This window comes from Agrobacterium rubi TR3 = NBRC 13261 (assembly GCF_000739935.1).
GTDB classification, from domain to species: domain Bacteria; phylum Pseudomonadota; class Alphaproteobacteria; order Rhizobiales; family Rhizobiaceae; genus Agrobacterium; species Agrobacterium rubi.
Window position 1 is genome coordinate 1 of the sequence record NZ_BBJU01000015.1, and the last position, 56,347, is coordinate 56,347.

Annotated in this window: 55 protein-coding genes and 3 tRNA genes; 20 read left to right on the forward strand and 38 right to left on the reverse strand. The window is 57.6% G+C overall.

Annotated features, from left to right (window positions below; genetic code table 11):
* Positions 1 to 38: 38 nt before the first annotated feature.
* The 3 genes from RRU01S_RS12600 to gatC are packed head-to-tail and all read right to left on the reverse strand — an operon-like array spanning position 39 to position 2,350.
* On the reverse strand, positions 39 to 530 hold the full coding sequence (locus RRU01S_RS12600) for a GNAT family N-acetyltransferase (RefSeq protein ID WP_327787012.1): 492 nt from the start codon (positions 528 to 530) through the stop codon (positions 39 to 41).
* The gene (gene gatA / locus RRU01S_RS12605) at positions 521 to 2,002 is read right to left on the reverse strand and encodes an Asp-tRNA(Asn)/Glu-tRNA(Gln) amidotransferase subunit GatA (RefSeq protein ID WP_045230650.1); all 1,482 of its coding nucleotides are present in this window, start codon (positions 2,000 to 2,002) and stop codon (positions 521 to 523) included. Before gatA ends, RRU01S_RS12600 begins: the two co-directional genes overlap by 10 nt.
* Before the next feature lie 60 nt (positions 2,003 to 2,062).
* Positions 2,063 to 2,350 carry an Asp-tRNA(Asn)/Glu-tRNA(Gln) amidotransferase subunit GatC gene (gene gatC / locus RRU01S_RS12610; protein WP_045230651.1) on the reverse strand — a complete coding sequence of 96 codons (288 nt, stop codon included), beginning with the start codon at positions 2,348 to 2,350 and terminating at the stop codon, positions 2,063 to 2,065.
* A 262-nt stretch (positions 2,351 to 2,612) separates the two neighbouring features.
* On the opposite strand from gatC, the gene RRU01S_RS12615 reads away from it, so the two are divergent.
* Positions 2,613 to 3,470, forward strand: coding sequence for a M48 family metallopeptidase (locus RRU01S_RS12615; RefSeq protein WP_045230652.1), 858 nt, complete (start codon positions 2,613 to 2,615; stop codon positions 3,468 to 3,470).
* A gap of 54 nt (positions 3,471 to 3,524) precedes the next feature.
* Here the strand turns inward: RRU01S_RS12615 and RRU01S_RS12620 are convergent, their stop codons facing one another.
* On the reverse strand, positions 3,525 to 4,229 hold the full coding sequence (locus tag RRU01S_RS12620; protein ID WP_045230653.1) for a metal-dependent hydrolase: 705 nt from the start codon (positions 4,227 to 4,229) through the stop codon (positions 3,525 to 3,527).
* Between the two features lie 84 nt (positions 4,230 to 4,313).
* Here RRU01S_RS12620 and RRU01S_RS12625 point away from each other — a divergent pair, with 84 nt between their 5' ends.
* Together RRU01S_RS12625 and ruvX are read left to right on the forward strand one after the other, a co-directional pair.
* Positions 4,314 to 4,616, forward strand: coding sequence for an alkylphosphonate utilization protein (locus RRU01S_RS12625; RefSeq protein WP_045230654.1), 303 nt, complete (start codon positions 4,314 to 4,316; stop codon positions 4,614 to 4,616).
* An 8-nt stretch (positions 4,617 to 4,624) separates the two neighbouring features.
* Entirely contained in the window at positions 4,625 to 5,116 is a 492-nt protein-coding gene (gene ruvX, locus RRU01S_RS12630; RefSeq protein WP_045230655.1) for a Holliday junction resolvase RuvX, read from the forward strand.
* Here ruvX and RRU01S_RS12635 read toward each other — a convergent pair.
* The 3 genes from RRU01S_RS12635 to RRU01S_RS12640 form a co-directional block, all read right to left on the reverse strand.
* Positions 5,056 to 5,385, reverse strand: a complete 330-nt coding sequence (locus RRU01S_RS12635) for a DUF6105 family protein (RefSeq protein ID WP_045230656.1) — start codon at positions 5,383 to 5,385, stop codon at positions 5,056 to 5,058. The genes ruvX and RRU01S_RS12635 overlap by 61 nt on opposite strands.
* Positions 5,382 to 5,543 (reverse strand): hypothetical protein, encoded by a 162-nt coding sequence (locus RRU01S_RS26195; RefSeq protein ID WP_165572226.1) that lies wholly within the window; start codon positions 5,541 to 5,543, stop codon positions 5,382 to 5,384. Before RRU01S_RS26195 ends, RRU01S_RS12635 begins: the two co-directional genes overlap by 4 nt.
* 203 nt (positions 5,544 to 5,746) lie before the next feature.
* Positions 5,747 to 6,409 (reverse strand): TetR/AcrR family transcriptional regulator, encoded by a 663-nt coding sequence (locus tag RRU01S_RS12640; RefSeq protein ID WP_165572227.1) that lies wholly within the window; start codon positions 6,407 to 6,409, stop codon positions 5,747 to 5,749.
* Between the two features lie 602 nt (positions 6,410 to 7,011).
* Between RRU01S_RS12640 and RRU01S_RS12645 the strand changes: the two genes are divergently transcribed.
* Together RRU01S_RS12645 and RRU01S_RS12650 are read left to right on the forward strand one after the other, a co-directional pair.
* Positions 7,012 to 7,278 carry a type II toxin-antitoxin system prevent-host-death family antitoxin gene (locus RRU01S_RS12645; RefSeq protein ID WP_081880068.1) on the forward strand — a complete coding sequence of 89 codons (267 nt, stop codon included), beginning with the start codon at positions 7,012 to 7,014 and terminating at the stop codon, positions 7,276 to 7,278.
* Entirely contained in the window at positions 7,271 to 7,693 is a 423-nt protein-coding gene (locus tag RRU01S_RS12650; protein ID WP_045230658.1) for a hypothetical protein, read from the forward strand. The genes RRU01S_RS12645 and RRU01S_RS12650 overlap by 8 nt, the downstream gene beginning before the upstream one ends.
* Positions 7,694 to 7,718: 25 nt before the next feature.
* Here the strand turns inward: RRU01S_RS12650 and RRU01S_RS12655 are convergent, their stop codons facing one another.
* On the reverse strand, positions 7,719 to 9,371 hold the full coding sequence (locus RRU01S_RS12655; protein ID WP_045230659.1) for an acyl-CoA dehydrogenase family protein: 1,653 nt from the start codon (positions 9,369 to 9,371) through the stop codon (positions 7,719 to 7,721).
* 154 nt (positions 9,372 to 9,525) lie between these two features.
* Here RRU01S_RS12655 and RRU01S_RS12660 point away from each other — a divergent pair, with 154 nt between their 5' ends.
* Genes RRU01S_RS12660 through dprA form a run of 4 tightly spaced genes read left to right on the forward strand, consistent with a single transcriptional unit; the run spans position 9,526 to position 13,579 of the window.
* The gene (locus RRU01S_RS12660; RefSeq protein WP_045230660.1) at positions 9,526 to 10,467 is read left to right on the forward strand and encodes an aspartate carbamoyltransferase catalytic subunit; all 942 of its coding nucleotides are present in this window, start codon (positions 9,526 to 9,528) and stop codon (positions 10,465 to 10,467) included.
* Complete coding sequence (locus tag RRU01S_RS12665; RefSeq protein ID WP_045230661.1) at positions 10,464 to 11,753, forward strand: dihydroorotase; 1,290 nt, start codon at positions 10,464 to 10,466, stop codon at positions 11,751 to 11,753. The genes RRU01S_RS12660 and RRU01S_RS12665 overlap by 4 nt, the downstream gene beginning before the upstream one ends.
* Positions 11,754 to 11,786: 33 nt before the next feature.
* Positions 11,787 to 12,404, forward strand: a complete 618-nt coding sequence (gene plsY, locus RRU01S_RS12670) for a glycerol-3-phosphate 1-O-acyltransferase PlsY (RefSeq protein WP_045230662.1) — start codon at positions 11,787 to 11,789, stop codon at positions 12,402 to 12,404.
* A 32-nt stretch (positions 12,405 to 12,436) separates the two neighbouring features.
* Positions 12,437 to 13,579 carry a DNA-processing protein DprA gene (dprA, locus tag RRU01S_RS12675; RefSeq protein ID WP_045230663.1) on the forward strand — a complete coding sequence of 381 codons (1,143 nt, stop codon included), beginning with the start codon at positions 12,437 to 12,439 and terminating at the stop codon, positions 13,577 to 13,579.
* Here the strand turns inward: dprA and RRU01S_RS25330 are convergent.
* Positions 13,532 to 13,768, reverse strand: a complete 237-nt coding sequence (locus tag RRU01S_RS25330; RefSeq protein WP_081880072.1) for a hypothetical protein — start codon at positions 13,766 to 13,768, stop codon at positions 13,532 to 13,534. The two genes, dprA and RRU01S_RS25330, sit on opposite strands and share 48 nt — an antisense overlap.
* 256 nt (positions 13,769 to 14,024) lie before the next feature.
* Here RRU01S_RS25330 and topA point away from each other — a divergent pair, with 256 nt between their 5' ends.
* From topA to rpmG, 6 genes are all read left to right on the forward strand, one after another.
* Positions 14,025 to 16,742, forward strand: a complete 2,718-nt coding sequence (gene topA, locus RRU01S_RS12680; RefSeq protein ID WP_045230664.1) for a type I DNA topoisomerase — start codon at positions 14,025 to 14,027, stop codon at positions 16,740 to 16,742.
* On the forward strand, positions 16,739 to 19,090 hold the full coding sequence (gene rnr, locus RRU01S_RS12685; protein ID WP_045230665.1) for a ribonuclease R: 2,352 nt from the start codon (positions 16,739 to 16,741) through the stop codon (positions 19,088 to 19,090). Before topA ends, rnr begins: the two co-directional genes overlap by 4 nt.
* 20 nt (positions 19,091 to 19,110) lie before the next feature.
* Positions 19,111 to 19,551 carry a DUF983 domain-containing protein gene (locus RRU01S_RS12690; RefSeq protein WP_045230666.1) on the forward strand — a complete coding sequence of 147 codons (441 nt, stop codon included), beginning with the start codon at positions 19,111 to 19,113 and terminating at the stop codon, positions 19,549 to 19,551.
* 6 nt (positions 19,552 to 19,557) lie between these two features.
* A complete protein-coding gene (locus RRU01S_RS12695) occupies positions 19,558 to 20,229 on the forward strand; it encodes an NUDIX hydrolase (protein WP_412674267.1) in 672 nt (223 codons plus the stop codon).
* Between the two features lie 8 nt (positions 20,230 to 20,237).
* Positions 20,238 to 21,410, forward strand: a complete 1,173-nt coding sequence (locus tag RRU01S_RS12700; RefSeq protein WP_045230667.1) for an MFS transporter — start codon at positions 20,238 to 20,240, stop codon at positions 21,408 to 21,410.
* Between the two features lie 89 nt (positions 21,411 to 21,499).
* On the forward strand, positions 21,500 to 21,667 hold the full coding sequence (gene rpmG, locus RRU01S_RS12705; protein WP_003496403.1) for a 50S ribosomal protein L33: 168 nt from the start codon (positions 21,500 to 21,502) through the stop codon (positions 21,665 to 21,667).
* 762 nt (positions 21,668 to 22,429) lie between these two features.
* On the opposite strand, the gene RRU01S_RS12710 is transcribed toward rpmG, so the two are convergent.
* Both RRU01S_RS12710 and RRU01S_RS12715 read right to left on the reverse strand, forming a co-directional pair.
* On the reverse strand, positions 22,430 to 23,797 hold the full coding sequence (locus RRU01S_RS12710) for a PleD family two-component system response regulator (RefSeq protein ID WP_045230668.1): 1,368 nt from the start codon (positions 23,795 to 23,797) through the stop codon (positions 22,430 to 22,432).
* A 17-nt stretch (positions 23,798 to 23,814) separates the two neighbouring features.
* The gene (locus tag RRU01S_RS12715) at positions 23,815 to 24,186 is read right to left on the reverse strand and encodes a response regulator (protein WP_034854043.1); all 372 of its coding nucleotides are present in this window, start codon (positions 24,184 to 24,186) and stop codon (positions 23,815 to 23,817) included.
* Positions 24,187 to 24,317: 131 nt separating this feature from the next.
* Here RRU01S_RS12715 and RRU01S_RS12720 point away from each other — a divergent pair, with 131 nt between their 5' ends.
* A complete protein-coding gene (locus RRU01S_RS12720) occupies positions 24,318 to 24,626 on the forward strand; it encodes a DUF3572 domain-containing protein (RefSeq protein WP_045230669.1) in 309 nt (102 codons plus the stop codon).
* Between the two features lie 3 nt (positions 24,627 to 24,629).
* On the opposite strand, the gene RRU01S_RS12725 is transcribed toward RRU01S_RS12720, so the two are convergent.
* Together RRU01S_RS12725 and RRU01S_RS25335 are read right to left on the reverse strand one after the other, a co-directional pair.
* Positions 24,630 to 24,905, reverse strand: a complete 276-nt coding sequence (locus RRU01S_RS12725; RefSeq protein WP_045230670.1) for a BrnA antitoxin family protein — start codon at positions 24,903 to 24,905, stop codon at positions 24,630 to 24,632.
* Positions 24,871 to 25,218, reverse strand: coding sequence for a BrnT family toxin (locus tag RRU01S_RS25335; protein ID WP_244446084.1), 348 nt, complete (start codon positions 25,216 to 25,218; stop codon positions 24,871 to 24,873). The genes RRU01S_RS12725 and RRU01S_RS25335 overlap by 35 nt, the downstream gene beginning before the upstream one ends.
* A 74-nt stretch (positions 25,219 to 25,292) precedes the next feature.
* Between RRU01S_RS25335 and RRU01S_RS12735 the strand changes: the two genes are divergently transcribed.
* The 3 genes from RRU01S_RS12735 (at position 25,293) to RRU01S_RS12745 (ending at position 28,366) form a co-directional block, all read left to right on the forward strand.
* Positions 25,293 to 26,579, forward strand: a complete 1,287-nt coding sequence (locus tag RRU01S_RS12735) for a DNA polymerase IV (RefSeq protein WP_045230672.1) — start codon at positions 25,293 to 25,295, stop codon at positions 26,577 to 26,579.
* A gap of 145 nt (positions 26,580 to 26,724) precedes the next feature.
* Entirely contained in the window at positions 26,725 to 27,957 is a 1,233-nt protein-coding gene (locus tag RRU01S_RS12740; protein ID WP_045230673.1) for a L,D-transpeptidase family protein, read from the forward strand.
* A gap of 118 nt (positions 27,958 to 28,075) precedes the next feature.
* The gene (locus RRU01S_RS12745) at positions 28,076 to 28,366 is read left to right on the forward strand and encodes a hypothetical protein (protein WP_045230674.1); all 291 of its coding nucleotides are present in this window, start codon (positions 28,076 to 28,078) and stop codon (positions 28,364 to 28,366) included.
* Positions 28,367 to 28,405: 39 nt separating this feature from the next.
* Here RRU01S_RS12745 and dnaE read toward each other — a convergent pair whose 3' ends face one another.
* The 25 genes from dnaE to RRU01S_RS12870 form a co-directional block, all read right to left on the reverse strand.
* Positions 28,406 to 31,900, reverse strand: a complete 3,495-nt coding sequence (gene dnaE / locus RRU01S_RS12750; RefSeq protein WP_045230675.1) for a DNA polymerase III subunit alpha — start codon at positions 31,898 to 31,900, stop codon at positions 28,406 to 28,408.
* Between the two features lie 411 nt (positions 31,901 to 32,311).
* Positions 32,312 to 32,995 carry an ABC transporter ATP-binding protein gene (locus tag RRU01S_RS12755; protein WP_045230676.1) on the reverse strand — a complete coding sequence of 228 codons (684 nt, stop codon included), beginning with the start codon at positions 32,993 to 32,995 and terminating at the stop codon, positions 32,312 to 32,314.
* 15 nt (positions 32,996 to 33,010) lie between these two features.
* Positions 33,011 to 34,318 (reverse strand): lipoprotein-releasing ABC transporter permease subunit, encoded by a 1,308-nt coding sequence (locus RRU01S_RS12760; protein WP_045230677.1) that lies wholly within the window; start codon positions 34,316 to 34,318, stop codon positions 33,011 to 33,013.
* A 20-nt stretch (positions 34,319 to 34,338) separates the two neighbouring features.
* A complete protein-coding gene (gene proS / locus RRU01S_RS12765) occupies positions 34,339 to 35,661 on the reverse strand; it encodes a proline--tRNA ligase (protein ID WP_045230780.1) in 1,323 nt (440 codons plus the stop codon).
* Positions 35,662 to 36,324: 663 nt separating this feature from the next.
* On the reverse strand, positions 36,325 to 36,594 hold the full coding sequence (locus RRU01S_RS12770) for a DUF1467 family protein (RefSeq protein ID WP_045230678.1): 270 nt from the start codon (positions 36,592 to 36,594) through the stop codon (positions 36,325 to 36,327).
* Between the two features lie 92 nt (positions 36,595 to 36,686).
* The gene (gene mce, locus RRU01S_RS12775) at positions 36,687 to 37,091 is read right to left on the reverse strand and encodes a methylmalonyl-CoA epimerase (protein ID WP_045230679.1); all 405 of its coding nucleotides are present in this window, start codon (positions 37,089 to 37,091) and stop codon (positions 36,687 to 36,689) included.
* A gap of 22 nt (positions 37,092 to 37,113) precedes the next feature.
* Positions 37,114 to 38,781 carry a ribonuclease J gene (locus tag RRU01S_RS12780; protein ID WP_045230680.1) on the reverse strand — a complete coding sequence of 556 codons (1,668 nt, stop codon included), beginning with the start codon at positions 38,779 to 38,781 and terminating at the stop codon, positions 37,114 to 37,116.
* 189 nt (positions 38,782 to 38,970) lie between these two features.
* Positions 38,971 to 39,726, reverse strand: a complete 756-nt coding sequence (locus RRU01S_RS12785) for a biotin--[acetyl-CoA-carboxylase] ligase (RefSeq protein WP_045230681.1) — start codon at positions 39,724 to 39,726, stop codon at positions 38,971 to 38,973.
* Positions 39,727 to 39,737: 11 nt separating this feature from the next.
* A complete protein-coding gene (gene nuoN / locus RRU01S_RS12790; protein WP_045230682.1) occupies positions 39,738 to 41,180 on the reverse strand; it encodes an NADH-quinone oxidoreductase subunit NuoN in 1,443 nt (480 codons plus the stop codon).
* An 18-nt stretch (positions 41,181 to 41,198) separates the two neighbouring features.
* Positions 41,199 to 42,710: an NADH-quinone oxidoreductase subunit M gene (locus RRU01S_RS12795; protein ID WP_045230683.1), complete on the reverse strand. Its 1,512-nt coding sequence runs from the start codon at positions 42,708 to 42,710 to the stop codon at positions 41,199 to 41,201.
* Entirely contained in the window at positions 42,710 to 44,707 is a 1,998-nt protein-coding gene (gene nuoL / locus RRU01S_RS12800) for an NADH-quinone oxidoreductase subunit L (protein ID WP_045230684.1), read from the reverse strand. The genes RRU01S_RS12795 and nuoL overlap by 1 nt, the downstream gene beginning before the upstream one ends.
* 7 nt (positions 44,708 to 44,714) lie before the next feature.
* Positions 44,715 to 45,023, reverse strand: a complete 309-nt coding sequence (gene nuoK, locus RRU01S_RS12805; RefSeq protein WP_042619655.1) for an NADH-quinone oxidoreductase subunit NuoK — start codon at positions 45,021 to 45,023, stop codon at positions 44,715 to 44,717.
* A 30-nt stretch (positions 45,024 to 45,053) separates the two neighbouring features.
* Positions 45,054 to 45,668, reverse strand: a complete 615-nt coding sequence (locus tag RRU01S_RS12810) for an NADH-quinone oxidoreductase subunit J (RefSeq protein ID WP_045230685.1) — start codon at positions 45,666 to 45,668, stop codon at positions 45,054 to 45,056.
* A gap of 134 nt (positions 45,669 to 45,802) precedes the next feature.
* Complete coding sequence (nuoI, locus tag RRU01S_RS12815; protein WP_042619657.1) at positions 45,803 to 46,294, reverse strand: NADH-quinone oxidoreductase subunit NuoI; 492 nt, start codon at positions 46,292 to 46,294, stop codon at positions 45,803 to 45,805.
* A gap of 38 nt (positions 46,295 to 46,332) precedes the next feature.
* Complete coding sequence (gene nuoH, locus RRU01S_RS12820; protein ID WP_045230686.1) at positions 46,333 to 47,376, reverse strand: NADH-quinone oxidoreductase subunit NuoH; 1,044 nt, start codon at positions 47,374 to 47,376, stop codon at positions 46,333 to 46,335.
* 12 nt (positions 47,377 to 47,388) lie between these two features.
* Entirely contained in the window at positions 47,389 to 49,470 is a 2,082-nt protein-coding gene (gene nuoG / locus RRU01S_RS12825; protein WP_045230687.1) for an NADH-quinone oxidoreductase subunit NuoG, read from the reverse strand.
* A 173-nt stretch (positions 49,471 to 49,643) separates the two neighbouring features.
* Entirely contained in the window at positions 49,644 to 50,948 is a 1,305-nt protein-coding gene (gene nuoF / locus RRU01S_RS12830; protein WP_045230688.1) for an NADH-quinone oxidoreductase subunit NuoF, read from the reverse strand.
* A gap of 11 nt (positions 50,949 to 50,959) precedes the next feature.
* The gene (locus RRU01S_RS12835; RefSeq protein WP_045230689.1) at positions 50,960 to 52,072 is read right to left on the reverse strand and encodes an NADH-quinone oxidoreductase subunit E; all 1,113 of its coding nucleotides are present in this window, start codon (positions 52,070 to 52,072) and stop codon (positions 50,960 to 50,962) included.
* A 16-nt stretch (positions 52,073 to 52,088) separates the two neighbouring features.
* Positions 52,089 to 52,343 carry a hypothetical protein gene (locus tag RRU01S_RS12840; protein WP_045230690.1) on the reverse strand — a complete coding sequence of 85 codons (255 nt, stop codon included), beginning with the start codon at positions 52,341 to 52,343 and terminating at the stop codon, positions 52,089 to 52,091.
* Positions 52,343 to 53,533: an NADH-quinone oxidoreductase subunit D gene (locus tag RRU01S_RS12845; protein ID WP_045230691.1), complete on the reverse strand. Its 1,191-nt coding sequence runs from the start codon at positions 53,531 to 53,533 to the stop codon at positions 52,343 to 52,345. The genes RRU01S_RS12840 and RRU01S_RS12845 overlap by 1 nt, the downstream gene beginning before the upstream one ends.
* The gene (locus RRU01S_RS12850) at positions 53,530 to 54,132 is read right to left on the reverse strand and encodes an NADH-quinone oxidoreductase subunit C (RefSeq protein ID WP_045230692.1); all 603 of its coding nucleotides are present in this window, start codon (positions 54,130 to 54,132) and stop codon (positions 53,530 to 53,532) included. Before RRU01S_RS12850 ends, RRU01S_RS12845 begins: the two co-directional genes overlap by 4 nt.
* Positions 54,133 to 54,149: 17 nt before the next feature.
* Complete coding sequence (locus RRU01S_RS12855) at positions 54,150 to 54,752, reverse strand: NuoB/complex I 20 kDa subunit family protein (protein ID WP_412674268.1); 603 nt, start codon at positions 54,750 to 54,752, stop codon at positions 54,150 to 54,152.
* Positions 54,722 to 55,087: an NADH-quinone oxidoreductase subunit A gene (locus tag RRU01S_RS12860; protein WP_042619792.1), complete on the reverse strand. Its 366-nt coding sequence runs from the start codon at positions 55,085 to 55,087 to the stop codon at positions 54,722 to 54,724. The genes RRU01S_RS12855 and RRU01S_RS12860 overlap by 31 nt, the downstream gene beginning before the upstream one ends.
* A 481-nt stretch (positions 55,088 to 55,568) precedes the next feature.
* Positions 55,569 to 55,645, reverse strand: a tRNA-Asp gene (locus tag RRU01S_RS12865).
* 43 nt (positions 55,646 to 55,688) lie between these two features.
* A tRNA-Asp gene (locus tag RRU01S_RS12870) sits at positions 55,689 to 55,765 on the reverse strand.
* Positions 55,766 to 56,216: 451 nt separating this feature from the next.
* Here RRU01S_RS12870 and RRU01S_RS12875 point away from each other — a divergent pair.
* Positions 56,217 to 56,292: transfer RNA gene (locus tag RRU01S_RS12875), tRNA-Val, on the forward strand.
* Positions 56,293 to 56,347: the final 55 nt, after the last annotated feature.

Consider the following 56,347-nt stretch of genomic DNA (forward strand, 5'->3'; position numbering starts at 1 on the left):
GGCACCCGCAAACACTAGATATCTGCGCCAAACAAACCTCACAGAACCCGCTCCAACCGCACTTTCTGCAAGTCCACCTGCATGCTCTCAGACCACTGCGTACCCCGCCATACAATTCGAAAACCGCACCGCTCATAGAGTTTGATAGCATTGATGTTCTTGGCATGCGTTGCGATCCTGGCAATGGGGATGCCGGAGGCGTGCATCTCGTCAATGAAGTGCTTGACCAGAGCGCGGCCGATGCCCTTGCCCTGCCAGTCGGGATCGATCCAGATGTCGGAAATGTAGTCGGGCTCACCGGCGCGGGCGCCCCACCCGGCTAATGTGCCATCAATCTCGGCAAGGGCGATATCGCATTGGGTTTCCTGGGCGAAGACTTCGAAGTCTCTGCGCACGCGCTCAATCACCACGGCGTCGAGATAGGCATCTTCGAAAGCGCTGCTGGATGTCCAGGCAGCAAAACCAACGAGGCCGACCGCTGTGCGATCGGCCTCGGTCATGGTTCGAATGGTCAGTCCGCTTACCACCACTTCGCAGGCGTAAACTTGCCCGCTGCCTGTTCGATCGCATACGCCGTCTTGAACAGCGTCTCTTCCTCGAACGGCTTGCCGATGAGCTGGAGGCCGAGCGGCAGGCCTTTGCCGTCGAGACCGGCGGGCACCGACATGGCGGGTAGACCGGCCATGTTGACGGTGATGGTAAAGACGTCCTGGAGGTACATTTTGACCGGATCGGCGGCCAGTTCCTTGTCGCCGATTTCGAACGCGGACGATGGCGTGATGGGGGCGAGAACCGCGTCGATGCCTTCGTGGAAGACGGTCTCAAAATCGCGCTTGATCAGCGTGCGGACCTTCTGGGCCTTCAGGTAATAGGCATCGTAGTAACCGGCAGACAGCACGTAGGTGCCCACCATGATGCGGCGTTTGACTTCCGAGCCAAAACCGGCGGCGCGGCTCTTTTCGTACATATCGGCAATGTCCTTGCCATCGACGCGCAGGCCGTAGCGGACGCCGTCATAACGGGCAAGGTTGGACGAGGCTTCGGCAGGTGCCACGATGTAATAGGCAGGCAGCGCGTATTTCGTGTGCGGCAAAGAGATATCGACGATCTCGGCACCGGCATCCTTCAGCCATGCAATGCCCTGCGCCCAGAGCTTTTCGATCTCTTCCGGCATGCCATCGACGCGGTATTCCTTGGGAATACCGATCTTGAGGCCCTTCAGCGACTGGCCGATGGCCTGTTCGTAATCCGGCACCGGCAGATCGACGGAGGTGGTGTCCTTCGCATCGACGCTGGCCATGGATTTCAGGAGAATGGCGGCATCGCGCACGTCGCGGGCAATCGGTCCGGCCTGATCGAGCGAGGAAGCGTAAGCAGCAATGCCCCAGCGCGAAACACGGCCATAGGTCGGCTTGATGCCGACAGTGCCGGTGAAGGCTGCGGGTTGACGAATGGAGCCGCCGGTATCGGTGGCAGTGGCACCGGCGCACAGATGCGCGGCAACGGCTGCCGCCGAACCGCCGGAAGAGCCGCCGGGCACGAGGTTCTTGTCCGAACCATTGGCACGCCAAGGGTTGACGACCGGGCCGTAATAGGAGCTTTCGTTGGACGAGCCCATGGCGAACTCATCCATGTTGAGCTTGCCGAGCATGACGGCACCGGCGTCCCACAGGTTCTGCGTGACGGTGGATTCGTATTTCGGCTTGAAGCCATCCAGCACGTGAGAGCAAGCCTGGGTGTGAACGTCGCGAGTGGCGAAGAGGTCCTTGACGCCCAGCGGAATGCCTTCCAGCGCACCGGCATTGCCAGCGGCCAGCTTTTCGTCGGAAGCCTTGGCCATTTCGCGCGCCTTTTCAGGCGTCACGGCGACATAGGCGTTCAGCGTTTCATTGGCGGCCTCGACGGCTGAAAGATAGGCGTTCGTCAGTTCAACGGCGGAAAAATCCTTGGCTTTCAGCTTGTCGCGGGCTTCGGCAATGGTCAGGCTTGTGAGGTCGGTCATATCGGCAACGGCTTTCGAATTTTTTAAGTCGGACGAGCGGGAGCAAACCGTGTGAAAGGTTTACTCAACCACCTTCGGAACGAGGAAGAAGTTACGGTCTGTATTCGGCGCATTGGCCACGATATCCTCGGCCTTGCTGCCATCGCTGACCACGTCGGTGCGCTTCTTCATCGCAACCGGAGTGACCGATGTCATCGGCTCGACGCCATCGACATTCACTTCCGAAAGCTGCTCCACGAAACCTAGAATGCCATTCAGCTCGCCCAGCATCTTCTCGGCTTCGTCTTCGCTGACGGCAATACGGGCAAGGCGCGCAACGCGCTTCACGGTGGCAAGATCGACGGACATGGGTCTACTCCGGACAATAATTTTCCTACCCGCTATAATGACCGCGCCCGCAGTTCGCAACCATCATCGCCGCCAGAAACAGTACCGAAAATAATATTCGCCTTATGCGGGAACATTTTATGTTTGCGCGAGTTTTCGCGCGGGGGAATTCATCCTCCACCATTTACAGTCAAATCATTTGCAGCAGGAAGCGGGTTGGGGCCGGTTCATTTTTAAAGCGCCATCATGCTTCTCGATCATGCTGTTTTAACGGGGGTTAAACATGAATTTCGACATATCGAAAGTGCGCCATCCGAAAGAGAAGCTCTACGGTTTCCTGACATCATTCATAGGGATACTTGTGTGGATGGCCATTGCTGCTGGCATCCTCTACATCGCGACGACGGAGAGTCTGGGCATCATTTTTGCTTTTCTATTCTACTTTCTCTTTTTCTGGTTTGTGTCTTACGTCGCGAGATCGTTGGTCCGTGCCTACATGATGGGCCACTATGTTCTGGTCAGTGACCAACAATTTCCACACCTTCACAAAATGGTGGCTGATGGCGCGCAGAAGCTGGGCCTGAAAGAAGCACCACAGGCTTTCGTCTATAATTCCAGCGGTGTGATGAATGCCATGGCACTGACGCTGGTCGGCCGCACGCGCTATATCTGGCTGACGTCGGCACTGATCGATTCCGACGACGACGAACAGGTGCGGTTTGTGATCGGCCACGAGTTGGGCCATCATGTTGCTGGCCATCTCGACGAGCCGTGGAGCTTCCTGCGTCTGCCCGGTCTTATTATTCCGTTCCTGGGACAGGCTTATTCCCGCGCCCGCGAACTGACCTGCGATCGCATCGGTCTTGTCGTTTCCGGGGACATGAAGGCATCGCGCACGGCGCTTCAGATGCTGGCCTGCGGTAGTGCCAAGCTGAACGCACAGATGAACCCGAATGCTTTCGAAGAGCAGGACAAGATGGTGCCATCGATTGCCGGGTTCTTCCTCAAGATCGTCTCGCTCTACCCGCGCCACACACGCCGCGTGGCCGCATTGAGTGAGTGGAAGAACGCATTGAGCGGTATTCCGTCAGCCCCATCCCGTTCTGTGCAGACAGGACGTATCGAACCTCAGATTGCCTGATTTACAAGGATGATGAGAGGCCCGATATGCCTGGAGCATATCGGGCCTTTTCATTTAAAACGACAATGTCTGTCCCGCGCTTGGTGCGTCGACACGTGTCTGGGAGCCGTCCATGCCGGTCACGAACTTTTCCGGCGTCTGGTCGATGATCGGAAACGTGCCGTAGTGGCAGGGAATGACGTTGCGGAACTTGAAGAAGCGCTGGCAGGCGAGAGCCGCGACAGCGCCGCCCATGGTGAAACGGTCGCCGATGGGGACGAGGCCGATATCGGGTTCGTGCAACTCGTTGATCAGCGCCATATCCGAGAAGATATCGGTATCGCCCATGTGATAGACAGTCGGGCCGTCTTCGAAATGCAGCATCAGGCCGTTGGCATTGCCCAGCGCATGGCTGACGCCATCCTCGGTGATCTGCGCGGAAGAGTGGAGCGCATTGGTGAAAGTGGCAGTGAAGCCATCGAGCGTGACGGTGCCACCGGTGTTGCCCATTTCCAGCTTCGACACGCCCTTGGAGCCAAGCCATGCGGCAAGGTCTGCATTGGCCAGAACGGTGGCGCCGGTGTCTTTCGCCAACTGCACGGTATCGCCGACATGATCGCCATGGCCATGGGTCAGGAGAATATGGGTAATGCCATCAGCGACATCTTTCGCATTCTGATCGGCGAAAGACGCATTGCCGGTGAAAAACGGGTCGATGAGGATTTTCGCATTGGCTGTTTCGATGCGAAAGGCGGAGTGGCCGAGCCAGGTGAGTTTCATGGAAGTTCTCCTTTGTATTGCCGGTATAGTGTGACATAGGACGGGCCATGCAACGGGGCGACCCACCTTTTCCGGATTGCGAAGATGACGACAGATCATGACGAATATGTGTACGACGAGGCGACCGGCGATTGGCGCCCCGCCTCCGAAGTTGCGGCCCAGGCGGCGAAAGCTACCGAAGTGCGCGACGCTGCAGGCAACATTCTCGTCGATGGCGATTCCGTTTCGCTGATCAAGGATTTGAAGGTCAAGGGTGCTGGCACCACATTGAAACAGGGCACCGTGATCAAGTCCATTCGGCTGACCGACAATCCCGAAGAGATCGACTGCCGCCACGACGCCATCAAGGGCCTCGTCCTGCGCACCGAATTCGTGCGCAAACGCTGAGGCGAGCCATGGCGACTCTGACGATAGAGGAACTGGCGGGTTTTCTGCAGACGGGACAAGCCATTGCCGGGCTGGACCTGGGAACCAAGACCATCGGCCTTGCCATGTCCGATCTGTCACGACGTTTCGCCACCCCTCGCCCGGTTTTGAAGCGCATCAAGTTTACTCAGGATGCACAGCTTCTGTTGGACTTCGCGGCCAAGGAAAAAGTGGCTGCCTTCATCATCGGCCTGCCGACCAATATGGATGGATCAGCCGGCCCGCGGGTTCAGGCGACGCGCGCATTCGTACGCGCCATGAGCGACAAGACCGATCTACCCTTCGTCTATTGGGATGAGCGGTTGTCCACTGTGGCCGCGGAGCGCGCGTTGCTGGAAATGGACGTGTCCCGTGCCAAGCGGGCGCAGCGGATCGATTCGGCCGCTGCCAGTTTCATTCTTCAAGGTGCGCTGGACAGGCTTTCCGCTCTTGGAAGAGAGGCCGCAGCCTTCGAGGGCTGACGACCGCGCCACCAGGCCGCGATCGTCTTTCTCTTGCGAAAGGCGAGGATGGAAAACACGATCAGGCTATCGACTGCGATCGCCCGTGCCACCAGTGGCGGAATGGTGTCCGGCGGTATGCCCAGCACGTTTCCATAAATCTGGAACACCAGATCATGCGTCTGGCGGGTGAGCATGAAGAAGCCGAAGCTGATGTCGTAATAGGACAGAAAATACCACGCAGCGAGAAACCCGACCGGCCCGGCCCACAGGATTAAAAACCACTTCATGCCGTCTGACCTCGCAAAAAGAAGGTATCGGGCACGGCAGCAATGACCGCCCAACGCAGGCACGCCATAAGGCATAGGTTCACCGTCGGGACATCGATGTCCAACGGCAGCATGGCAAAGAACGTCATCATGACGATCAAGGATATCCATCGGATCACGGCGGTTCCTTTTCATACGCCCACAGGCGCATGGTTAATCATTCCTTAATACAATGGTTCCGTCACTCGAAATGAGCAAATAAAAGTTTCCGATATGGTTAACGAAGGCGTCGAGGCTGTGGATAAGACTGAGGCTCGAGGCAACAACGCGCGGATGCGCTCAAGAGCGCCAATCATTATTAGAAAAATCTAATTTCAATGAATCAGCTATAAACGCCGCGGACAATCCGCTTAACGGCTGTGCCGATTTTATCCCAATCCCGGGCCGTTTTCAGCGCAACGCCAGCAAACTGTCCACTTATGACCGATGAGATGACGAGATGCTGGATGGCCGCGAAAATCACCGCATTCACGTTGGCGGTATCGATGCCCTTCGGCGCTTCGAGCGAGCCGCGCATGCGCTCCAGCCACTTCGCCAATGCTTTGGCTCGGGCATCGGCCAATTGTTTCACTTGTGGCGTGTTCTCGGACACTTCCCAGGCGATGATCTTGCACACCAGCGGATCGCTGCGCAGCGCTTCGATGTAATAGAGCGCCAGCTTCTCCATGAGATCGCCGTAGGTCAGCAAAAACATGCCACCGGTATCTTCGGGAATGCGATCCTTGACCCACGAGCCCAGATCTTCGCCGATGGCAGCGACCAGACCTTCCAGCCCACCGAAGTACCGATAGATCAGCTGCTTGTCGCACCCGGCCCTGCGTGCAATGGCATTGATGCCGAAGCCCTGAAACCCCTCCTCTGCAAGCAACCCCTTGGCCGCAGAAAAGATTGCCTTTTCAGTGGCGGCGCGATCCTTGATCCGCTTTTCAGGGGGAGCTTCAGCAGCAGTGTCGACGATGGCCAGCATAAGCTTGCGATTCTCCATGTGGTGACCTCACCACAGGGTTAGCAAAGGGTTAATTTGGCGACAATGCGAGAGGGGGTTGTGAGGTGAAGGTAGTTGTGGATGAAACAAGGTAGGCTTCCAATTCGCGCATCTACCAATTATGACTTCAACTTTTAGGGGAATGGATATCTCAGCACATGTCTCTTATCCAAAATGAGCGCACAAAGCTGCTTGCGAACTCTCTTGACCGGACATCAACGGCCTGCGTGGTCGCAGGACTGATTGCTCCCGCAACAAGCATTGCCAATCATGTGCCCGGCACTCCCGGACTATCCATAAGCGCCGCTGTTGGAACAGTGATTTGGCTTTTCGCCGCAGTTACATTACATTTGTTGGCAAGACGCACCCTTGGAGGGCTGAGATGATGACTGGAATGGAAATCTTCTTCTACGTTGCGTTGCCAGTCAGTATAGTAACCGCTGGCTGGATCGCCGTTCGCCTAAATGAATGGAATGACAAAAAGACGCAGCTTCACCCTAGCGAATAAGGACCAGACTTTAAAAGATCAGGCTTAGGCCAAACTCGTTTGCCAGATTTATGTGTTTTCTGTATTATTCAGAAAACCAATCTGGAGTCTGACTTTGTCTCAAAAATCTATTACGACTGCGGAGTTCATGCGTCATTTTGGGCGTTATCATGATCAAGCGCAAAAAGAGCCGATCACTTTGACAAAGCACGGACGCCCTTCGGTGGTGGTGCTGCCTGTTGAACTGTTCGAGAAATTGGCCAGCAATCACGACGTACGTCAGGCATATGCTTCAGGCGAGATGCCTGACGATATTGCCTCGCTTTTCAGAGAGCAACTCGAAAACGATTCGAAGGAATATCAGGCATCGCGCGATGACTGAAAAATTCAGGCGTGGTGATATTGTCGCTTATCCCTATCTTTGGCGATGGCAGAACGAGGCCGATCCACAGCGTGATCACGGCGAGAAAGACCGCCCCGCCTGCATGATCCTGGCGATCAAAGACAAGCAAGGTCTTACGCATATCCTGTTGCTTCCCATATCTTCTAAGCCACCGCACGGTGACCAGAAAGCAATCGAAATACCGGGACTGGAACTACGTCGTGCGAAACTCAGCCGCTACAAGCGCGGCTGGATCACCGTTAGCGAGTGTAATTACGACGTGATCGAACGATCTTACCATTTCGACGCGCGGCGGGAGCCAATCGGGCGGTTCAGCGAGGCGTTTCTCGAAGAGATCAGATTGGCGTTTGCACCGTTTTTAGCGGCTGGTTCGGCGAAGGTGAGCCGCACATAACCCGCGCTTGTTAAAAATCCTGATTTTACGCCGCAGGCGGATACAGCAGATCGATAATATAGGTCGGGTCGAACCGGCTATCCAGCATGCCGTAGGTATGGCGCCAGCCACCGGCCAGACGTGTCTCAAGAAACGCGTCGGCGATGCGGCCTGCGCCGATGCGGCAGAGTTCGGCGGCGGCGGCGGCGAGGGCGAATTGTTCTACCAGCAGGCGGGCGGCACCTTCGTCGCGTTCGCAGAGCGCGATTGCGGCGCGCAGGACTTCGGTAGTTTTTTTGCCGGATGGGCCGAGATCGCGTTCGAGTGTTTCGAAGACGAGGTCGAACAGGTCCTTGCCGCGTTGGAGAACGCGCAGCACATCCAGCGCCATGACGTTGCCGGAGCCTTCCCAGATGGCGTTCACAGGGGCTTCACGATAATGGCGTGCGATGGGGCGATCTTCGACATAGCCGCTGCCGCCAAGGCTTTCCATGGCTTCGTAAATCAAGGCAGGTGCGATCTTGCAGCACCAGTATTTGACGATCGGCGTCATGACGCGGGCATAAGCCGCTTCCGCCGGATTGTTGCGGGCGCTGTCGAAGGCGGCGGCAAGGCGGAAGGACAGCGCGGTTGCGGCAGCGACATCCAGCGCCATATCGGCCAGAACGCGCGTCATGATCGGCTGGGTGACAAGCGGCTTGCCGAAAACATTGCGCCCACGGGCGAAATGCACCGCTTCGGCCAGCGAGGCCCGCATCATGCCGGATGAGGCAAGCGCGCAATCCAGACGCGTCAGTGTCACCATGTCGAGAATGGTACGGACACCGGCACCGGGTTCGCCGAGCAGATAGCCGAAGGCATCGGTGAATTCGACTTCAGCTGACGCATTGGAGCGATTGCCGAGCTTGTCTTTCAGGCGCTGGAAATTCAGGCCGTTGGCCGAGCCGTCTTCCAGAAAACGCGGCACGAGGAAGCAGCCCATGCCATCGCCCATCTGGGCCAGCATGACGAAACCATCGCTCATCGGTGCGGACAGGAACCATTTGTGGCCGGACAGGCGATAGATGCCCTCACCCACCCGCTCCGCCGTGGTGCGGTTGGCGCGCACATCGGTGCCGCCCTGCTTTTCGGTCATGCCCATGCCGATGGTGACGGCTGTTTTCTGCATGGCAGGCTTTTGCGACGAATCATATTTGCGCGACAGGATTTTCGGCGCCCATTCCTGCTGGACGCGCGGCGACGTCATCATGGCGGCAACAGAGGCGTGCGTCATGGTGAGCGGGCAGAGATGCCCTGCCTCAAGCTGCGATGTCAGATAGAATTTGGTGGCACGGGCCTTGTGCTCGTTGCCGCGTGTTTCAGGCGTGTTTTCCCAGGCGCTGCTGTGCAGGCCCGAAGACATGGAGCGGCGCATCAGCGCGTGCCACGCAGGGTGGAACTCCACCTGATCCAGCCGCTCGCCACGAGGGCCGTGGGTGTGCAGTTTCGGCGTGCTGACATTGGCCATGCGCGCCAGTTCCTGCGCCTCGACCGAGGTGACGTAACGCCCGATCTGGTCGAATTCATCGCGCAGGGGGCGCGAAAGACTGGAGGTCAAATCCACGATCAACGGGTCTGAGCGATAGGCATTGATGCCGGACCAGAGGTTGGGCTGGTTCAAATCGGCAAGCTGTTCTTCGGTCCGGTTCATATTCGTCATCGCGTGGCTATATCGGGATTCGCATTTTATTGCATGTATTAGGTCTGGCACGGCTTATCGCATGCTTGCCGACAAAGCCACCTGTCTTTATAGACCCGGTGACCAAAGCCAGAGCAGCGCACCATGCTCTATTGCGACCCGGAGGACATATTCCATGGTCTATTATCCCCATCGCCACCTGCTTGGCATCAAGGGGCTTTCCCATCAGGATATCACCACTCTTCTCGACAAGGCCGACGAAGCGGTGAAAATCAGCCGCCAGCGCGAGAAGAAGACATCGACGCTGCGCGGGCTGACCCAGATCAACCTGTTCTTCGAAGCCTCCACCCGCACGCAGGCATCCTTCGAGCTTGCCGGAAAACGGCTGGGTGCCGACGTTATGAACATGTCGGTTGGCAATTCATCCGTCAAAAAAGGCGAGACGCTGATCGACACGGCGATGACGCTGAACGCCATGCGCCCCGACGTGCTGGTGGTGCGGCATTCCTCCGCAGGTGCTGCCGCTCTTCTGGCGCAAAAAGTCGCCTGCTCGGTGGTGAATGCCGGAGATGGCCAGCACGAACACCCGACCCAGGCGCTGCTCGATGCGCTGACGATCCGCCGCGCCAAGGGCACGCTGTCTGGCATGACGGTGGCGATCTGCGGTGACGTTCTGCATTCGCGCGTGGCCCGCTCCAATATCATTCTCTTGAACCAGATGGGCGCACGCGTTCGCGTCGTCGCGCCGCCAACGCTTTTGCCATCGGGCATCGCGGATATGAGCGTGGAAGTGTACCACGACATGAAAGAAGGCCTTGCTGGTGCCGATGTGGTGATGATGCTGCGCCTCCAGCGCGAGCGCATGTCCGGTTCCTTCGTGCCTTCGGTGCGCGAATACTTCCATTATTATGGGCTGGATGCCGAAAAGCTGAAGGCGGCCAAGGAGGATGCGCTTGTGATGCACCCCGGCCCGATGAACCGCGGTGTGGAAATCTCATCCGAAGTGGCCGATGGTCCGCAGAGCGTGATTGAAAGCCAGGTGGAAATGGGTGTGGCCGTGCGCATGGCCGTCATGGAAACGCTTCTTATCTCGCAAAACCAGGGAGAGCGCGTATGAGCACCGCAACCGTTCTCAAGAATGTTCGTATTATCGATCCATCGCGCAATCTGGATGAGGTCGGCACGATCATCATCAGTGCCGATGGCACGATCCTCGCCGCTGGGAAGGATGCGCAAAACCAGGGCGCGCCTGAAGGTGCGACTGTGCGCGATGCCAAGGGTCTGGTTGCCACGCCCGGTCTGGTGGACGCGCGTGTTTTCGTGGGTGAACCGGGTGCCGAACACCGCGAAACCATCGAATCCGCGTCACGTGCTGCGGCAGCGGGTGGCGTGACCAGCATGATTGTGATGCCGGATACCGACCCCGTGATCGATGACATTGCGCTGGTGGAATTCGTGAAGAAGACCGCGCGTGACAAGGCGCTGGTCCATATCTATCCGGCAGCGGCGCTGACCAAGGGACTTCGCGGCGAGGAAATGACCGAATTCGGCATGTTGAAGGAAGCCGGTGCCGTTGCCTTCACCAATGGCCGCAAGGCGCTGTCCGATACGCTGGTGCTGCGACGCGCCATGACCTATGCGCGTGAATTGGACGCGGTCATTTCGCTCGAAACACGCGACCAGTATATCGGCCATGGCGACATGAACGAGGGGCTGTTTGCCAGCTGGCTTGGACTATCGGGCATTCCGAAAGAAGCTGAAATCATTCCGCTGGAGCGGGATCTGCGCATCGCGGCACTGACCCGCGCCAACTACCACGCCGCAAAGATTTCCGTACGTGAATCCGCCGAGGCGATCAGCCAAGCCAAAGCACGCGGCGTCAAAGCCACCTGCGGCATTTCCATCAACCATCTGACGCTGAACGAAAACGATATCGGCGAATACCGCACCTTCTTCAAGCTCTCCCCGCCGCTGCGCTCCGAAGACGACCGCATGGCCATGGTGGACGCGCTAAAGGATGGCACGATCGACATCATCGTCTCCTCGCACGATCCGCAGGATGTGGACACCAAACGCCTACCGTTTTCGGATGCGGCGAGCGGTGCAATCGGGCTTGAGACCATACTGGCGGCGGCTTTGCGTCTCTATCACAGTGACCAGGTGCCGTTGATGCGGCTGATCGATGCGCTGTCCACCCGCCCTGCCCACATCTTTGGACTGGACGCGGGCACGCTGAAGCCGGGTGCGAAGGCCGATATCACGCTGATCGATCTCGACGAGCCGTGGCTGGTTTCCGAGAAAAATCTGGTTTCGAGGTCCAAGAACACGCCATTCGAAGACGCCCGCTTTACTGGTCGCGCCGTTGCAACCTATGTTGCGGGCAAGCTGGTGCATTCCGTATAAGAAAACGATCCGCAGGACCGAGGGGACCGAGTAATGACCGCATTGACTGACTGGCAGACAGCGCCTGCGCTTCTCGCCCTTGCTGCCCTGATCGGCTATTTGCTGGGGTCCATTCCGTTCGGGTTGATCCTGACGCGGGCGGCGGGTCTGGGGGATGTTCGCAATATCGGCTCGGGCAATATCGGCGCGACCAATGTGCTGCGCACCGGCAACAAGAAGCTGGCAGCGGCGACTTTGTTGCTGGATGCGTTGAAGGGGACTGCTGCGGTTCTCATTGCCCACAAACTTTGGGGGTATGAGGCCTCGCTGGTGGCGGGCTTCTTTGCGTTTCTCGGGCACCTGTTTCCGGTGTGGCTGGGCTTCAAGGGCGGCAAGGGTGTGGCGGTTTATATCGGCGTGCTCTTAGGGGCTGCACCGCTGATGATGCTGGCCTTTGCTGCGATCTGGATTGCGACCGCATTTCTTACCAAATATTCCTCTCTCTCCGCACTGGTTGCAATGCTTGTCATTCCGGTTGCATTGTGGATAGTAGGACCGGAGAAAACGGCTCTGCTTGTGACGCTGCTCAGCGTTATCTCCTGGTATATGCACCGGGAAAACATCAAGCGGTTGCTGGCGGGGACTGAAAGCAAGATCGGTAAAAAGGGCTGAGGCCATTCCTCTTGCCCTGACGGGGGCGAGACATGCCGCATGATGGCGAAACGAAGCGCGGCATTGCGCTGACTGACAGGCAACGCGTCGCGTGGTTGCGGCTGATCCGTAGCGACAATATCGGCCCCGTCACCTTTCGCGAACTCATCAACCATTTCGGAAGCGCGGAAAAGGCGCTGGACGCCCTGCCCGACCTTTCGCGCCGGGGTGGATCGGCGCGCAGCCCGCGCATTGCGACTGTTGCCGAGGTGGAACGGGAGATCGAGGCGGCCGAAAAATTCGGGGCGCGATTCGTCGGCATCGGGGAGCCGGATTATCCACCGGCATTGCGCGAGATCGACGGTGCGCCACCGATCATTTCCATGAAGGGATCGGGCCGCACGGCTGTTCGACCATCCATCGGCATTGTCGGCTCGCGCAACTCCTCCATCAATGGTTCGAAGTTTGCGGCCATGCTAGCGCGGCAGTGCGGACAGGCGGGTTATACCATCGCATCCGGCCTTGCCCGTGGCATCGATGCGGCGGCACATGCTGCCTGCCTTTCAACGGGTACGGTCGCCATGCTGGCAGGCGGGCTGGACAAACCCTACCCGCCCGAAAATCTGCGGCTGCTGGATGAGATCTATGGCAATGACGGCGCCAGCATCAGCGAAATGCCGTTTGGATGGGAGCCCCGCGCGCGGGATTTTCCGCGTCGCAACCGGCTGATCGCTGGCGTTTCCATGGGCGTGCTGATCGTGGAGGCGGCCGACAGGTCTGGGTCGCTGATCACAGCACGGTTGGCAGGCGAGTTCGGGCGTCTCGTCTTTGCCGTGCCCGGCTCGCCGCTGGACGCGCGTTGCCATGGCACCAACCGGCTGATCAAGGATGGCGCGATGCTGGTGACGGAGGCCGCCGACATTCTGGATGCGCTGCGGCCGTTGATGGAGCCGTCTCTGCCTGTTCAGCACATTGCCAAGGAAAGCTCCGAGGAGATGGAGATATCGCCACCGCGTGACGATGATCGCAGCATTATCGCGTCGGCACTGGGGCCTTCGCCTGTCGAAACGGATGACATCATTCGCCACACGGGACTGCCTGCCTCCACCGTTTATCTCGTTCTGCTTGAACTCGACATCGCCGGTCGATTAAATCGGCATTCCGCGGGTCGAGTTTCGCTTGACATGAGCGACTGATAGCTTGCGCCGGCCCGACTGAATGTCTCCTGCCTCAATATAAGCCATTTCGATAAGGTAACATAGCATGTCGGCGCCTTCGCGCTCGGCAACCGCCCGCAGTTCAGCAAGCATCTCTCTGATGTAAGCGAGATTTTCTGACGTCTGCTCTTCCCTGTTCTGGCTGCTGTTTTTTGCATTCACGACCATATTGACCTCGATTGAACCATCAAAACGCAATGTCTGAAAAAGAGCATCACGATACTGAGGCAACTATAACTTGTTTATCTATAATTGCAAACCAGTTTTAAATCACCAAAAGGTTGCATCTTGTTGTAATGGCAGAAAAACGCCCCTTGCCTCTTGACCCAAGCGCATTACCTGTCCATGTCGAAATAAAGGGCGCCCTGTTGCACGTCGAAAAACGGCAGGGCATGTTAACGGGCAAGTTCCGAAAGAAGAAAATATGAATGTCGTCGTCGTAGAATCACCGGCAAAAGCCAAGACGATCAACAAGTATCTTGGCCCAGGCTATAAGGTGCTCGCCTCGTTTGGCCACGTTCGCGATCTTCCCGCAAAAGATGGCTCGGTGCTTCCCGATCAGGATTTCGAAATGACGTGGGAGGTCGATCCGGCCTCGCAAAAGCGCATGAAGGAAATCGCCGATGCCGTGAAGGCATCCGACGGATTGTTTCTCGCGACCGACCCGGATCGCGAAGGGGAAGCCATTTCCTGGCACGTTCTCGATCTGCTGCGAAAGAAGAAGGTGATCGGCGACAAGCCGGTGAAGCGCGTCGTGTTCAACGCCATCACCAAGAAGGCCGTGCTCGACGCGATGGCCGATCCGCGCGATATCGATATCCCGCTGGTGGATGCCTATCTCGCCCGCCGTGCGCTCGACTATCTCGTTGGCTTCAATCTTTCCCCCGTTTTGTGGCGCAAGCTGCCGGGTGCGCGTTCGGCTGGCCGTGTTCAGTCGGTATCGCTGCGTCTGGTCTGCGACCGGGAATCGGAAATCGAGCGGTTCGTATCGGAGGAATACTGGAACATCTCGGCACTGTTGAAGACGCCGCGTGGTGACGACTTCGAGGCCAAGCTGGTCTCTGCCGATGGCAAGCGCTTGCAGGGTCGGTCGGTGAAAACCGGTGACGATGCCAACAGGTTGAAGACATTGCTGGAGGGTGCGACCTATACCGTCGATACGGTCGAGGCCAAGCCCGTCAAGCGCAATCCCGGCCCTCCTTTCACCACATCGACGCTCCAGCAGGCCGCATCGTCGCGCATGGGCTTTTCCGCCTCGCGCACCATGCAGGTTGCGCAGCGTCTCTATGAAGGTATCGACATCGGCGGCGAGACTGTCGGTCTCATTACCTACATGCGTACCGATGGCGTGCAGATGGCACCCGAAGCCATCGATGCCGCACGCAGCGCAATCGGCGAACAGTTCGGTGCCCGTTACGTGCCGGACAAGGCACGCATCTACTCGACTAAAGCCAAGAACGCCCAGGAAGCGCACGAAGCCATTCGCCCAACGGACTTCAGCCGCACGCCGGATCAGGTCAAGAAATACCTCGATGCCGACCAGTTGCGTCTCTACGAACTGGTCTGGAAGCGCGGTATCGCCAGCCAGATGGCGTCCGCCGAAATCGAGCGGACGACGGTCGAGATTCTCGCCGATAACAAGGGTGAGAAGGCTGGCCTTCGCGCTGTCGGTTCGGTCATCCGCTTCGATGGCTTCATAGCCGCCTATACCGACCAGAAGGAAGATGGCGAGCAGAGCGACGATGGCGACGAAGATGGCCGTCTGCCGCAGATCAATGCCCGCGAAAGCCTCGCCAAGCAGAAGATCAACGCCAGCCAGCACTTCACCGAGCCGCCACCGCGCTACTCGGAAGCCTCGCTGATCAAGAAGATGGAAGAGCTCGGCATCGGTCGCCCGTCTACTTATGCGGCAACGCTGAAGACGCTGAGCGACCGTGAATATATCATTGTCGACAAGCGCAAGCTGGTGCCGCATTCGCGTGGACGGCTGGTGACGGCGTTCCTCGAAAGCTTCTTCACGAAATACGTGGAATACGACTTCACCGCCGATCTGGAAGAAAAGCTCGACCGAATCTCTGCGGGTGAGCTGGACTGGAAGCAGGTTCTTCGCGATTTCTGGAAGGACTTTTTCGCGCAGATCGAAGACACAAAGGAACTGCGCGTTACCAACGTGCTGGATGCCTTGAACGAGGTTCTGGCACCTTTGGTGTTCCCGGCCCGAGAAGATGGCTCCGATCCACGCATCTGCCAGGTGTGCGGAACGGGCAATCTGTCGCTGAAGCTTGGCAAATACGGCGCTTTCGTCGGCTGCTCCAACTACCCGGAATGCAATTTCACCCGCCAGCTGAACTCGGATGGTGCTGAGGCGGAAGCTGCTGCCCTCAACGAGCCAAAGGCGCTGGGTGCAGACCCGCATACGGGCGAAGAGCTGACGCTGCGGTCAGGTCGTTTCGGGCCTTACATTCAGCGTGGCGAGGGCAAGGAAGCCAAGCGTTCGTCGCTGCCGAAGGGTTGGGCGCCTGACGACATCGACCACGAAAAGGCTCTGGCGCTCATCAACCTGCCGCGCGATATCGGCAAGCACCCGGAATCCGGCAAGATGATTTCTGCGGGACTTGGTCGTTATGGGCCGTTCCTGCTGCATGACGGCGGTTATGCCAACCTCGAAAGCATCGAGGATGTGTTCTCGATTGGTCTGAACCGCGCAGTAACCGTGATTGCCGAAAAGAAGGCGTCGCCGGGCCGTGGGCGTTCGTCCACGCCTGCCGCGCTGAAGGAACTGGGCGACCACCCGGATGGCGGCGCGATTACCGTTCGGGATGGCAAGTATGGGCCTTACGTCAACTGGGGCAAGGTCAATGCGACCATTCCCAAGGCGCAGGCGCCTGACACGGTGACGCTGGACGAAGCGCTGGTTCTGATTGCAGAGCGGATTGCCAAGACCGGCACCGGCAGCAACGGCAAGCCCGTGAAGGCCAAGAAGGCTGCGGCACCGAAGAAGGCCACCAAGGCTGCCAGCGCCGATGGCGAGACCAAAGCCAAGGCGAAGCCAAAGGCTGCGGCCAAAAGTAAAACGGCTGCGAAGCCCAAAACGGCTGCCAAACCAAAGGCAGCACCCAAAGCGAAGAAGGCAGAATCTTGAGCAAAGCACCGCGTAAAACATCCGGTTCGGCGGGCGATGGCTTCGGCCGCACCGGTCGCGGGAAAAAAGTTCTCGAATCTGCTGGCATCATCCACGGCGAGGTTCCACCGCGCGATGTGCTGCTGAAGTTCATCGCCGAACATCCTGACCAGGCCTCCAAGCGTGAAATCGCCAAGGCCTTCGGGCTGAAGGGTGAAACGCGCATCGTGCTGAAGGCTCTGCTGAAAGAGCTTGAGACCGATGGCATGGTTCACAAAAGCCGCAAGTCGCTGATGCGTCCGGGCGGTCTGCCGCCTGTGACCGTTCTCGACATTACCACCCGCGACAAGGATGGCGGCCTGATCGGCCGTCCTGCCGAATGGCCGGACGAGAACGGAGCGGCGCCTGCCGTCATCATCCGCCAATCCTCTGCCGACCGGCAAAAGGGCAAAGCCCCTGTTGGCGGCATTGGCGACCGAGTGCTGGCCAAGATTTTTCCATCCAAGGAAGTCGGCGGCCCGGCCTATACGGCGCGCATCATCAAGCTGATCGACAGACGTCAGGGCGCATCGCTGGGTGTGTTCAAGGAAACGCCGGGTGGCGGCGGTCGTCTGATGCCGATCGAACGGCGCGGCGATGAGATGGTCATCGATCCCGATGGCGTCGGCGATGCCAAGGACGGCGATCTGGTCGAGGTGGAAACCTCGCGCAACAGCGGTCGTTATGGTCTCCCGCGTGCCAAGGTTCTTTCCGTCGTCGGCTCTGTCGCGTCTGAAAAAGCGATCTCGATGATCGCCATTCACGCCCACGGCATTCCGCACATCTTCCCATCGGACGTGCTGGCGGCAGCGGATGCAGCCAAGGCAGCGACGATGGCGCATCGTGAGGACTGGCGCAAACTGCCGCTCATCACCATCGACCCTGCCGATGCCAAGGACCATGACGACGCCGTTTATGCGGAGCTGGACCCCTCGCCCGATAACCCGGATGGCGTGATCGTCACCGTGGCGATTGCCGATGTGTCCTACTACATTCGTTCCGGCTCACCGCTGGATCGTGAAGCGCTGAAGCGCGGCAATTCGGTCTACTTCCCCGACCGCGTCGTGCCGATGCTGCCGGAGCGTATTTCGAACGATCTATGCTCGTTGAAGGAAGGCGTGGATCGTCCGGCGCTTGCCGTGCGGATGGTGTTTTCCAAGGAAGGCCGCAAGGCCAGCCACACTTTCCATCGCATCATGATGAAGAGTGCAGCCAAGCTCTCCTACCAGCAGGCGCAGGCAGCCATCGACGGCAACCCTGATGACAAGACCGGCCCGATGCTGGAGCCGATCCTGCGGCCTCTGTGGCATGCCTATGAGGTGATGAAGATCGGTCGCGACCGTCGCCAGCCGCTTGAGCTGGATATGCCGGAACGCAAGATAATCCTTAAAGCGGATGGCACGGTTGACCGTGTGCATGTTCCTGAACGTCTTGATGCGCATAAGCTGATCGAAGAGATGATGATCCAGGCCAATGTGTGTGCGGCCGAAACGCTGGAGCTGAAAAAGCAGCGTCTGGTCTACCGCGTGCATGATGCGCCGACGATTGCCAAGCAGGAGGTGCTGCGCGAGTTCCTCAACACCATCGGCTATTCGCTGGTCAAGGGCGGGCAGGTTCGCGCCAATTCCTTTAACGGTATTTTGGCGCGCGCGCTGGATACGCCGCACCAGATCATCGTCAACGAAATGGTGCTGCGCTCGCAGAGCCAAGCGATCTACAGCCCTGACAATATCGGCCATTTCGGCCTGAACCTGATGAAATACGCGCATTTCACCTCACCGATCCGCCGTTATGCCGACCTTATCGTGCACCGTGCGCTGGTAGGTTCATTGGGCTTAGGCGAAGGCGGCATTACCCCGCAGGAAGAAGCGACGCTGGCCGATGTGGCGGCTGAAATCTCGACCTTCGAGCGGCGCGCCATGGCGGCGGAACGCGATACGGTCAACCGGCTGATTGCGCATCACCTGTCGCAAAGTGTTGGCGAGGAATTCGAGGGCCGGGTCGGCGGTGTCACCAAGGCGGGACTATTTGTCGCGCTGCCGCAGTTTGGCGCTGACGGATTTGTTCCTATATCTACGCTGGGTACGGACTATTACATCTATGACGAGGCGCATCAGGCTCTGACGGGTGAAAAGACCGGACTTGGCTACCAGCTGGGCGATACGGTTCAGGTTCGCCTGGCTGAGGCCGTACCGCTTGCCGGTGCCTTGCGGTTTGAAGTGTTGAACGAAGGCAAGAAAATGCCTGCGGCGACACGCTCCTTCCACAAGACGACACGGCGCACCAGCGGCCCGACACCCGGCACAAGGCCGCCACGCAGACGCAGATAACAGGTCCAGAGGACAAGCGCATGACGACGACCGAGACGCAGACAGTGCAGTATGGTGGCAAACCGGAAGACCGTCCGCTTGGTCGCTCGATCATGCGCGGCATTCTGAGCCGCTGCCCCGCCTGTGGCAACGGCCACCTGTTCCGCGCCTGGCTGAAGCCGGTGGATGAGTGCGCATCCTGTGGCGAAGACATGCACCACCAGCGCTCCGACGATCTACCGCCCTATATCTCAATCATGATTCTCGGCCACGTTGCCGTTGGCGGCTTCATGATGACCGATACGGTGTTTCTGGTGCCGATGTGGGTTCACTTCGCCATCTGGGTGCCGATCACCATTCTGGTTGCATTGTTGACCATCCAGCCGATCAAGGGCGGCGTCATCGGCCTGCAATGGGCATTGAAGATGCACGGCTTCAGCAATGAGCCGGAAAAAGAACAGATCGACGGCTCGTCTCAATGACATGGTGTGATACCCTTGCCATCCAGCCTTCCCCCTGACAAAGCGCCCTATCTGCGCCCGAAAGATGCCGCTTCGATCCTGCTTCTGGATCGATCGACTGACACGGTGCGCGTGCTTGTGGGCAAGCGCTCCAGCGCGCATGTGTTCATGCCGGATGTCTACGTCTTTCCCGGCGGCAGGCGCGATGCTGGTGACCGCACCCTGCCCTTCGGAACAGATCTGCGCCCGGCGGTACTGGACAAGCTGATGCGCGCGTCATCCAGACCGATGACGCAAATGAGCGCACGGGCTCTGGCGCTCGCGGCCCTTCGCGAACTTCATGAGGAAACGGGACTACGCTTGGGCGCCGATCCAGACCGGCCCGACCTGTCACCGTCGCGTTTTGTAGCCCGCGCGATCACACCGCCGGGCCGTGTCAGGCGATTCGATACGCGGTTTTTCTGCTGTTTCACCGATGAGGCTGGCATCGATCCCAACGAAATCAGGGATTCGGATGAGCTTCAAAACCTTGAATGGCTTGACATCCAGAACAATTCCAGTCTGAACATGGCACCCATCACACGCATGGTTCTCGAAGATGTCACAAAGTTCATGATAGGTGATCCTTCATTGCAATCCGAAAGCCCGGTGCGACAATATTTCGAGCGTCGCGGCAATTTCATTCGTGGCTTTCTATAAAGGTCTACATGTCCCATCCGACTTGCGACGCCGACGACATTCACTGGCCCTCGCTCATCGCCGCAATATCCGCCATCAGCGCCGTTGGCATTGCCATCGGACTTGGGCTGCCGCTTTTGAGCATCATTCTCGAAAAGCGCGGCATCTCGTCAACGATGATCGGCCTTAATACCGCCATGGCGGGCGTGGCTGCGATGATCGCCGCACCCATGACCAGCCGACTGGCGCATGAATTCGGTGTCGCACGCACCATGATGACGGCGGTCGTCATCTCGTCCATCAGCGCGCTCGGTTTCTACTTCGCCGAGGCCTTCTGGATGTGGTTTCCGTTGCGAATTGTCTTCCATGGCGCCACGGCCATGCTGTTCATCCTGTCGGAATTCTGGATCAATGCCGCTGCACCTCCCAAACGGCGCGGCATGGTGCTGGGCATGTATGCCACCGGCATGGCCGTTGGTTTCGCAGGCGGCCCCCTGCTGTTTTCCGCCATCGGCAGCGAGGGGATAACTCCTTTCCTGCTGGGCTCGGCCATCATCCTGCTTGCGGCGATCCCGATCTATCTGGCGCGGCATGAAAGCCCGAACCTCGACGAAAAGCCCAACCACCATTTCGTGCGCTACATCTGGCTGGTGCCGATGGCCTCGGCTGCGGCCTTCGTCTATGGATCGGTGCAGGCGGGCGGGCTATCGCTGTTTCCCGTTTACGCTACCCGTGAAGGTTTCAACGAATCGCAGGCGGCTCTTCTGCTGACCGTCATGGCCATCGGTAACATGGCGTTCCAGATCCCAATCGGCATGCTGTCCGACCGCATAAAGGACAGGCGCGTTCTGTTGGGTCTGATGGCGCTGACGGGCGTCATCGGCACGCTGGCGCTGCCTTTGCTGGTGGATAACTGGGTACTGCTGTCATCGTTGCTGCTTCTGTGGGGTGGCTGTGTTTCCGGCATGTACACGGTGGGCCTGACGCATCTGGGTTCTCGCCTCACCGGCTCGGACCTCGTGGCCGCCAATGCCGCCTTCATCTTCTGTTACGCCATGGGAACTATTGCCGGGCCGCAGACGGTGGGCATATCGATGGATATTGCCGGAACAGACGGTTTTGCCTGGGCCTTGGCGATGTTTTTCGGGCTCTACGTGGTGCTTTCCATTGTCAGGTCGGTTTTCGGATCAAAACGGACTTGACTTTTCAGGCGCGATCCGTAGTTTCGCGCCAGATTTAGCCGGGGTCCAACAGGGCCGCGGACTCACTATTTGTTAAAGGCAGGACGACTATGGCGAAAGCTACAACAATCAAGATCAAGCTGCTGTCGACGGCCGACACCGGTACTTTCTATGTCACGACCAAGAACAGCCGTACCTTCACGGACAAGATGACAAAGACGAAGTACGATCCAGTCGTACGCAAGCACGTTGAATTCAAGGAAACGAAGATCAAGTAATTTCCTTCGCATAGCATGTAAAAGACGCGCTCTTCGAGGCGCGTTTTTTTATGCGTGTCGTCCAACGTCGCTCACCTGACGAATCGACAGGCACGCCAGGCGAGCGATTTGGATTGACTGTGATTTTGTGGGAGATCGCTTGAAAAGTGGGTCGACCGGGACAGCAATGACAGCACGAGGAACCGTTCAAAAGCGTCGCCGGTCGACCAGCCCCAAGACCCAGGAGATGCGGCGGACCTGAGCACCATGGGGTATTCTAGAGGCGAAGGTTCTTAAGCGGAAAGAACTTTCGCTTTCATCGAACACCATTCTGCTTCGTCTTGGCGAAAATGCCGCGCTTGCAGAACTTGTTTTGTTGACCGGAGCTTTGCGCAGAACCGCAAGAAAATCAACAAATTCTTAACGACGCATCTGCTTGTTCTCGTGTTATGGTTAAATGCCCCATGCTGGCACATAGTATTTTATCAATAAGAGTATTTCGACACAAAGATACCACCCCCTGATTTGCGTGGTTTTCTTCATTCCCGTCTATTTTATGATTTTTTAAAACAGGATTATTCTGGATAATTCCGGCTGATATTGATCATCAGTCCGACGATTAGCGATTTGTCACTTTGGCTATTCTGAAAAATCCACGACGATCTCCAGCTGGCCCTTTTTTGGCTTTCGCAATAGTGCAGGAATTACATGACAAAGACAAAGGTCATGGCTCAAAGTGATTGTTGTGGATAACCGTCACAAATATATGCTGACGCCTACGATTCAGGCCGCCGACGCACAGACACGGTTACGACCGGCATTCTTCGCTTCGTACAAAGCGCGGTCCGCATGACGCATCAGTTGCTCGGGCGAATCGACTGATACGACATTCGAGGCAATGCCGAGCGAGGCGGTAATGTGCAGCTCACGGCCAGACCGCAGCACGAAGGGACGGCTTTCGATGATGAAGCGGAGGCGCTCCGCCACGGCTGCCGCCATGTCCATGTCGGTATCGGGCATGACAACCACGAATTCCTCGCCGCCGTATCGGCACGCCAGATCGGCACCGCGCACGGTGGAGCGCAGACGGGCGGCAAACTCGCGCAGGACTTCATCGCCGGCATCGTGGCCATAAGTGTCGTTGACCGTCTTGAAACGGTCGATATCCGTCATGCAGACCGACAATGCGCGGCCGCGGGTGGCCGCCCGCGTAAACAGTACCTTGAGGTGATTGTCGAGGTAGCGGCGATTATTGAGACCGGTGAGGTCATCGATAACAGCCATCTCCATGGTGTGGTTGAGGTTTTCGCGCAGGCGGGTGTTGAAACGCTTGCGCTTGATCTGGGTCAGCGTGCGCGCCACGAGCTCGTTGGTATCCAACGGACGCACGATGTAGTCGTTCACGCCGAGTTCCAGCGCCCGCACGATCATGGTCTCGTCGCCCTGTTCGGTGACCAGCAACAGCGGCAGGAAGCGTGTCCGCTCAAGCGAGCGCAGCTGCGAACACAGGCGCAAAGGATCGAAATCATCGAAATTGGAATTGACGATGACCATCTCATAGTCACCCTCAGCCGCCTCGAACAATGCGTTTCCGGGCTCTGCAAGCGCGTTGACCTCGGCAACCGGCTTAAGCGCTTTGATGATGCGTTCCTGCGAGCTGGCGCGGCCATCCACCAGCAAGACACGGCCCGGAAGCTCTATCTGCGCGTCGTTGGAGATGGGTTCACCGACGCCGATCGTGGTGGCTGCCTCGGCGCGAATGCGCAATTCATCGCTCATGGTCTTGAGACGCACGAGGCTTTTGACGCGGGATATCAACTGCAAATCATTGACGGGCTTGGTCAGAAAATCATCGGCACCGGCTTTAAGGCCGCGCACCCGGTCGCTCGGCTGATCGAGGGCGGTGACCATGACCACCGGGATGTGGGCCGTTGCAGGATTGGCTTTCAGCCGCTCGCACACCTCGAAGCCATCCATGTCGGGCATCATGATGTCCAACAGGATGATGTCGACCTGCTCGCTGATGCAGATTGCCAGAGCCTTGGCGCCATTGTCTGCGGCAATCACGTCGAAATATTCCGCCGACAAACGCGCTTCGAGAAGCTTCACATTTGCCGCGACGTCATCAACGACCAGAATTCTCGCAGTCATCAGCCCAACCCTTGCCTTTAAGCGTCGCCCAGATACGTCTTGATCGTTTCTATGAATTTCGGAACGGAAATCGGCTTGGAGACATAGGCCTCGCAACCGCCCTGGCGGATACGTTCCTCGTCGCCCTTCATGGCGAAGGCCGTGACCGCAATCACCGGTATGACATGCAGCTCATCATCCTCTTTCAACCATTTCGTGACTTCCAGCCCGGAAACCTCCGGCAACTGAATGTCCATCAAAATAAGATCGGGGCGATGTTTACGCGCAAGCTCAAGCGCTTCCATGCCATTGCGGGTCTGGATAGTGGTATATCCAGACGCCTCGATCAGATCGCGAAAGAGCTTCATATTCAGCTCGTTGTCTTCAACTATCATGACCTGTTTGGGCATGGGACGAGTCCTCGTTTCACTTTGAAACCTCTTCATTGACATATAGGGTGTCAGAGAACCGATTCCATTATCCCCCTAGGAACGGTACGGTAGCCGGATTTGGTTGAGAAATAGGTAACTTCAGTAAACAAATGTCGCACGGTGCAAAAAACGGTCACATCGGGTCTGCAGATGCTCATGAAACGGCGATCGCCATACTTGGCTGGCTTGCTGGCGAACCAGATATGCTGTCGCGCTTTCTGGCTCTCACCGGTCTTCAACCGAACATGCTGCGCCAGGCCGTCAACGATACAGGCTTTCTTGCCGGCCTGACCGACTTCCTGATGAGCCACGAGCCTGACCTGATGGCATTTTGCGAAGCGACCGGGCGGAAGCCCGAAGACGTGATCGCCGCATGGCACCACTATTCCGGACCGGGGTTGAGTTCCGGGGAATATTGATGATCAGGACCGTTGCGAACCGCGTTTCAAAACGGTTTGGGCATAGGATTCCAGCACAGAATTCATGCGGGTCTGATATCCCTTCCCCGTTGCCTTGTAGGCCTCGACAACGGATTTCTTCACCCGCAGCGTGATCTGCTGTGTGCGTTCCGGCTCAATATATTGGGCCTTTGCCCAGAAGGTGTCGTCAAGCTCTGGAATGTCGCTATAGTCGATCGCGTCATCGGGCAAGGCCGCAAGCTCTTCAAGGCTCAGCTCTTTTTCGTACTTCTTCGTCATAACGCCTCCTTTCACGGCGGTTGGCAATACGGGCTGAGATCATCCTCGTTTTGCCCGAGCGTTCCGTATGGATCACCGCCAGCACCACAACACCGTCGATCTCACCGATGGAATGATACCGGGTCTCTGCGTAATCAGCGCGATCATCGACCCAGGAGAGAACGGGACCTTCGAAAATCCGAATGGCGAGCGCAAAGCTGAGGCCGTGCTTTTCCACATTGCGTTTGTTCTTTTGTTCATCCCACTCGAACATGCTCATTCCTAGGGGAGCTACAATTGTAGCTACTTTATCAAAAAATACTATCTCTTTCACAATCCAAGATGCCCACTTGAGCGGAGAAAAGCAAAGGCATATAGTGAGGAGCGTTCTCTTTTTGTTTCCGAGCCATGGCCCCTCCAATTCTGAATTATGATCCCGGTTTTTGCCGTGACTGTCTGGCTGGCCAGCCGGAAGGCGTCAGGCGTTGCCGCAGGTGCGGCAGCCCGCGCGTCGTCCACCATTCCGAGCTTTACGATCTTCCGATTGCGCATATCGATTGCGACGCCTTTTATGCCTCCGTTGAAAAACGCGACAACCCTGAGCTTGCGGATAAGCCGCTGATCATCGGTGGCGGCAAGCGCGGGGTGGTGTCTACAGCCTGTTACATCGCCCGCATTCACGGCGTTCGCTCCGCCATGCCGATGTTCAAGGCCCTGGAGGCTTGCCCGCAGGCGGTGGTCATCAAGCCGGACATGGAGAAATATGTGAAGGTGGGGCGGGAAATCCGCGCCATGATGCAGGATTTGACGCCGCTGGTTCAGCCAATTTCCATCGATGAAGCGTTTCTCGATCTGTCCGGCACCGAGCGGCTGCACCACGACCCGCCTGCCCGCGTGCTGGCCAGCTTTGCACGGCGCGTGGAAAAGGAGATCGGTATCACCGTTTCGGTCGGGCTTTCCTATTGCAAGTTTCTGGCGAAGGTCGCGTCCGATCTGCAAAAGCCACGTGGCTTTTCGGTGATCGGCGAAAAGGAGGCTATGTCGTTTCTTGGCCCCCGCCCTGTCACCACCATCTGGGGCGTGGGCAAGGCCTTTGCCGCGACACTGGAGGCGGATGGCATCCGTATGATTTCACAGTTGCAGGAGATGGACGAAGGCGACTTGATGCGGAAGTATGGTTCGATGGGCCAGCGCTTGTTTCGCCTGTCGCGCGGCATCGATGATCGCGATGTGCACACCAATGATCCCGCCAAAAGCGTGTCTTCGGAAACTACGTTTTTCAATGACATTTCGCGGCACGAGGATCTCGTGTCGATCCTGCGGTCGCTCTCGGAAAAGGTGGCATGGCGGCTGAAGAAGAACGAGGTTGCCGGGCATACGGTCGTCTTGAAAATGAAGACTGCCGATTTCAAATCCCGTACCCGCAACAAGAGGCTGGAAGACCCGACGCAGCTGGCCGACAAGATTTTTCGCACCGGCATTTCGCTTCTGGAGAAGGAAACGGACGGCACGAAATTCCGCCTTGTCGGCATCGGTGTCACGGACCTGTGCGACCCCACCCTTGCCGATCCGCCCGACCTTGTCGACAAGCATGCCGGACGACGCGCAGCGGCAGAAGCTGCCATGGACAAGCTGCGCGATAAATTCGGCAAGGGCGCGGTCGAGACCGGCTACACGTTCGGCACAAAAAAATGATCCGCTGGCGCGGTCTTGATCAGCATTTAAAAGCTTCCTTAAATCCCAAGGGTTACTCTGACAGCTTGAACTGGACTGCCCGATCTTTGACGGCTCCTTTGCCTTCCATCCGTGAAGGCATGTTTTGTATCGCGTTGGAGTGAACATGATGTTGCGTGCGCTTTTGGGAGCCTGTCTCCTGTCGACTTCCGTTCTGGTACAGGTGGCCCTGGCCGGCGACGCCAAGAGCCTGCAAATCATCGTTTCCAAGAACGAGCAGACGCTGTCGCTTTATGAAGATGGCGCGCTGATCGCGACATCGAAGGTTTCCAGCGGCAAGCCGGGACATGACACGCCAAGCGGCATCTTTTCCATTCTGGACAAGCGCAAGTACCACGAATCCAACATCTATTCGGCCGCGCCCATGCCGTTCATGCAAAGGCTGACATGGTCCGGCATCGCGCTTCACGAAGGACACGTGCCGAACTATCCGGCATCGCATGGCTGTATTCGTCTACCGTCGAAATTTGCCAAGACGCTCTTTGGCATGACAGCGCGCGGCGTGCATGTCATCGTTGCCGATGAGGCACTCACGCCGCGCCGGATCGACCACCCTGTCCTTTTGCAGCCGCATGACAAGACGGATAACGGCCTCATGCTATCGGATGTCGAACTGCGCCCGGCGAGCTTCGATGCCTCGCTGAAGCTGGTGGAAGTCGCCGTCAATCAAACGACCAGCGCCGTGAAGACCAAGACCGCCGCAAAGAAGGACGGCGCGCCATTGCGCATTCTGATTACGCGGCGCGGCGAACGGGAAAAGATCATGGATGTGCAGCGTCTGCTGACCAGCATCGGCTTTGATGCCGGTGTGGCGGATGGCTATGCGGGGCAGATGACGGTCAGCGCCATCAATGGCTTCAAGCGCTGGAAAGACATGAAGACCAACGGTCCACTTGTGACGGACGCATTCGTCGATGCGCTCTATGCATCAACGGGTGCTGAGGCAGCGCCGAATGGCCAGTTGATGGTGCGGCAGGACTTCAAGCCACTGTTCGAGGCTCCCATCCACATCAAGAACCCCAACATCGCGCTCGGCACCCATTTCTTCGAAATGATCGATATCGATCATGATGGCAAAGCGGAGTGGAATGGGCTGACAATGGAAAACCATCTGCCAGCGGCTGCGCGCAGACGCCTGGGCATCGATACCGATGCGCCTGACGGTTCCAATCAGCTGAGTGCCGTGCTGGACCGTATCGATATTCCCGCAGAAATCAGGGAAAAGCTGGAAGCGGACTTGTCGACCGGCAGCTCCATCACCGTTGCCGATCTCAGCCATGGATTGGAAACCGGTGAGGGAACAGACTTCATCACGACTACCCGCGACAGACCGCTGTGAGTGTATTCGACATTCGATGACACAGGCGACGCGCCTGGTTCGACCTCGGAGCGATGCTGGAACCTGAGCGTCCGCAAGGGCGTTCAGGCTTCCACACCCTAAAGCTTGGAGCCGACCCATGAACATCACATATGTAGCCGCTGCTATCCTCGGACTGGCCTGCGTCTCTGCTGCGGAATCACCTCAGAATTACAGCGTCTATGCGGGACCTGACGTCACGAGCGACCCGATCCTCGTTCAGGTGTACGACCGGGCGTTGGCGACGTGCACTGCGGAAGCCAGCACACCGCCGCGTGGTACTGGCTACAACACGTCGCTCTATTACAACGCCGCTTTGCGCGCATGCCTGTCCCGGCACGGCTTTGTCGACCGCGGTCAGAATGCTTATCCAACCAACAGCCTGTTCTGATAGTGAATCCGCAAAAGCGGGCAAGCCTTTGATTTTGAATCAGATCAGCTCGACGTCAACAACGCCGTTTGCGGACCTGAACGCCGCCCCGATCTCCGGTGAAATGCGATATTTGCCGGGGAGCTCCACCTCGATCTCGCGCTGACCATCATCCTTGATGACGATGAAATACACCGATCCGTCACCCTTGTTGAGATGGTGAACCAGCGTTTTCAACGGCCCAGAATCGCGCACATAGACGCGCAGCGCCTTCTGCATCTGAACGGACTTTTCCTCAAGTGATTGCGCGGTCTGGATGCGAAGGCCGATGCCCTCGGGGCGTTCTTCCGCCTGAACGGTGATAACCAGGGATTTGCCGACCTCCAGCAATTCGCGATATTGGGCAAGACCTTCGGAAAACAGCACGGCCTCATATTGGCCCGATGCATCCGAGAATGTCACAATGCCCATCTTGTTGCCGGTTCTGGTCTTGCGCTCCTGCTTGCCAGTGACCGTGCCGGCCAGACGGCCAGCCGTTGCGCCCTGTTTCACAGCTGCGGTAAAATCGGAGATATTCTGGACGCGCAGCTTATCGAGAATGGCGCGGTAGGTATCGAGCGGGTGGGCGGTCAGATAAAAGCCGAGCACTTGATATTCCCGCAGCAGCTTTTCCGAGGCAAGCCATGGTTGAAAGGCGGGCAGGATCAGCTTCTCGGGGCCGGTCGCGGCACCTGAGCCGAACATATCGTGCTGGCCGGTGACGCGGCTTTCCTGTGCGCGCTGCGAATAGCCGATGATGCGGTCGAGCCCGCCCAGAAGTTCGGCGCGATCTCTGCCGAAGCAATCGAAGGCACCGGCGTTGATGAGGCTCTCCAGTACGCGGCGGTTGACCTGTTTCGGGTCGATCCGCAGGCAGAAATCCTCAAGGCTGGTGAAGGGTTTTTCGCCACGAACCTCAACGAGATGATCGACGGCACCCTCGCCTACGCCTTTCAGCGCGGCCAGCGAATAATAGATGCGGTTTTCGCCCGGTTCGAACCGGCGGGAGGATGTCTGCACCGAGGGTGCGACGATCTCTATGCCCATGCGGCCCGCATCCTGACGGAAATCGTTGAGCTTTTCGGTGTTGGCCATATCCAGTGTCATGGAGGCCGCGAGAAACTCCACCGGATAATGCGCTTTCATATAGGCCGTCTGATAAGACACGATGGCGTAGGCGGCGGCGTGGGATTTGTTGAAGCCGTAATTCGCGAACTTCGCCAAGAGATCGAAGATGGTGTTGGACTGCGCCTTCGAGACATCGTTGCGCATCGCGCCTTCGACGAAACGCTCGCGCTGCTGGTCCATTTCCTCCTTGATCTTCTTACCCATGGCGCGGCGCAGAAGATCGGCTTCGCCCAGAGAATAGCCTGACAAGACCTGGGCGATCTGCATCACCTGTTCCTGATAGACGATAACGCCTTGGGTCTCTTTCAGCAGGTGATCGATGGTCGGATGGATCGACTCGATCTCTTCCTCGCCATGCTTGCGGGCATTATAGACCGGAATGTTTTCCATCGGGCCTGGACGGTAGAGCGCGACCAGTGCGATGATATCCTCGATACAGTCGGGACGCATGCCGATCAGCGCCTTGCGCATGCCCGCACTTTCCACCTGGAACACGCCGATGGTTTCGCCGCGTGACAGCATCTCGTAGGTTTTTTCGTCTTCCAGCGGAATGGCCGCCAGATCAACGGTTACGCCACGCTTGGCAACGAAATCCACCGCCACTTTCAAAACGGTGAGCGTCTTCAGGCCGAGAAAGTCGAACTTGACGAGCCCGGCGCTTTCCACCCACTTCATGTTGAACTGGGTGACCGGCATGTCCGAGCGCGGATCGCGATACATCGGCACCAGCTTCGACAATGGACGATCGCCAATCACGATACCGGCGGCGTGGGTGGACGCGTGGCGGTAGAGGCCTTCGATCTTCTGGGCGATGTCGAGAAGCCGGGCAACGACAGGTTCCTTGTCCGCCTCTTCCTGAAACCGTGGTTCTTCTTCGATAGCCTTGGCCAGCGTTGTCGGGTTGGCCGGGTTGTTGGGAACCAGCTTGCAGATACGGTCGACCTGACCATAGGGCATCTCCAGCACGCGCCCCACGTCGCGCAGCGCGGCACGGGCTTGCAGCGAACCGAAGGTGATGATCTGCGCCACCTGCTCGCGGCCATATTTCTTCTGGACGTAGCGGATCACCTCTTCTCGGCGGTCCTGACAGAAGTCGATATCGAAGTCGGGCATCGATACGCGTTCCGGGTTGAGGAAGCGTTCGAACAGCAGCGAGAAGCGAAGCGGATCGACATCGGTGATGGTGAGCGCATAGGCCACTAGCGAACCCGCGCCCGAACCACGACCGGGGCCAACAGGGATATCCTGGTTCTTGGCCCATTTGATGAAGTCGGCAACGATGAGGAAGTAGCCGGGAAACTTCATGCGTTCGATGACGCCGAGTTCGAAATCCAGCCGTTCGCGGTATTCCTGCTCGGTATATCCCGGCGCCATGCCGAGCAATGCCAGTCGCTCATCCAGACCTTCGACGGCCTGGCGGCGCAACTCCGCACCTTCGGCACGGTCGGCTTCATCAGGGTCTTCGCTGGCACCAGTGAACCGCGGCAGGATCGGCCCGCGCTTCTTCAAGACGTAAGAGCAGCGCTGTGCGATTTCGACCGTATTTTCCAGCGCCTCTGGAATGTCGGCAAACAGCGCCATCATCTCGTCGCGGCTCTTGAGATAATGGTCGGGCGTCAAACGGAAGCGGGTATCATCGGACACGATGGCATTGTGGGCTACGGCCATGAGTGCATCATGGGCATCATAGTCGGCGCGCGATGGGAAGAAGGCCTCATTGGTGGCAACGAGCGGCAAGTCATGCTCGTAGGCCAGCGCCATCATGCGTCGTTCATGCGCGCGGTCAAAATTGCCCTGACGCTGCAGCTCGATATAGAGCCGGTCGCCAAAGAGTTGCTTCAGCGTCAAAAGCCGACGTGTTGCCAAGGCAACATGGCCTTCTTTCAACGCCATGTCGACCGGACCACCCGAGGCACCCGTCAGAACGATGAGGCCGGAATTGTCGGCTTCATCAAGCCAGGCCTTGGTGATGCAGACGGAATGCCCGGTGCCTTCACCATCCAGATAGGCGCGGCTGATGAGATCGACCAGTCGCTCGTAACCCTTGGTATCGGCGGCGAGCACCACGATGGATGGCAGTTTCGCCAAGTTGTTCTGCCCCCGCTTGTCATCGGAGGCATCTTGCATATCGATGGACATCTGGCAGCCGATGATAGGCTGCAAGCCTTCGTCACGCGCTTTCTCGGAAAACTCGAGCGCGATGAACAGGTTGTTGGTGTCGGTGATGGCGATCGCCGGCTGACTGTCTGAAACAGCCTTGGCCATGATCTTTTTCAAGGGCAGAGCGCCCTCGAGAAGGGAGTAGGCAGAATGCACCCGAAGGTGAACAAAGCCGGGCGTCGCGAGGTTTTTATCGGCCTTGTTGCCGCTTACAGAAATCTCGCCCATCTTATACAATCCCGCCATTCTGAGTCCGCGGGATTTTCGGATTTTCCGAAGGCAAAGTCCACTGCCTCAGGTCATCTTTACACGTCATTTCCGATGGAATGACGGTGACACATCACATGGAAGTGAGGATCACCGAGAAGCTTGTAACGAAAACGGCGATGGAAGCGAAGGCGGCGATGTCACGGATGATGTCGGTCATTTGTCTCTCCATACTTGTTATGTTCTAACTTTGTTCTCATTTCGTTTCGTTGTCAACGGCTTTTTTGTTACTCTCGTCTTGTCAACGCAGGCAGAGTCGTGGCGGTTCCGTCCTCGATTCGGGGCAAGCATTTGAGTCCAAAACGAAAAACCCCGCGCAACAGGTATTGCGCGGGGTTTCATGAAACGTCTCTCGCCTATGGGCGGTGCGAATTAGAACTCGACGATCTTGCCTTCGCTGAGCGTCACGCGGCGGTCCATGCGGCCCGCGAGTTCGTGGTTGTGGGTAGCGATGAGCGCTGCCAGACCGGATTGGCGAACGAGTGCCTCCAGCGCTCCGAAGACATAGGATGCCGTCTCTGGATCAAGGTTGCCGGTGGGCTCATCCGCCAGAAGCAGAAGCGGCGCGTTGGCAACCGCGCGGGCGATGGCGACGCGCTGCTGCTCACCACCGGATAGTTCCGACGGGCGGTGATCGCCGCGATGGCCAATGCGCATGTAGTCGAGAAGCGCGCTGGCACGCTCCTTGGCTTCGGAATGCGGCAACCCCGAAATGAGCTGCGGCATCATGATATTTTCGAGCGCGGTGAATTCCGGCAGCAAATGGTGGAACTGGTAGACGAAGCCGATGTCGCTGCGACGGATCAAAGTGCGCTGCTCGTCGGTGAGATCACCACAAGATCTTCCGTTGACGAAGACTTCGCCAGCATCCGGGTGTTCCAACAAGCCAGCCAGATGCAGCAGCGTGGATTTGCCAGTGCCGGAGGGTGCCACGAGCGCAACGATCTCGCCGCTTTTCAGCTCGAGATCGGCGTTCTTCAAAATGGACAGGCTGTGCTCGCCCTGCCCGTAAGTCCGTTCCACGCCCTTGAGCCGCAACGCTGTTTTCTGTGCCATGGTGTGATGCGGTCCTTATTCGTAACGCAGGGCCTGGACAGGATCGAGCTTGGAAGCCCGCCAAGCCGGAAAGATCGTTGCCAGGAAAGACAGGCCCAGCGCCATGATGACGACGGTCATGGTTTCGCTCAGCTGCATTTCCGCCGGAAGCTGGCTGAGGAAATAGAGCTGCGGATCGAACAACACGGTGCCTGAAATCCACGAGAAGAACTGGCGGATCGATTCCACATTGAGACAGACGAGAACGCCAAGGCCCACGCCCGCAAATGTACCGACGATGCCGATGGCGGCCCCTGTCATGAAGAAGATGCGCATGATGGAACCTGCGCTGGCCCCCATGGTGCGCAAAATGGCGATATCGCTGCCCTTGTCCTTCACCAGCATGATGAGGCCGGAAATGATGTTGAGCGCTGCTACCAGCACGATCAGCGTCAGGATCATGAACATGACGTTGCGCTCCACCTGAAGGGCGGAAAAGAACGTCTGGTTTCTCTGTCTCCAGTCGGTGATATAAATCTGGCGACCGGCAGCCGCTTCCACCAGAGGCCTGATACCATCGACATTATCCGGGTGAGTGACGAAGAGCTCAATGGACTGAACGATGCCTTCCGCATTGAAATAAAGCTGCGCTTCTGACAGCGGCATATAGATCATCGACGCGTCATATTCCGACATGCCGATCTCGAAAACGCCCGAAATAGTATAGGATTTGACGCGCGGGTTGACGCCCATTGGTGTCACGTCACCTTCCGGTGATATCAGTGTAATCTGGTCACCCGCCGTCACGCCAAGCTGGGACGCAAGGCGCGAGCCGACGAGAACACCCTGCCCCGACATATAGCCGACGAGATCGCCAACCTTGATATTGCCGGAGACTTCCTTGATCTTTTCGATGTCTTCGGAGCGCACGCCGCGCACAAGCGCCCCACTGCCCGCACCACCGCGACCGGAGGCCAACGTCTGGCCTTCGACCAAGGGCAGCGCCATGGTGACGCCGGGAACGGCGGCGAACTTCTTGGCGAGATCGTCATAGTCCTTCAACGGTGCGTCGATGGGCTGAACAATCATATGGCCATTGATGCCGAGAATGCGGGAAATCAACTCCGTGCGGAAACCGTTCATGACCGCCATGACGATGATGAGCGTCGCTACGCCCAGCATAATGCCAACAAAGGAAAAACCTGCGATGACGGAAATAAACGCTTCCTTGCGGCGCGAGCGCAGGTAGCGCCACGCCACCATGCGCTCGAAGGCCGAAAATGGTCGGGCGGCTTTGTCCTTTACGGATGGGCCTGCACCGTTATCAGCCTCGGCTTTTGCCATGTCGTCTCCCTGTCGGCTCTTCAGCCAAGCACTCTGTTCATTGCCGCTTCGACGGTCACGGTCTCGCGTGCGCCTGTCTTGCGATTCTTGACCTCAACCTCACCGGCAGCAACGCTGCGCGGGCCAACGATGATCTGCATCGGCACACCGATAAGGTCCGCCGTCGCAAATTTCTGGCCTGCGCGGTCGTCCGTGTCATCGTAGAGCACATCCTTGCCAGCGTTGGTCAGCGAGTAATACAGCTTTTCGCAAGCGGCATCACAGGCAGCATCGCCAGCCTTCATGTTGATGATGACGACATCGAATGGAGCAACCGATTCTGGCCAGATGATTCCGTTCTCGTCATGCGATGCTTCAATGATGGCGGGAACAAGGCGTGTGGGGCCAATGCCATAGGAACCCATGTGGACAAGGTGTTCCTTGCCATCGGGACCCTGCACCTTGGCACCCATCGGCTCGGAATATTTCGTGCCGAAATAGAAGATGTGACCGACTTCGATGCCGCGGGCCGAAAGGCGTTCGCCTTCGGGGATCGCGTTGAAAGCAGCTTCATCGTGCATTTCCGATGTGGCGGCGTAATCGGTCGTCCACTCGTTGAAAATCCCCTGGAGACCATCGACATCATCGAAGTTGGTATCGTCGGATGGAATGCCGCGATCGAGGAAGCGCTTGTGGCAGAACACTTCGGATTCGCCGGTGTCGGCCAGAATGATGAATTCGTGGCTGTGGTTGCCACCGATGGGGCCGGTATCGGCGCGCATGGGGATGGCACGCAGACCAAGGCGCGAGAAAGTGCGCAGGTACGCGGTGAACATCTTGTTATAGGAGTGGATCGCGTCTTCCTTGGTCAGATCGAAGGAATAGGCATCCTTCATCAGGAATTCGCGCGAGCGCATGGTGCCGAAACGGGGGCGAACCTCGTCACGGAACTTGAGCTGAATGTGGTAAAGGTTCAGCGGCAGGGTCTTGTAGGACTTCACATAGGACCGGAAGATGTCGGTGATCATCTCTTCATTGGTCGGTCCATAGAGCATCGCACGGTCCTGACGATCCTTGATGCGCAGCATTTCCTTGCCGTAGTCTTCGTAGCGACCGCTTTCCTGCCACAGGTCCGCGCTCTGGAGCGTCGGCATCAGAAGCTCGATGGCACCGGAACGGTCCTGCTCTTCGCGAACGATCTTGTTGACCTTGTCCAAGACGCGCTTGCCCAGCGGCAGCCAGGAGTAAATGCCCTGGCTCTGCTGACGGACCATGCCTGCACGCAACATAAGGCGGTGCGAGACGATTTCCGCTTCCTTGGGATTTTCCTTGAGGATGGGCAAAAAGTAACGGCTAAGGCGCATGGGTGTTTCCATTTTGTGACGACAGCCCGCATATGCGCGGGAATCGCCGGAATAACGGGATATTTGCGCCGTACATAGCGGTTTCCTCGCCAGAAGGAAACCCGCAGGACAAGGTGTCGCTGCGCTTGTCAACCGACATCCAATTCTGATTCCATCGGCGTGGTTGAATGCCGTGGAAAAACCACGAATGGGCCCCTCAAAACCTTGGTTCGGTTTACCTTCATGGCACTTTTGCGACAATTTTATGAGACAGCTTTCGCCCCTGAACGGTTACAGGAGGAATAATTTTGCCGTGCACGTGCGACATATCGCATCAAGAGGAATTTTTTGCCGACTGTAACAAAAATGCAAAAAATCTGATGACAAGGTTTAATCTTTGGGCTAGTTTCAGCTCACAAAAGAGGCAGGAAGTTTAAATTCTTGTCTATTTCGCGGTCAGTCTTGGGAGGATGAGATCTTAGGCGCGTTCATTCGCAGCCCCGGCAACGGTTACAGATCACGCGAAACTGAAAAACAAGGCTGAAACGCCTTGTTTTTTTTTGATTTTTTGAAACACACCCCAAATCAGCCAAAAATAATCAAGGCAAATTTATGGCTGTCAATGCGTCGCCTGTCTATCCATTGGCCTGATGACGGTTATACATGACAGCCAGATGACAGAAATCAGTCATAAACGGGGATAATGCGTGGCAGGTCGTCCATGGTAAAACCGAAATACCAGGTGACGCCATACCAAATGCCGCAAATGGCGAGCGAAATCAGTGTCGTCAGCAGCACGACCCTGCCGCCACGGAAACGCGTCGGCGCACTTGCAACCGTTCCAAGCGCAACGTCATCGTCTTCAGACTGCGTGCGCAAGCCAATCGGCAAGACGATGAACAGAACCGTCCACCAGATGATGAAAAAAACGGCGAAAGCCGAAAGCCACGGCATGAACGAAACCTCCCGTTACAAAGCGCTTTTTCCTCATCCTGTGCTCGTCACAGAGATGAGGAACACCATATAGACCCTTAACCCAGCCTACATCACACCTGTTCAAGCTCTATCAACGTGCCGAAAAAATCTTTCGGGTGAAGGAACAGAACCGGCTTGCCATGTGCGCCGATCTTCGGTTCCCCCTCGCCCAGCACGCGCGCGCCATCGGCCCTGAGGCGATCACGCGCAACGATGATATCTGCGACCTCGTAACAGATATGGTGCATGCCGCCGGACGGGTTCTTTTCGAGGAACGCCGCAATGGGAGAGTTTTCGCCCAACGGCGCCAGCAGCTCCACCTTAGTATTCGGCAGTTCCACGAAAACGACGGTCACGCCGTGCTCCGGCAGAGCCTGAGGCTGGGAAACAGCAGCGCCGAGCGTATCGCGGTATGCGGCGACTGCCGAGGCCAAATCCGGCACGGCAATCGCGATATGGTTGATACGACCCAGCATAACGTCCTCCTCCCGAGACAGCCTACACCTTGGTGACGAAAACCGTCACGATCGGCTTCTTGCCCCAGACCTGATTGGCCGTGGCGCGCACGGCGCGGCGGATGGATTCGCGAACAATGTTCAAATCCTTGCGGCGCGCACGCGGAATGCTTTCGACGGCACCCAGCACGGCGTCATAGAGCGTGTCTTCCATGGCTTCGCCTTCGTCATCGAACTCCGGCAGGCCGAAGGCAACGACGTCAGGATCGCCCTGAAAATCGAAGCGGCTGTCGAGCAGAACATTGATCGAGACATGACCGGCGAAGGACAGCTTGCGACGGTCGCCAATACCCATTTCTTCGAAATCGCCCAGTAGGCGGCCATCCTTGAAGATGCGGCCATGCGGCGCATCATCGATGACCTCGGCTGGACCGGGTGCCAGACGCAGAATATTGCCGTTGCGGACCTTGGGAACCTGCCCAATGCCAGCCTGTTCGGCCAGTTCTTTCTGCGCCACCAGATGCGCGGCTTCACCATGCACGGGCACCAGAATCTGTGGCTTCACCCACTCATACATCTGTAGAAGCTCGTTGCGGCGCGGGTGACCCGAGACGTGAACCAAAGCCTCGTTATCCGTGACGATGTGAACGCCCTGCTCGATCAGGCCGTTCTTGATATCCTGAATGGCCTTTTCATTGCCCGGAATGGCGCGCGACGAGAAGACGACCGTATCACCAGACGCCAAAGCGACATTTCGCATTTCGTCACGCGAGAGCTTGGCAAGTGCTGCGCGCGATTCACCCTGCGAGCCGGTGAGAATGACGACGACCTTGTTGCGCGGAATATAGCCGAATTCATCTTCGGCCAGGAACGGCTTGATGCCTTCCATGATGCCGAGATCCTGGGAGACATTGACGACGCGCTTCAGCGAGGAGCCGAGCAGAAGCACTTCACGGCCTGCGCGTTCAGCTGCCTGGGCGATGGACCTGATACGCCCGACATTGGAGGAGAAGGTGGTGATCGCCACGCGTCCCTCGGCATTTTCGATGATCTGGCGAAGACCTTCCGACACCTGCTCTTCGGATGGCGAAACACCATCGCGCAGCGCATTGGTGCTATCGCACATCATCGCCAGCACGCCCTCTTCGCCGGCCGCGCGGAAGCGGGCTTCATCGGTGAACGGTCCGAGCGATGGTGCGTGATCGATCTTCCAGTCGCCCGTGTGCACGGCATTGCCGAGCGGGGTGCGGATGACCAGCGACATGGGTTCGGGAATGGAGTGATTGACACCGATGGCTTCGATCTCGAACGGGCCGACATTGATGCGGTCGCCCGCCTTGAACGGTGTGATCGGGATTTCGGCGCGCGTGCCCTCGTAATTGCGCTTGGCTTCCAGCATGCCGGCGGTGAAGCCGGAGGCATAGACCGGAACCTTGAGGCTTGGCCACAGATCGTTCAGCGCACCGTAATGGTCTTCATGCGCGTGGGTGATGATAATGGCCTTGAGGTTTCCGCGCTGCGCTTCGATGAAGCTGATATCCGGCAACACGAGATCGATGCCGGGCAGATCGAGGCCTGCGAAGGTTACGCCGCAATCGACCATGATCCACTGGCGCTTGGTCGCCGGGCCGTAGCCGTAAAGCGCCAGGTTCATGCCGATTTCACCGACGCCACCGAGCGGCAGGAATACGAATTCGTCTTTTGTTGTCATTAGTGTTTTTGTCCGATCATGCCTCGCCCCGCCACGTCTAACGACGCCTGCAAGCTCGGCTAAAAGCATCGTTTTCATCAAACGCGGCGGTACGGCCGATGCGGGGCCGAGCGGGCGTCCTGCATTTACCGAGCAGCAGGAATGCTCCAGATCACGATGTCGAACCTCGGCGCTGACGCACCGTGCAGTTCAACCGAAAAATACGTCGCCAGCGGCAATGGCGCGCGTGGGACCGCCATCTTCCTCCAGCAGCAGGAAACCCTTATCATCAATTCCGGCAAAACGCCCGTGGATAGAACGGTCTGGCAAATTGACGGTTATCGGCTCGCCGATGCCGCAGGCTGCCGCGCGCCACAGGCGCATGACGTCGGCAACACCCTGCCCGCGATTCCACATCTGAAGAATATGCGCGACTTCGCGAAAGAGGTGAGCGAAAAGCTCGTCAGGTCCGCAGGCCGCGCCGTGTTCGCCGAGCCGTGTGACGGGATAGGCCGGATTATCAGGCATATGGGCGATGTTGATGCCGATGCCGATGACGAGCGCCGTGCGCCCATCCGGCAAAGTTTCGGCTTCCATCAGAATCCCGCAAGTCTTCTTGCGTCCAATGAGAATATCGTTCGGCCATTTGATTTCGAGCGGCGCGCCACCGGCGGGTAGCACAGCCCCCACGGCGCGATAAACCGCCAGCGCAAAGGCCAGCGGTAAGGAGCCGATATGCTCCATGGATGCGGGATCGATCAGAAGAAGAGAGGCATAGAGATTGCCGGGCTCAGACACCCAAGGCCTGCCGCGGCGGCCACGGCCACCGGTCTGCCTTGCGGCTGTCACCCAGAGATTGCCGCCGTCGCCTGCCCTTGCGCGGGCGAAGCATTCCGCATTGGTCGATGTCGTCTCGGCCAAGGCTTCGTGCCGGAAGTCATCGACTGACACCCGGCCCGTTTTCATGCGTGTATCGCTCAAAAGAACGTCTTTGCTGCGACGGTGACCGCATTGCCCAGCACACCACCGAAGAGGATGAAGCCGAGGACAAAGAGGCCGGACAGCGCGTAAACGATCCGCAATTCTCCAGCGGCCTTTTCGAAGCCACCCTTGGCTTCATCGAACCACATAACCTTGACGATGCGCAGGTAGTAGTAAGCGCCGACGACCGAGGCGATCACGCCGATGACGGCGAGCGGGTAGAGATGCGCTTCAATGGCGGCCAGGAAGACGTAATACTTGCCGAAGAAGCCAGCCAGTGGCGGAATGCCTGCGAGCGAGAACATCATGATGGTCATGACGATGGCCATGAACGGATTGGTGGAGGCCAGACCGGCCAGATCGTCCACGTCTTCGACATTGCCGACATCCTTGCGGCGCATGGCGAGAATGCAGGCGAAGGTGCCGAGTGTCATGCCCATGTAGACGGCCATGTAGAGCAGCACGCCCGCAACGCCGGACTGGCTACCTGCGGCAAGACCGACAAGTGCATAGCCCATGTGGCTGATGGAAGAATAAGCCATCAGACGCTTGATATTGCGCTGGCCGATGGCTGCGAAGGCACCGAGCAGCATGGAGGCAATCGAGATGAAGACGACGATCTGCTGCCAGTCGGCAAAGACCGGCTGGAATGCATCGACAACGATCCGAACGAAGATGGCCATGGCGCCGACCTTCGGAGCTGCGGCCAGAAATGCCGTAACTGTGGTTGGTGCACCTTCGTAAACATCCGGCGTCCACATGTGGAACGGAACGGCGGAAATCTTGAACGCCAAACCGGCGAGCACGAACACCAGACCGAAAACGAGGCCGAGCGAGCGTGTTTCGGACGACAGGACAGCCGCGATTTCGGTAAAGCCGGTGTTGCCGGTGAAACCGTAGACCAGCGACATGCCGTAAAGCAGCATGCCGGACGACAGAGCGCCGAGAACGAAATATTTCAGACCGGCTTCCGTCGAGCGCAGGCTTTCGCGGTTGATGGCGCAGATGACGTAGAGTGCCAGCGACTGGAGTTCCAGTGCCATGTAAAGCGAGATCAGGTTGTTGGCCGAGATCATCAGGAGAATGCCGAGTGTTGCCAGAACCAGCAATACCGGGAATTCGAAGCGACCGATTGGCTCCACACGGCTGTGGCCGACTGACATGATCATGGCGACGATGGCACCGATGAGCGCCAGCACCTTCATGAAGTTGCCAAAGGCGTCGGCGACATAAACGCCGCCGAAGGCAACGCCCGTTGCCGGTGCAAAGATGATCCACAGACCGACGACGACCAAGAGCGCTACGGCAAGACCCGTAACCGTATTGGTCGACTTGTCCCCGGAGAAGACCCCAATCATAAGCAGCACCAGAGCGCCGACCGCAAGGATCAGCTCGGGCGTCGCGATGCGCAGACTGGCAAAAAGAATTTCAGCGGTCATGTCCTACGGGTCCTGTCGTCAGTTCAGAGAAAGCGCAACATTCTGCGCTGCCTGCAATGCGGCCGTATAATTATTGATCAAAAGGTCCACCGACGCTGCCGTAGCATCGAAAACCGGTGCCGGATAGACGCCGAAGAAAATCGTCAGTGCTACCAGCGGATAGAGAATGACCTTTTCGCGCGTCGAAAGGTCGAGCATGGATTTCAGGCTTTCCTTTTCCAGCGCACCGAAGATGACGCGGCGATAGAGCCACAGCGCGTAGGAGGCGGAAAGGATGACGCCCGTTGCCGCAAACAGCGCAACCCAGGTGTTGGCGCGGAATACACCTATGATCGTCAGGAATTCACCAACGAAGCCGGAGGTACCAGGCAAACCGACATTGGCCATGGTGAAGACCATGAAGGCCACGGCATATTTCGGCATGTTGTTGACGAGACCGCCATAGGCGGAAATCTCACGGGTGTGCAGACGGTCATAGACGACGCCGACGCAAAGGAAGAGCGCGCCGGAGACGATGCCGTGCGACAGCATCTGGAAGATCGCACCCTGCACGCCCTGAACATTGGCGGCGAAAATACCCATCGTCACGTAACCCATGTGGGCGACCGACGAGTATGCAATCAGCTTCTTGATGTCGTCCTGCATCATCGCGACCAGCGAGGTGTAGATGATGGCGATGACAGACAGCGTGAAGACGAAGGGCGCGAAATAGTCCGACGCAATCGGGAACATGGAGAGCGAAAAACGGATGAAACCGTAACCACCCAGCTTCAGCATGACACCGGCCAGAATAACCGAACCGGCGGTCGGGGCCTGAACGTGGGCATCCGGCAACCAGGTGTGAACAGGCCACATCGGCATCTTAACCGCAAAGGCTGCAAAGCAGGCGAGCCAGAGCCATGTCTGCATGCCAGCCGGGAAGCCGTGCTTCAGCAACTCTGTCATATCCGTCGTGCCAGCCTGCCAGTACATCGCCATGATGGCGAGCATGGTCAAAACCGAACCCAGCAGCGTGTAGAGGAAGAACTTGTAGGATGCGTAGACGCGATCTTTGCCGCCCCACACGCCGATGATGATGAACATCGGAATAAGCGTTGCTTCGAAGAAGACGTAAAAGAGAACCGTATCAAGCGCGACGAACACGCCGACCATGACGACTTCCAGAAGAAGGAAGGCGATCATGTATTCCTTGATGCGCTTTTCGATCGCGTTCCAGCTAGCCAGAACACAGAACGGCATCAGGAATGTCGTCAGGATGACGAACAGCATTGAGATTCCGTCAACGCCGAGATGATAAGCGGCGATATCACCGAACCACGCGTGCTTTTCCACCATCTGGAAGCCTGGGTTCGAATTGTCGAAGCCGATCCAGACGAAAAGCGAGACGATGAAGGTGAAGACCGTCGTCAGCAGCGATACGTTGAGAACGTTGCGGCGACCGAACGGACCGTTCGCATTCGTCAGAAGCAAGAGCACCACGCCGACGAGCGGCAGGAAGGTGACCGTTGAAAGAATAGGCCAATCGGTCATTACAGGGCACTCCCGAGCATCATCCAGGTGACAAGCCCGGCAATACCGATCAGCATCGCAAAGGCATAATGATAGAGGTAACCGGATTGCAGACGAACGACGCGGTTGGTCACATCAGCCACGCGCGCGGCAATACCGTTGGGTCCGTAGTGGTCGATAACCGCCACGTCGCCCTTTTTCCACAGGAAGCGGCCAAGCGCCTTTGCGGAGCGAACAAACAGGAAGTCGTAGAGTTCGTCGAAGTACCACTTGTTGAGCAGGAACTGGTAGAGGCCACGATGGGTCTCGGCCAGACGCTTCGGCGTCTCCGGCGACTTGATGTAGAAGTACCATGCGGTCACGAAACCAAGTGCCATGGCAATGAACGGGCTCCACTTGACCCACAATGGAACGTGGTGGAACTCTTCGAGGATTTCGTTGGATGGAAGCGTAAAGAGAGCGCCCTTCCAGAATTCCGCATATTCTTCACCGAAGAAATGGCCCTCGAACACGACACCCGCCAAGACAGCACCGACCGTGAGTACGAACAGCGGGATCAGCATGACCATCGGCGATTCATGGACGTGGTGCATGACATCTGCGGAAGCGCGCGGCTTGCCGAAGAAGGTCAGGAACGCCAGACGCCAGGAATAGAAGCTGGTGAATAGGGCTGCGATGACCAGAAGCGTGAAGGCGAAACCGGCGACCGCATTGTGCGAGGCATAGGCGGATTCGATGATCACGTCCTTGGAGAAGAAGCCGGCAAAGCCGAACATCGTGCCGGGAATACCGACGCCTGTCAGCGCCAGCGTACCGACCGTCATCGTCCAGAAGGTGATGGGGATGTGCTTGCGCAGGCCGCCCATGTGACGCATGTCCTGCTCGCCATCCACGGCGTGGATGACCGAACCGGCGCAAAGGAACAGCAGCGCTTTGAAGAAGGCGTGCGTGAACAGGTGGAACACGGCCGCACCATAAGCGCCAACGCCGAGCGCCACGAACATGTAGCCGAGCTGCGAACAGGTCGAGTAAGCGATGACGCGCTTGATATCGTTTTGCACCAGACCGACGGTCGCGGCGAAGAAAGCGGTGATCGCGCCGATGAGTGTGACAAAGGTCAAAGCGTCCGGCGACAGTTCGAAAATCGGTGACATGCGGGCGACGAGGAACACGCCAGCCGTAACCATGGTGGCGGCGTGAATGAGCGCCGACACAGGTGTCGGGCCTTCCATAGCATCCGGCAGCCACGTGTGCAGCAGGAACTGCGCCGACTTACCCATGGAGCCCATGAACAACAGCAGGCAAACACCGGTCAGCGCATGCGCCTTGTCCAGCTGCATGCCGAACAGGTTGATGACGACATCGGTAGATGCTGCGCCATCGGCAGGCAGGTAGGTGCCAGCGGCTGCAAAGATCGTTTCGAAATTGACCGAGCCGAACAGCACGAACAGGCCTGAGATGCCGAGGATGAAGCCGAAGTCACCGACGCGGTTGACGATGAAGGCCTTCATGGCGGCGGCAGAGGCCGATGGCTTCTTGTACCAGAAGCCGATCAGTAGATAGGACGCCAGACCCACGCCTTCCCAGCCGAAGAACATCTGCAACAAGTTGTCGGATGTGACCAGCATGAGCATGGCAAAGGTGAACAGCGACAGATAGGCAAAAAAGCGCGGACGATGCGGATCGTGGTGCATGTACCCGATGGAGTACAGGTGAACCAGGGTGGACACGGTATTGACGACCACGAACATGACGGCTGTCAGCGTATCGATACGGAAGGCCCATTCGACATCGATGCCGCCGGACTGGATCCATTGCAGCACGGTCACCTTGATGACTTCGCCGGGCTCGTGGCTGAGAAGCGCCAAGTTGATGAAAACGATCCACGACAGGATCGCGACGATGATCATCAGGCCGGTTGTGACATATTCCGAGGCTTTGGCACCGATGGAGCGACCGAAAAGGCCAGCGATCAGGAAGCCGATCAGCGGAAGAAAGACGATAGCTTTGTAAATCATAGCCTTATCAGCCCTTCATCATATTGACGTCTTCCACGGCAATCGATCCGCGGTTGCGATAGAAGACAACGAGTATTGCAAGACCGATGGCAGCTTCCGCAGCCGCGACGGTCAGAATGAACAAAGCGAAGACCTGGCCGACGATATCGTTGAGGAACGACGAGAACGCCACCATGTTGAGGTTGACCGCAAGCAGGATGAGCTCGATCGACATGAGGATGACGATGACGTTCTTACGGTTGAGAAAGATACCGAAGATGCCGATCGTGAAGAGGACCGCGCTGACCGTGAGGTAATGGGAAAGACCGATTTCCATAATATAATTTTCCTTGGATCCGTTCGCGCCTTATATGCCCTGACCCGGCTTGACCTTAACCGTCGTAACGGCGGTCTTCGGGTCGCGGCCAACCTGCGTGGCAATGTCCTGTCGCTTGATATCGGTGCGGTGACGCAGCGTCAGCACGATCGCGCCGATCATGGCCACCAGCAGAACCAGACCGGCAAGCTGGAAGAAGTAGACGTAGTTCGTATAGAGCACGTCGCCGAGTGCAGCCGTATTGGCGCGCTCCAGCGGGTTCGGGATCGGCATGGTAATCGACTTCGCCGCCTGCGGGTTGAGCACGCTGCCACCTACGACGATGATGAGTTCGGCTGCCAGAATGATACCGATCAACGCGCCGATGGGCGCATATTGCAGCACGCCGGAGCGCAATTCTGCGAAGTCCACATCCAGCATCATGACGACGAAGAGGAACAGCACCGCCACAGCGCCGACATAAACCACCAGCAGGATCATGGCGAGGAACTCAGCGCCCGTCAGCAGGAAGAGAGCCGCTGCGTTGAAAAAGGTCAGAATGAGGAACAACACCGAATGAACGGGGTTCTTCGAAGCGATGACCATGAACGCAGACGCCACGGCGACGAAAGCGAAGATGTAAAAGAATACAGCGTGCAGACCCATGTTGGTGCCTTTTTGTCCTCACCGGACAAACGCGACCCTGAAGCCGCATGCCCGTTTCGTTCCCGCCAGCGATAACCGACGGGCATTGACTGTTTACCCTCTCCGAAGCAGCGCTCCGAAGAAACCATGCTGCCTTAACGGTAAGGCGCATCCAGAGCAAGGTTGCGAGCGATTTCACGTTCCCAACGGTCGCCATTATCGAGAAGGCGCTGCTTGTCGAAATACAGCTCTTCGCGGGTTTCCGTCGCGAATTCGAAGTTCGGCCCCTCAACGATGGCATCGACAGGGCATGCTTCCTGGCAGAAGCCGCAATAGATGCACTTTACCATGTCGATATCGTAACGAACTGTGCGGCGCGTGCCATCGTTGCGGCGCGGGCCGGCTTCGATGGTGATGGCCTGGGCAGGACAGATCGCTTCGCACAGCTTGCAGGCGATGCAGCGTTCTTCACCGTTTGGATAACGACGAAGCGCATGTTCACCACGGAAACGTGGAGAAACCGGACCCTTTTCGAAAGGATAGTTCACCGTTGCCTTCTGTTTGAAGAAGTGACGCATCGTCAGGAAGAAGGCGCCAACGAATTCCTTAAGGAACAGTGAATTGACGGCTTGTGAAAGACTGGCCATCTCAACCTCCAAATCTGCAAGCGAGGACTGCGAACATCTTATGCCCCCGCCGTCAGCTTGAGTACGAATGCAACAATCACGACCATGGCGAGCGAGAGCGGAAGGAAGACCTTCCAGCCGAGACGCATCAACTGGTCATAGCGGTAACGTGGAACGAATGCCTTCACCAGACCAAACATGAAGAAGACCATGCCGCCCTTCAGGATGAACCAGATGATACCCGGTACCCAGTTCAGGAACCAGACATCCACGATGGGAAGCCAGCCGCCCAGGAACAGGATGGTCGTCAGGCAGCACATCAGAACGATGGCAGCATATTCGCCCAACATGAACATCATGTACGGGGTGGAGCCATACTCCACCATGTGACCGGCCACAAGTTCCGATTCTGCTTCTGGCAGATCGAACGGTGGACGGTTGGTTTCGGCCAGCGCCGAGATAAAGAAGATGATGAACATCGGGAAAAGCGGCAACCAGTGCCAATCCAGGAACGATGCCGGCAGGCCGAGCGACGTACCAATGCCGGAATGCTGCGCGTTGACAATGTCAGTCAGGTTCAGCGAACCGACGCACAGCAGAACGGTAACGATGACGAGGCCGATGGAGACTTCGTAGGACACCATCTGAGCGGCAGAACGAAGCGCACCGAGGAAGGGATACTTCGAGTTCGACGCCCAGCCACCCATGATGATGCCGTAGACTTCAAGCGACGAGATCGCGAAGATGTAGAGAATGCCGACATTGATGTTGGCGATGACCCAGCCCTGATTGAACGGGATCACGGCGTAGGTTGCCAGTGCCAGTGTCACGGCAACCAACGGAGCCAGCAGGAACACGGCCTTGTTGGCACCGGATGGGATGACCGGCTCTTTCAGAATGAACTTCAAAAGGTCGGCGAAAGACTGGAAAAGACCGAAGGGACCAACGACGTTGGGACCCCGGCGCAGCTGAACGGCTGCCCAGATCTTACGGTCGGCAAGCAGAAGGAAAGCGATCGACACCAGCAACAAAACGAGAAGAAGCAGGGACTGGCCGACAATAATCAGCGCTGGCCAGACATAGCTCCAGAAAAACGATTCCATAGTCCCCTACCCTTACTCTGCCGCAGCCTTGAAGTTGTTGCGGGCCAATGCGGAACATTCGGCCATGACGGCGGACGCTCTCGCAATCGGGTTCGTCAAATAAAAATCCTTAACCGGCGAGGCAAAGCCTGCCTTGTTGAGGGTGCTTACCTGCGTGGCGAGCGTTTCAATCGCTGCCACGTCAGACACGGCAATCTCGTCAGCATCGGCAAAATGCGGATGCGCGATGTAAAGCTGAGCGCGCAGAGCAGACAACGAGTCGAACGGCAGCTTGTGGCCGAGAACATCGGACAGCGCACGCAGGATCGCCCAGTCTTCGCGGGCTTCGCCCGGTGCGAAACCGGCGCGGTTGCCCATCTGCACGCGTCCCTCGGTGTTGACCCAGATACCGGACTTTTCGGTATAGGCAGCACCCGGCAGGATGACATCGGCAGCCATTGCGCCAGCATCACCATGCGAACCGATATAGACGGTCAGTTCTGCAGTCTTGGCGGAAAGATCAATCTCGTCTGCGCCGAGCAGGAAGAGAACTTCGGACGATGCAGCGATGGAAGCGGCGTTGGCCGACTTGTCCGCTGGGACAAAGCCGATATCCAGACCACCAACGCGGGCAGCAGCCGTGTGCAGAACAGAGAAGCCGTTCCACTCGGCCGAAACGACGCCAACGGAAACAGCCAGCTTTGCAGCCGCAGCCAGCACAGCGGCACCGTCTTCACGCGACAGAGCGCCCTGCCCGACGATGATCATCGGGTTCTTCGCAGCCTTCAGCTTTTCAATGAAGCTGTGCGAACCGGAGGCCAGATCGGACAGCGTGTCCGTGCCTGAGCCGAGATATTCGTATTCATAACGCAACTCGCTCGCTTCACCGATGACAGCAATCGGGAAGCCGCCACGGCGCCAGCGCTTGCGAATGCGTGCGTTGAGCACGGAGGCTTCGTAGCGCGGGTTGGAGCCGACGATCAGCAGCGCGTCGGCATGTTCGATGCCTTCGATGGTGGCGTTGAACAGGTAGCTTGCGCGACCGAGCGATGGATCGAGCGCTGCGCCATCCTGACGGCAATCGACGTTGGTCGAACCCAGCGACGCCAGCAGCGACTTCAATGCGAACATTTCTTCGACGGAAGCCAGATCGCCAGCGATAGCGCCGATCTTCTCTCCCGAGGTCGAGGCAACGCCAGTCTTGATGGCGGCAAAAGCTTCGCCCCATGTGGCAGGCTGCAAACGGCCATCCTTGCGGACATAGGGCTTGTCGAGACGCTGGGTCTTGAGGCCATCCCAGATGAAGCGGCTTTTGTCGGAAATCCACTCTTCATTGATCGCTTCGTTGACACGCGGCATGACGCGCATGACTTCGCGGCCACGGGTATCGACGCGGATGGCAGAACCGAGCGCATCCATTACGTCGATGGTTTCGGTCTTGCCGAGTTCCCAAGGACGGGCGGTGAAGGCGAAAGGCTTGGAGGTCAGCGCACCAACCGGGCAGAGATCGACAACGTTGCCCTGAAGCTCTGAGGTCATCGCCTGCTCGAGATAGGTCGTGATTTCGGCATCTTCGCCACGACCGATCAGACCCAGTTCGGAAATGCCAGCAACTTCCGTGGTGAAGCGAACGCAGCGTGTGCAGTGAATGCAGCGGTTCATGACCGTCTTGACGAGCGGTCCGATGTATTTGTCTTCCACCGCCCGCTTGTTTTCAGAATAGCGCGAGCCCGGAATACCGAAGGCCATCGCCTGGTCCTGAAGGTCGCATTCGCCACCCTGGTCGCAGATGGGACAATCGAGCGGGTGGTTGATGAGCAGGAATTCCATCACGCCTTCGCGGGCCTTCTTGACCATCGGCGTGTTGGTGAAAACTTCCGGCAATTCGCCGTTGGGACCGCCACGAATATCGCGAACGCCCATGGCGCAGGATGCGGCAGGCTTGGGCGGTCCGCCCTTCACCTCGATGAGACACATGCGGCAATTACCCGCAACCGACAAACGCTCGTGGAAACAAAAGCGCGGAACTTCGGCACCAGCCTCCTCGCACGCCTGCAACAGCGTGAAATGATCCGGAACCTCGATCTCTTTACCGTCAACCTTGAGCTTTGTCATGGTCCTACTTACGTCCTGTTGCCTGTCCGTCGCGCATGATCATGCGGTCCAGGACAAATCCTGATGGCATCCGGCTTAGACTCAAAAAGTGCCGAATGCTTTAACGATGTAAGGGACCGGTACACCCGATCCCCGCCCCTCGCAACACCCTTCGGGCGTTACTTTGGCCGGTGTTACTCGGCAGCCTCAAGCACAGCGCCATCATCCATGGCTCTGTAGGTATATTCATCGATCCGCTTTTCGATTTCCGGGCGGAAATTGCGGATCAGCGCCTGAACCGGCCATGCAGCCGCATCACCAAGCGCACAGATGGTGTGGCCTTCGATCTGCTTGGTTACTTCGAACAGCATATCAATTTCGCGCTTCTGCGCGTTGCCCTTGACCATGCGCTCCAGCACGCGCCACATCCAGCCCGTGCCTTCACGGCATGGCGTGCACTGGCCGCAGCTCTCATGCTTGAAGAAGGCCGCAATACGGGCGATGGCCTTGATGACGTCGGTAGACTTGTCCATGACGATCATGCCGCCGGTGCCGAAGGAAGACTTCACTTCGCGCATGCCATCGAAATCCATGATGGCGTCCTTCATGTCCTCACCGCGAACGATGGGGCACGATGCGCCGCCTGGAATAACGCCGAGCAGATTGTCCCAGCCGCCACGAATGCCACCGCAGTGACGCTCGATCAGTTCCTTGAAGGACAGGCCCAGCGCATCTTCGAAGGTGCACGGGCGCTCGACGTGGCCCGAGACCATGAACAGCTTGGTGCCGACATTGTTCGGACGACCGATGGAGGAGAACCAAGAAGCGCCACGACGCAGGATGGTCGGTGCAACGGCGATGGATTCGACGTTGTTGACCGTGGTCGGGCAGCCATAGAGACCCATATTGGCCGGGAATGGAGGCTTGAGGCGCGGCTGGCCCTTCTTGCCTTCGAGGCTTTCAAGAAGCGCCGTTTCCTCGCCGCAGATGTAAGCACCTGCGCCGTGGTGAACGTAAACGTCGAAATCCCAGCCGTTCTTGTTGTTCGTGCCCAGCAGACCCGCGTCATAGCATTCGTCGATCGCCGCCTGAAGCGCCTCGCGTTCGCGCATATATTCGCCGCGAACATAGATGTAGGCCGTGTGTGCACCCATGGCGAAACCTGCGATCACGCAGCCTTCGATCAGCGTGTGCGGATCATGGCGCAGGATTTCGCGGTCCTTGCAGGTGCCGGGCTCGGATTCATCTGCATTGACGACGAGGTAATGTGGACGGCCATCGCTTTCCTTCGGCATGAAGGACCATTTGAGGCCAGTCGGGAAGCCAGCACCACCACGACCACGAAGGCCGGATGCCTTCATTTCGTTGATGATCCAGTCACGACCCTTTTCGATGATCTGCTTTGTGCCATCCCAATGACCGCGCGCAAGCACACCCTTCAACGAGGTGTCCTTGAGGCCGTAGAGATTGGTAAAGATGCGATCCTGATCTTTTAACATGCTTGACCTCTTTACCGCGGCTTCTTGCCGAAGACCTTGATGTATTCGGCTTCGCCACCCTTGGCGAGAGCCTCGGCCTGACGTACCCAATCATCGCGATCGATACGACCCTTGAAATTCAGATAACCGTCTACCCACTCACGCTCTTCTGCGGACCAACCGGCAATCTGCATATAGGTGAAGATGCCGAGTTCGTTCAGCGTCGCTTCATTCTTCGGGCCGACGCCGGAAATGAGCTTGAGATCATCGGCCTTTGCGGGCCGTTCGATCTTGGCAGGACGGTTCTTGTCTTCCAGCGACGGTTTGGCCGACGTCTTCGTCTCGCCGGACCCTTCTTTGGCAGCGTCCTTGGCGTTGCTTTCGGACGCCTTCGGATCAGTGACCGGTGTCTTCAGCTTCGCATCCGACTCGGCTGCCGTCGTCTTCGGCTTTGCAGCTTCAGACGGTGCAGCGGCTGCTTCCGGCGCTGCGGGCACTTCTGCTGGCTTGTCGAGATTGGAGCGGTCAGGTTTTGTCTCTTCCGTCAGCGTCGTCAGCGGACCGATCGGAGCCGACAAATGACGGTCGATCTGCGGCCCTGGCTTGATGGTGTCGCCCTTGCCTGCCTCGAACGTGTCGATGATCTCTTCCAGACGCTCCGGCGTCAGGTCTTCATAGGCATCCTTGAAGATGATGACCATCGGCGCATTGACGCAGGCGCCCTGACATTCCACCTCTTCCCACGACAGCGTACCGCTTTCGTTGGGTGTCAGCGGGTCATGGTGAATCTTGTGGCGGCAGACGTCCATCAGCGCCTCGGAACCGCGCAACATGCAGGGCGTGGTACCACAGACCTGAATATGTGCCTTGGTGCCGACAGGCTTCAGCTGGAACTGCGTATAAAAGGTCGCAACTTCGAGCACGCGGATATAGGCCATATCCAACATGTCGGCGATCTTTTCGATACAGGCGCGGGTGACCCAGCCGTCCTGCTCCTGGGCGCGCATCAACAGCGGAATGACCGCAGATTGCTGGCGTCCTGCAGGATACTTCTGGATCGTTTTTTCCGCCCATGCGGTGTTGTCCGCGTTAAACGCGAAACCCGTGGGCTGGAACTGATCTTCGGCTAGTCGACGAACGGACATACTTCCTCACGCCCCATCAATTGAGCGACTCGCACCGCGATTTCGTCACTGTGACGAATTCGCAGGCATAGGCCGCTTTGTCTTTTTGCATGAACACAATGAATTTTCCGCCATTGGGAAGCGAGGACTTGATCTCGTATCCCTGTGACAGAAGTTGCTTGACAGATGATGAACCGCCGCCTGCCTGCGAAGACACGCCGCTATCCGCCGTCTGGGCGAAAACGGGTGCAGTCGCGGCAACAAGAGCCGATATGGCCAGCGGCAAACGCATCAGCGGTCAACCTCCCCGAACACGATGTCCAGAGAGCCGAGAACAGCCGTCACGTCGGCAAGCTGGTGTCCCTTGCAAAGGAAGTCCATGGCTTGCAGATGTGCGTAACCCGGCGCGCGGATCTTGCAGCGGTAAGGCTTGTTCGAACCATCGGCGACCACATAGACCCCGAATTCGCCCTTCGGCGCTTCGACCGCTGCGTACACTTCGCCGGCTGGAACGTGGTAACCTTCGGTGTAGAGCTTGAAGTGGTGGATCAGCGCTTCCATCGAACGCTTCATCTCGCCACGCTTTGGCGGAACGACCTTGCCATCGAGCGACGACACGGCACCAACACGGTGCTTGCCCTGCAAGAGCTCGACGCACTGCTTCATGATCTTGATCGATTCGCGCATTTCCTGCATGCGGATCAAATAGCGATCATAGCAGTCGCCGTTTTTGCCGACGGGAATGTCGAATTCGAGGTCAGAATAGCACTCGTAAGGCTGCGCGCGGCGCAAATCCCAGGCTGCACCCGAGCCGCGAACCATGACACCGGTAAAGCCCCATGCGAACGCATCTTCGAGCGAGACAACGCCGATATCGACGTTGCGCTGCTTGTAGATGCGGTTGTCGGTCAACAGACCTTCAACGTTGTCGAGGAACGTAATAAACGGATCGCACCACTTGCCGATATCGTCGACCAGTTCAGGCGGCAAGTCCTGATGAACACCACCTGGACGGAAATAGGCGGCGTGCAGACGGGCACCCGACGCGCGCTCGTAAAACACCATGAGCTTTTCACGCTCTTCGAAGCCCCAGACCGGCGGCGTCATTGCGCCCACGTCCATGGCCTGCGTGGTCACGTTCATGATGTGCGAGAGAATGCGGCCGATTTCCGAGAAGAGAACACGGATCAACTGACCACGCATCGGAATCTCAAGACCCAGCAGCTTTTCCACGGCGAGCGAGAAAGCATGCTCCTGGTTCATCGGCGCGACATAATCGAGACGGTCGAAATAGGGCAACGCCTGAAGATAGGTCTTGGTCTCGATCAGCTTTTCCGTGCCGCGGTGCAACAGGCCGATATGCGGATCGACGCGCTCGACGATTTCACCGTCCAGTTCGAGCACGAGACGCAACACTCCGTGCGCGGACGGGTGTTCCGGGCCGAAGTTGATCGTAAAATTGCGAACGTTATGTTCTGTCATGGCTTGGCCTTTTCATCGCCCGGAAGAACATAGTCTGTTCCTTCCCAAGGGGAGAGAAAGTCGAAATTGCGGAATTCCTGCTTCAGTTCGACCGGCTCGTAGAGAACGCGCTTCAGCACGTCATCGTAACGCACTTCCACAAAGCCCGTGACGGGGAAATCCTTGCGTAGCGGATGACCTTCGAAACCGTAATCGGTCAGAATGCGACGCAGGTCAGAATGGCCTTCGAAGGGAATGCCATACATGTCCCAGGCTTCGCGCTCGAACCATTCCGCACCGAGGAAAACGGAGGTCGCCGATGGGACGGCTTCGTCTTCGGCGGCCTGAAGCTTGATACGCACGCGCAAATTCTGGCGCGGCGATAGCAGGTGATAGACCACGTCGAAACGCTTTTCGCGGCTCGGCCAGTCCACACCGCAGATGTCGATGATATTAACAAAACCGCACTGCACGTCGTCACGCAGGAACGTCAGGAGCGCGATGATGTTGGCCGGCGTGGTGTTCAGCGTCAATTCGTCATAGGCAATGACCGCAGATTCCACCAGGGAACCGCGTGCTTCCTGCACATAGGCCGAGAGATCGTTGAGAGCTTCGCTCATTTGTAAGTCCTCTGCCCTTAACGCTCGATCGTACCGGTACGCCGGATTTTCTTTTGCAGCAGAAGCACGCCGTAGAGCAGCGCTTCAGCCGTGGGGGGACAGCCCGGCACGTAGATATCGACAGGCACGACACGGTCGCAACCGCGCACGACGGCGTAGGAGTAATGGTAGTAACCGCCGCCATTGGCGCACGAACCCATCGAGATGACGTAGCGTGGCTCCGGCATCTGGTCATAGACCTTGCGAAGCGCTGGCGCCATCTTGTTGGTCAGCGTGCCGGCCACGATCATCACGTCTGACTGGCGCGGTGACGCGCGCGGGGCAACACCGAAGCGCTCCATATCGTAACGCGGGCCGGAGGCCTGCATCAGACCTTCGACTGCGCAACAGGCCAAACCGAACTGCATCCACATCAAGGAGCCTGTGCGAGCCCAGGTGATCAACTCGTCCGTGGACGTGACCAGAAAGCCCTTATCGGCAAGCTCGTCGTTGATTTCGGTAAAATAGCCATCATCGCTGCCAACAGGCTTGCCCGTGGCGGGATCGATAATGCCCTTGGGCTTTGGTGCGACAAGCGTGTCGTTTGAAACTACGCCCATTCCAGTGCCCCCTTCTTCCATTCATATATAAAGCCGATGGTGAGAACGCCGAGGAACACCATCATGGACCAGAAGCCGAACCAGCCGATTTCACCGAAGGACACAGCCCACGGGAACAGGAAGGCGACTTCGAGATCGAAGATGATGAACAGAATCGACACCAGATAAAAGCGAATGTCGAACTTCATACGCGCATCGTCGAAAGCATTGAAGCCGCACTCGAATGCGGACAGCTTTTCCGGGTCGGGATTCTTGTAGGCAACGGCGAAAGGCGCAATCAACAGCGCCAGACCGATGACAAGCGCGATACCAATGAAGATTGCGATCGGAATGTAGGAACTGAGGAGTTCAGTCATTGTCTCTTCCTTGCTTGACCGAGCGTCAAGCATGCCCCTTTTGGAGAGTGGAATCCATAGGGCCGAAATTATGTTGCAACGCCGCTGTGGTTATCGCAGCCACGTCCTCTCTGCAAGAGATTAAGTGCCATTTCAAGGCAATCGTGACAAGGGCGGGCCATTCTGCCGCCCCAATATGGCAACGACAATCCTTAGAAATATCGCTAACCGCTTCAATCGATTAGATAATATCGACGCTCTGAACGCCAGCGGACCGTCACATAATTTTGTACGCAAGGCGGCGAGAAAATGGCTGAAAAATCGCCTCCAAACATGAGGAAGAAAGGCAAGAAATTCGACATATTGAAGCGGTGGAGCAACGCGATTCACACGGCGATTGCGACAGCAAAAAACGCTATGGGATGAGATGAAAAGTCGTAGCGGAAACGTACCTCCGGCGCCTGTGGGGGGCTGAGGCATTTGTTTTGGAGGAGGAATAAAATGGCGCGAGTGACGGGGCTCGAACCCGCGACCTCCGGCGTGACAGGCCGGCACTCTAACCAACTGAGCTACACCCGCGCATTTTAAGGATCACGAGGATCCGTAGACTTCGAGGAAGGAATGGCGCGAGTGACGGGGCTCGAACCCGCGACCTCCGGCGTGACAGGCCGGCACTCTAACCAACTGAGCTACACCCGCACATTCCCAAAAAGACTGGCCGAAACCCGCCTTACGAACTCGCCTCGGCTGTTCGTTGAGCGGCTAACTAAGGCGTTCGTGTTGGAGTGTCAAGCAAGTTTCACGACAAAAGAATAAGCTTGTGCATTTTGCATTCGCAAACATCCAGACAGGCCCGGTTTCCCGGCATTTTCCTTCATTCGTTTTCTGGGCGACGACATCCAAGACTTATCCACAGCGGGTAGCGGTTCGCGCAAAACGAATCTCCGCTTGTCTCTCCCCTTCACTAATTTAGCCACGGAGTCGCCGCTCCCTCTTCAAGCTTGTCGATGTGAGGCGTCGCCAGACGACCACCGCCATCCACACAAAAATCGAAAAAAACAAAAAAACTTCACAAAAGCTCTTGCGGTTTTTTTCCGATACCAATACATCACGGCCACCGACGCGGCAGACACGATCTGCAAGACGCGACGGGCGATTAGCTCAGTTGGTAGAGCGCCTCGTTTACACCGAGGATGTCGGGAGTTCGAGTCTCTCATCGCCCACCATTCTATCCCCTTGATTTCATTTAGACCCCTTGCACCACAAGCGTTTTCGCCCATA

Bases quoted from the DNA above. Each gene is read 5' to 3' on its own strand.
- gatA (WP_045230650.1), bottom strand. From the start codon at position 2,002: ATGACCGACCTCACAAGCCTGACCATTGCCGAAGCCCGCGACAAGCTG.
- gatC (WP_045230651.1), bottom strand. From the start codon at position 2,350: ATGTCCGTCGATCTTGCCACCGTGAAGCGCGTTGCGCGCCTTGCCCGT.
- RRU01S_RS12615 (WP_045230652.1), top strand. From the start codon at position 2,613: ATGAATTTCGACATATCGAAAGTGCGCCATCCGAAAGAGAAGCTCTAC.
- RRU01S_RS12620 (WP_045230653.1), bottom strand. From the start codon at position 4,229: ATGAAACTCACCTGGCTCGGCCACTCCGCCTTTCGCATCGAAACAGCC.
- RRU01S_RS12625 (WP_045230654.1), top strand. From the start codon at position 4,314: ATGACGACAGATCATGACGAATATGTGTACGACGAGGCGACCGGCGAT.
- ruvX (WP_045230655.1), top strand. From the start codon at position 4,625: ATGGCGACTCTGACGATAGAGGAACTGGCGGGTTTTCTGCAGACGGGA.
- RRU01S_RS12635 (WP_045230656.1), bottom strand. From the start codon at position 5,385: ATGAAGTGGTTTTTAATCCTGTGGGCCGGGCCGGTCGGGTTTCTCGCT.
- RRU01S_RS12640 (WP_165572227.1), bottom strand. From the start codon at position 6,409: ATGGAGAATCGCAAGCTTATGCTGGCCATCGTCGACACTGCTGCTGAA.
- RRU01S_RS12650 (WP_045230658.1), top strand. From the start codon at position 7,271: ATGACTGAAAAATTCAGGCGTGGTGATATTGTCGCTTATCCCTATCTT.
- RRU01S_RS12655 (WP_045230659.1), bottom strand. From the start codon at position 9,371: ATGACGAATATGAACCGGACCGAAGAACAGCTTGCCGATTTGAACCAG.
- RRU01S_RS12660 (WP_045230660.1), top strand. From the start codon at position 9,526: ATGGTCTATTATCCCCATCGCCACCTGCTTGGCATCAAGGGGCTTTCC.
- RRU01S_RS12665 (WP_045230661.1), top strand. From the start codon at position 10,464: ATGAGCACCGCAACCGTTCTCAAGAATGTTCGTATTATCGATCCATCG.
- plsY (WP_045230662.1), top strand. From the start codon at position 11,787: ATGACCGCATTGACTGACTGGCAGACAGCGCCTGCGCTTCTCGCCCTT.
- dprA (WP_045230663.1), top strand. From the start codon at position 12,437: ATGCCGCATGATGGCGAAACGAAGCGCGGCATTGCGCTGACTGACAGG.
- RRU01S_RS25330 (WP_081880072.1), bottom strand. From the start codon at position 13,768: ATGGTCGTGAATGCAAAAAACAGCAGCCAGAACAGGGAAGAGCAGACG.
- topA (WP_045230664.1), top strand. From the start codon at position 14,025: ATGAATGTCGTCGTCGTAGAATCACCGGCAAAAGCCAAGACGATCAAC.
- RRU01S_RS12690 (WP_045230666.1), top strand. From the start codon at position 19,111: ATGACGACGACCGAGACGCAGACAGTGCAGTATGGTGGCAAACCGGAA.
- RRU01S_RS12700 (WP_045230667.1), top strand. From the start codon at position 20,238: ATGTCCCATCCGACTTGCGACGCCGACGACATTCACTGGCCCTCGCTC.
- rpmG (WP_003496403.1), top strand. From the start codon at position 21,500: ATGGCGAAAGCTACAACAATCAAGATCAAGCTGCTGTCGACGGCCGAC.
- RRU01S_RS12710 (WP_045230668.1), bottom strand. From the start codon at position 23,797: ATGACTGCGAGAATTCTGGTCGTTGATGACGTCGCGGCAAATGTGAAG.
- RRU01S_RS12715 (WP_034854043.1), bottom strand. From the start codon at position 24,186: ATGCCCAAACAGGTCATGATAGTTGAAGACAACGAGCTGAATATGAAG.
- RRU01S_RS12720 (WP_045230669.1), top strand. From the start codon at position 24,318: ATGTCGCACGGTGCAAAAAACGGTCACATCGGGTCTGCAGATGCTCAT.
- RRU01S_RS12725 (WP_045230670.1), bottom strand. From the start codon at position 24,905: ATGACGAAGAAGTACGAAAAAGAGCTGAGCCTTGAAGAGCTTGCGGCC.
- RRU01S_RS12735 (WP_045230672.1), top strand. From the start codon at position 25,293: ATGGCCCCTCCAATTCTGAATTATGATCCCGGTTTTTGCCGTGACTGT.
- RRU01S_RS12740 (WP_045230673.1), top strand. From the start codon at position 26,725: ATGATGTTGCGTGCGCTTTTGGGAGCCTGTCTCCTGTCGACTTCCGTT.
- RRU01S_RS12745 (WP_045230674.1), top strand. From the start codon at position 28,076: ATGAACATCACATATGTAGCCGCTGCTATCCTCGGACTGGCCTGCGTC.
- dnaE (WP_045230675.1), bottom strand. From the start codon at position 31,900: ATGGGCGAGATTTCTGTAAGCGGCAACAAGGCCGATAAAAACCTCGCG.
- RRU01S_RS12755 (WP_045230676.1), bottom strand. From the start codon at position 32,995: ATGGCACAGAAAACAGCGTTGCGGCTCAAGGGCGTGGAACGGACTTAC.
- RRU01S_RS12760 (WP_045230677.1), bottom strand. From the start codon at position 34,318: ATGGCAAAAGCCGAGGCTGATAACGGTGCAGGCCCATCCGTAAAGGAC.
- proS (WP_045230780.1), bottom strand. From the start codon at position 35,661: ATGCGCCTTAGCCGTTACTTTTTGCCCATCCTCAAGGAAAATCCCAAG.
- RRU01S_RS12770 (WP_045230678.1), bottom strand. From the start codon at position 36,594: ATGCCGTGGCTTTCGGCTTTCGCCGTTTTTTTCATCATCTGGTGGACG.
- mce (WP_045230679.1), bottom strand. From the start codon at position 37,091: ATGCTGGGTCGTATCAACCATATCGCGATTGCCGTGCCGGATTTGGCC.
- RRU01S_RS12780 (WP_045230680.1), bottom strand. From the start codon at position 38,781: ATGACAACAAAAGACGAATTCGTATTCCTGCCGCTCGGTGGCGTCGGT.
- RRU01S_RS12785 (WP_045230681.1), bottom strand. From the start codon at position 39,726: ATGAAAACGGGCCGGGTGTCAGTCGATGACTTCCGGCACGAAGCCTTG.
- nuoN (WP_045230682.1), bottom strand. From the start codon at position 41,180: ATGACCGCTGAAATTCTTTTTGCCAGTCTGCGCATCGCGACGCCCGAG.
- RRU01S_RS12795 (WP_045230683.1), bottom strand. From the start codon at position 42,710: ATGACCGATTGGCCTATTCTTTCAACGGTCACCTTCCTGCCGCTCGTC.
- nuoL (WP_045230684.1), bottom strand. From the start codon at position 44,707: ATGATTTACAAAGCTATCGTCTTTCTTCCGCTGATCGGCTTCCTGATC.
- nuoK (WP_042619655.1), bottom strand. From the start codon at position 45,023: ATGGAAATCGGTCTTTCCCATTACCTCACGGTCAGCGCGGTCCTCTTC.
- RRU01S_RS12810 (WP_045230685.1), bottom strand. From the start codon at position 45,668: ATGGGTCTGCACGCTGTATTCTTTTACATCTTCGCTTTCGTCGCCGTG.
- nuoI (WP_042619657.1), bottom strand. From the start codon at position 46,294: ATGGCCAGTCTTTCACAAGCCGTCAATTCACTGTTCCTTAAGGAATTC.
- nuoH (WP_045230686.1), bottom strand. From the start codon at position 47,376: ATGGAATCGTTTTTCTGGAGCTATGTCTGGCCAGCGCTGATTATTGTC.
- nuoG (WP_045230687.1), bottom strand. From the start codon at position 49,470: ATGACAAAGCTCAAGGTTGACGGTAAAGAGATCGAGGTTCCGGATCAT.
- nuoF (WP_045230688.1), bottom strand. From the start codon at position 50,948: ATGTTAAAAGATCAGGATCGCATCTTTACCAATCTCTACGGCCTCAAG.
- RRU01S_RS12835 (WP_045230689.1), bottom strand. From the start codon at position 52,072: ATGTCCGTTCGTCGACTAGCCGAAGATCAGTTCCAGCCCACGGGTTTC.
- RRU01S_RS12840 (WP_045230690.1), bottom strand. From the start codon at position 52,343: ATGCGTTTGCCGCTGGCCATATCGGCTCTTGTTGCCGCGACTGCACCC.
- RRU01S_RS12845 (WP_045230691.1), bottom strand. From the start codon at position 53,533: ATGACAGAACATAACGTTCGCAATTTTACGATCAACTTCGGCCCGGAA.
- RRU01S_RS12850 (WP_045230692.1), bottom strand. From the start codon at position 54,132: ATGAGCGAAGCTCTCAACGATCTCTCGGCCTATGTGCAGGAAGCACGC.
- RRU01S_RS12855 (WP_412674268.1), bottom strand. From the start codon at position 54,752: ATGGAAGAAGGGGGCACTGGAATGGGCGTAGTTTCAAACGACACGCTT.
- RRU01S_RS12860 (WP_042619792.1), bottom strand. From the start codon at position 55,087: ATGACTGAACTCCTCAGTTCCTACATTCCGATCGCAATCTTCATTGGT.